The organism is Hymenobacter sp. BRD67, from assembly GCF_013256425.1.
Lineage (GTDB): Bacteria > Bacteroidota > Bacteroidia > Cytophagales > Hymenobacteraceae > Hymenobacter.
The window spans coordinates 3,639,119-3,694,401 of sequence record NZ_CP053904.1 but is presented as its reverse complement, the minus strand read 5'-3'; the positions used below and the strand labels follow the sequence as shown (position 1 = coordinate 3,694,401).

Here is a 55,283-nt window from a genome sequence, read left to right as displayed (position 1 = left end):
CGGTTTACATTCGTTCTGCGTTTCGCGTTTCGCTTTTTTTGTTTCGGTTTGTCGATTGCCGCCCCAGTTGTCTGAGGCGGTTTTTTTGTGCCCGTCCGGCGCATAAGGTTTTAGGTTTTCACCAGTTTCACCCAACTGCAGGCTTCCCGTTACTTTTGGTATGGCTATCAACACACTTTCTTCGAAAGTAGCGGCTGCTACCCTGGCTACTACCGCTTCCCTAGCCAGAAGCCGCCAGCTGCGTACGGCTCCCCAACGGCTGGTAGTTAGCAAGGTGTGGGATGCGATGTTGCGCGGCGCTCGTGAGAGCGTAACTGATGTTTGCGAAGCTGCCGACCGGGTAAGCCACGAAAAAATAAGATAAGCTACTGACTGCGAAGCACCTGTCCCTGCCGGGCGCTTTTATTTTTACCCGGTTTTAAGTAGCGTGGACGCTGCGGGTCCGCGCGTTGCACGCTACTTAAACGGCCCACGCGCGGACTCGCAGCGTCCACGCTACTTCCACTCAGCACCTACTATGCAAAAGCTTCTCACCCGCGTTGCCCACGCCAATACGCTGCTTTGCGTGGGCCTCGACCCCACCGGCTCCGACGAAGACGTGACGCGCCGCCTGCCGCAGGTCATTGCCGAAACCGCGCCCTACGCTGCCGCCTTCAAGCCTAATCTGGCTTTCTTCCTGAGCCGCGACAACGGGGTGCAGCTGCTGCGCCAGACCATTGCCGGCGTGCCCGCCGGGATTCCGGTTATCCTGGATGGCAAGTTTGGCGACATTGCCAACACGGCCATGCACTACGCGCAGTTTGCCTACGACGTGCTCGGGGCCGATGCCGTGACGGTGAACCCCTACATGGGAGCTGATGCAGTGGTACCCTTCGCCCGCCCCGGCAAGTTCGTGTTTGCCTTGGCCAAGACCTCCAACCAGTCGGCCGTGCAGGACGCGATTTTGCAATCCGGCGAGCCCGTGAGCGACTTCACCGCCAAAATGTTGGCCGACCTCGACGCTACGCATCGCAACATCGGCCTCGTGGCCGGCGCGACCAACGCGGCCGCGCTGGGCCGCCTGCGCCAGCTCTGCCCGCGCAATGGTTTCTGGTGCCCGGCATTGGCGCGCAGGGCGGCGACCTGGCGGCGGTACTGAAAGCAGGTCTGCTGGCTGATGGCGGCGGGCTGCTGATTAATGCCTCGCGCAGCATCTGGCAGGCGGAAGATGCGGGCGCAGCGGCGCAGGAGCTGATGAATGAGATTAATGAACACCGAACGATAACAGCCTAAAGTAGTGTGGACGCTGCAAGTCCGCGCGTTGCATCATCCGAGCCAGCCCACGCGCGGACTCGCAGCGTCCACACTACACTTTTACCCATGACTCCAACTACCCTCACCCCCGGCCTGCCCGCCGCCGAAGTCGCCAGCATCCTCGAAGCGCAGCTGCGCGCCGAAGGCGCGCTGCTGAGCGGCCACTTCAGGCTCTCGTCGGGCCTGCACTCCGATACCTACGTGCAATGCGCCCGCTTTTTGCGCAAGCCCGAGCTGGCCGCGCCCGCGATGGCCGAGCTGGCCAGCCGCCTGCGCGAAGCTGGGCTGGTACCCGATGTAGTAGTCGGCCCCGCGATGGGCGGCGTGGTAGTAAGCTACGAGCTGGCCCGCCAGCTCGGCGTGCCCTCACTTTTTACGGAGCGCGATGCCAACGGCGAAATGACCTTGCGGCGCGGCTTCACCCTGACCCCCGGCGAGCGGGTAGTTATTGCCGAAGACGTAGTTACAACTGGTAAGAGCACCCTCGAAGTAGCACGGGTTTTACAGGAAATGGGGGTAAAAGTATTGGCAGTAGTATCATTAATTGACCGCACCAATGGTGCCGCGCAGCTTCCGTTCCCGAACTTTGCCTTGTTGCCGGTACAGGCGGCCGTATTCGCGGCCGATGCGGTGCCGCAGCACCTGGCCGGAATTCCGGCCGTGAAGCCCGGCAGTCGGCCGGACTCCAAGTAGCGCGGACTTTTGTCCGCGAAGGAAATTGAATGGGCCGCGGCCTGAAAACCCGCGCTACACAACGCTTAACGGGCGTCCTTAGGGTCGTCCTTCCCGTTTGGAAACCAACCAGCATTCCATCCTCCTTACCCTCCAACCCGGTCGGCACGACGGCGACGGCCAGCGCGTGGCCGCCGACGCAGCCCGCCACCTCGGCCTGCGCACCGGCCAGGTGCGCAGCGCGGCGCTCTACGCTGTGCGCTACCCCGGCCTGAGCGCCCAGCAAGTGGCCGACTTCGCCGCCGCCTGCCTGCAAGACCCGGTGCTGCACACCGTGGCCATCGATGAGGTGGCCGCGCCCGCGGGCTTCCACAGCTACATTCTGGTGGCCAAAGGCCCCGGCGTGACGGACGACGAAGGTACCTCGGCCCAGAATGCGCTCAGTGACTACCTGAACGCGGCCATCGACACCCGCACGCAGCACATTTTCTCGAAGCGGTTGTTTTTCGTGGAAAACGAGCTGCCCGCTGCCGACCTGCGCCGCCTGGCCGAAGAGCTGCTGGGCAACAAGCTGATTAACCGCTTTGAGGTAGGCGCCGTGGCCGATGGCCTGCGCGACTACACGCCGCGCCCTGGCGGCGGCGCCAACGCCCGCACCGAAACTATCGTGCTCGGCGGCTTATCCGACGAGCAGCTTTTGCAATTGTCGAAAGACAACGTGTACGCCCTCAACCTGCCCGAAATGCAGGCCATCCGCGACCACTTCGCCCAGGCCAGCCTGCGCGAGGAGCGGGTAGGGCTGGGCCTGCCGGCCGACCCCACCGACTGCGAGCTGGAAATCCTGGCCCAAACCTGGTCGGAGCACTGCAAGCACAAGGAATTCAGCGCCGTTATCAAGTATAAAAACCTGGAAACGGGTGCCGAGGAAGAGATTGACGGGCTGTTCAAAACCTTCATTAAAGGCGCGACCAGTGAGGTAGACCGCCAGTTGCGGGCCAACGGCAACGACTGGCTCATTAAGGTGTTTTCGGACAATGCCGGTGCGGTGCGTATCAACCCCGAGTCGCTGTTCGTCTGGAAGGTTGAGACCCACAACTCGCCCTCGGCCATCGACCCCTACGGCGGGGCCATCACCGGTATTCTGGGCAATAACCGCGACCCGCTGGCTACCGGCATTGGGGGGGCGCGCTTGCTGTTCAATACCAACGTGTTGTGCTTCGGTAATCCCAATTACCAAGGCGAGTTGCTGACCGGCCAGCTGCACCCGCGCCGCATTTTTGAAGGTGTGCGCAAGGGCATCGAGGACGGCGGCAATAAGTCGGGCGTGCCGACGGTGAACGGCGCCATCATCTTCGACGACCGCTACGCCGGCAAGCCGCTCGTGTACTGCGGCACCGGCGCGGTGATGCCGATGCAGCTGGCCGGCCAGGACAGCTGGGAGAAAATCATCCTGCCCGGCGACCGCATCATTATGGCCGGCGGCCGGGTGGGCAAGGACGGCATCCACGGCGCGACCTTCAGCAGCATTGAGCTGGATGAAGCCGCCCCCGCCACGGCCGTACAAATCGGCTCGCCCATCACCCAAAAGCTGGCGATGGACTTCCTCCTCCTCTCTACCCGGCGCGGCCTCATCCGATGCAGCACCGACAACGGGGCGGGCGGCCTCTCGTCGAGCATCGGCGAGCTGGCGCTCATCTCGGGTGGCGCGGTAGTGGAACTGGAAAAAGTGCCTCTTAAGTACCCCGGCCTCAAGCCCTGGGAGATTTTCCTGAGCGAGTCGCAGGAGCGTTTTACCCTTGCCGTAGCGCCCGAAAAGCTGGACGAGCTGCTGGTACTAGGCCGCGAGATGGAGGTGGAGCTAACCGATATCGGCTTCTTCAACGCCGAAGGCTCGCTCGGCGTGCTGTTTGATAACCAGCCTATTGCCGGCCTCTCGCTGGAGTTTTTGCACAACGGCGTGCCGCGCAAAACGCTGCTGGCCGAGTATGTGAAGTCTGCCGCAGTCGAGCCTGAGCTGCCCGCCGCGCTCGACTACAACGAGGTGCTGCGGCAATTATTAGGTTCTTTGAATATTTGCTCGCGCGAGTCGGTTATCCGCCAGTACGACCACGAGGTGAAGGGCCGTACCATCGTGAAGCCGCTCATGGGTGCCACCGGCCAGGCGCCGCAGGATGCCGCGGTGGTGCGCTTCAACTTCGAGAGCTGGGAGGGCGTGGCCGTGAGCAACGGCATCCTGCCCCGCATGGGCGATTTGGACGCTTACCAGATGTCGGCCGGTTCGTTTGACGAGGCCGTGCGGCAGATTATCTCGGTGGGCGGCAAGCTGCCCAACCTCACACCGGGCGATGGCATTTTCTGGTCGGTAAACGACAACTTTTGCGTGCCCGACTCGGTGTACGACCCCGCGAGCAACCCCGATGGCAAGCAAAAGCTAGCCAAATTGGTGCAGATGTGCCAGGCCCTGCGCGATGCCTGCGCCGCCTACTGCATCCCGCTCACCAGCGGCAAGGACTCGATGAAGAATGACTTCAAGGCCGACGGGGTGAAAATCTCGGTGCCGCCCACAGTCCTCTACTCGATGACGGCCAAGGTAGCTGATGTGCGCCAGGTAGTTACCTCCGACTTCAAGCAGGCCGACGACGTAATTTACCTGCTCGGCGAAACCTACGACGAGCTGGGTGGCTCCGAGTTTTATCAGCTCTATAACGAGCTGGGGCCAACGTGCCTAAGGTAGATTTTGCCAAAGCTAAGGAGCTCTACACCCTGGTGAGCGAGGCCAACGACCAGCAGCTCATCCAGAGCAGCCACGACCTGAGCGATGGCGGCCTGGCCGTAGCGCTGGCCGAGTGTACCTTCGGCCGTGAGGGGCTGGGAGCCAGCCTCGAACTGCCCGAAACCGGCTTGTCGCCGGTGATTCAACTGTTTTCGGAGTCGCACTCGCGCTTCGTGGTGAGTGTGGCGCCCGAAGACGTAGTGGCGTTTGAAAGTATTCTGGAAGACCGCGCCACCCGCCTGGGAATCGTCACCAACGACGGGCAGCTGCGGGTGCAGCACGGCAGCCACGAGCTGTTGCGCGCCAGTACCCACGACCTGCGCGCCGCCTGGACCAACGGGCCGGTAAATCAAACGATTGGCTTGGAGCCCGCCGAGGCGCTCCATCAATAAAACGCAGTGCGCAAGGACCACGTGACAACGACTAACATGGCAGACCTAGCCCGAGTACCCAAAGCCCTCATCCTGACCGGCTTCGGCATCAACTGCGAAGAGGAGATGGCCGCCGCCTACCGGCTGGCCGGGGCGCGCCCACCATCGTGCACCTCAACGAGGTGCTACACGGCCGGGTGAGCATCCACGATTTTGATATTCTGAATTTTCCGGGCGGGTTTTCGTTCGGCGATGACCTGGGCTCGGGCGTGGTGCTGGCTAATAAGCTGCGCTACCGCCAAACCGGCACCGCGGGCCGCACGCTGCTCTCGGACATCCGCGAGTTTGTGGCGGCTGGCAAGTTCGTGCTCGGCATCTGCAACGGCTTTCAGGTGCTGGTAAAGCTGGGCCTGCTGCCCAACCTGGGCGGTAACTTCGCGCCCGAAGTAACGCTAACGCATAATGCTTCGGGCCGGTACGAAGACCGTTGGGTGCGCCTCGTGGTGAACCCACTTGCCAAAACACCCTTCCTGAGCGGCCTGACCACGCTGGAAGTGCCCGTGCGCCACGGCGAAGGCCGCCTGGTAGTGCCCGATGCCGCCACCCGCGAGCGCATCGTAGCTCAAGGCCTGAACTGCCTCATCTACGCCGGCCACGACAACCTGGAAACTGGTACTTACCCACTTAACCCCAACGGTGCCGACCTCAACTGCGCCGGTCTGACGGACCCGACGGGCCATATTTTTGGCCTCATGCCGCACCCCGAAGCCTACCTGGCCGGCTGCAATCATCCCGATTGGGGTATGAAAAAGCGCCGCGGCGAACTGAAGGACGAAGGGGAGGGCCTGGCCATTTTCAAGAACATAGTTACTCATCTCCACCAACGGGCGCAGAAGGTTAGCGCGCCTACCACCCACGCCTAAGTTATTCGATATGAACACGCTCCCACACTTCGCCACCCCCAGCTCCAACTCCTGCACCGCGGCAAAGTCCGCGACAGCTACCGCATCGACGACAGCACGCGCCTCATCGTAGTGTCGGACCGCCTGTCGGCTTTCGACTCGGTGCTCGAAACGGCCATTCCCCACAAGGGCGCGGTGCTCAACGGCCTGGCTAACTTCTGGTTTGAGAAAACGGCGCACATCATCCCCAACCACGTGAAGGCGATGATTGATGCCAATGCCATGCTGGTGAAGGAGGCACAACCCATTAAGGTGGAGATGATTGTGCGCAACTACATCACCGGCTCGATGCTGCGTGGCTACCAGAAAGGCCAGCGTACGTTCTCGGGCGTGACAGTGCCCGACGGCCTCACCAAGCACCAGCAATTCCCGGCGCCCATCGTGACGCCGACCACCAAGGAGGAGTCGGACCGCGAAATCACCCCTGCCAACCTCGTGAGCGAGGGCTGGGTAAGCCAGGAGCTGTACGACCAGATGGCCCAGAAGGCCCTGGAGCTGTTTAAAGTGGGCTCCGACCTGTTGGCTGAGAAAGGCATCATCCTCGTTGATACCAAATATGAGTTTGGCCTGCTGAATGGCGAGCTGATTCTGATTGACGAAATCCATACGCCCGACTCGTCGCGCTTCTGGAGCGCCGCCGACTATGCTCAAAACCCGAGGGTGCCGAGCAGATGGACAAAGAGTACGTGCGTCAGTGGCTGATTGCCAACAAGAAAGATGGTGCCTACCCCGCGCGCTCATCCCCGAGGTAGCGCAGGAGGCTACCAATCGCTACCTCGACATCTACGAGCGCATCGTGGGCAAGCCTTTGGCTACGGCCGACGAAACCGCTACCGGCGGCAACGTAGCCAACCGCTTGGTCAGCAACCTGGTGAAAGCCGGGCTGATGAAAGATGCCTGGGTGAACATCGTAATGGGCTCGCCCGCCGACAAGGAGCACTGCCAGAAAATCCGCTCGTTTTTCGAGGGCTATGAGGTGTTCACGCAGCTGCGCGTGTGCTCGGCCCACAAAAACGGCGAGGAAATTGGCCCCATGGCCGAAGTCTGGAACCGCTCGATTGAGCCCGGTGTCATCATCGCCGTGGCTGGCCTCAGCAACGGCCTCGGTGGCGCGCTGGCCGCCAATGTGAACGTGCCCGTTATTTCGTGCCCGCCGTGGAAGGACTACGCCGAGCTGGCCATGAACCTGAACTCGTCGGTTATCATGCCCAGCGGCACGCCCAACCTGACGGTAGTGCGCCCCGACAACGCCGCCCAGGCCGCCCTGCGCGCCCTCAACACACCGCGCCTGCGCGAGCGGCTGCGCCAGGAAATTGCTGCTACAAAAGCCAAGCTGCGGGCCGCTGACGCCGAGTTGAAAGCGCTTTAATCTTTTAGCGCAGAGTTCCGCAAAGTTGGCAGAGTCTCGCTGAGTGCTCATCCAACTTTGCGGAACTCTGCTAACTCTGCGAAACTCTGCGCTATGTCAAAAGAATTAGTCCTCCTCGGCTCCGGCGCCCGCGAGCATGCCCTGGCCACCAAGCTCCGCCAGGACGGTGCTACCGTGCACGTGCTGCCCGGCAACGCCGGTATTCCCGGCAGCGTACCGAGCATCAGCGCCCTCGACTTTCCGGCTATTAAAGCTTTCTGCAACGAGCAGCATATCAAACTGATAGTGGTAGGGCCGGAAGCGCCACTGGCGGCTGGGGTAGCCGATTATTTCCTTGACACCGATATCCGCGTGTTTGGCCCGCGTCGGCAGGCGGCTACGCTCGAAAGCTCGAAGGTGTGGAGCAAGGACTTTATGCGCCGCCACGGCGTGGCCACGGCCCGCGCCTGGAGCTTCCGCAGCGACCGCCTGGCCGAGGCCCAGGCTAAGGTGGAAGAGCTGGTTGGCCAGGTGGTGGTGAAGTACGATGGCTTGGCCGCCGGCAAGGGCGTGTACGTGTGCAGCTCGGTAGCCGAAGCCACGGCCGCGCTCACTGAGCTGCGCGAGCTGCACGAGGGCTGGTTTTCGATATTGCTCGAAGAGAAACTAATTGGCCCCGAGGTGAGTCTCATTGGCCTCACCGACGGCAACCGAATCCGGCTGCTGGCCCCGGCGCAGGACCATAAGCAGCTGCAGGCGGGTGATGAAGGCCCCAACACCGGCGGTATGGGCGCCTATTGCCCGGTGCCTTTTCTGGATGATAACTGGCTGGCCGCCATTCGCAAAGACATCATCGACCCCACGTTGCGCGGTCTTCAGGCCGAGCCGTTCGACTTCATTGGCTTCCTCTACTTCGGGGTGATGCTGACGCCCGACGGCCCCAGGCTGCTCGAATACAACGTGCGCCTCGGCGACCCGGAGGCCGAGGTAATTCTGCCCGCATTGGAGACGAGCCTGCTAGACCTTATTAATGCTACGCTCGATGGCAGCCTGGCTCAAACGGTGGTGAAACAGCGTTCCGGGCCTTTGTGGGCTTGGTGCTGGCCTCGGGCGGCTACCCGGCCGCGCAGTTCCCGACTGGCTTTCCCATTCACGGCATCGGCAATCAGGGCCGGGGCACGCAGGTGTTCGTGGGCGGCGTGAAACCGGGCGAAACGGCTGGTGAATTGCTCACCAACGGCGGCCGGGTGGCGGTGCTCGTAGCGCACGGCCCCGATTTGCCCACCGCCGTGCAGCTCGCCTATGCGGAGGCCGAACTCGTTTATTTTCAAGATAAATACGTGCGCCCCGACATCGGCCAGCGCCCCACGCCGCAGCTCACAACGAGCGCTTATTAAGTAATGGCCCAACCTCTTGCCCGTCTTGCTATTCTGCTTTCCGGCCGCGGCTCCAACATGCTGGCGCTGGCCGAGGCGGTGCGCACGGGCACGCTGCGCGGGCTGGCCGAGATAGCCGTGGTGTTCAGCAACGACCCGGCCGCACCCGGCCTCACCGCCGCCGCCGCCCTGGGCCTGCCCACGGCCAGCCTGGCTTCGCACGGGCGAAAGCGCGTAGCGTTTGACGAGGAAGTAGTTGAAATATTGAATAAATACGATATTAACTACGTGCTGCTGGCCGGCTACATGCGGGTGCTGTCGCCGGCCTTCGTGCGGGCCTTTGCCGGGCGTATTCTCAACATTCACCCCGCTGATACCCACCAGCACCAGGGCCTGCATGCCTACGAATGGGCCTTTGCTAACCAGCTGGCCGAAACCAAGATAACCGTGCACCTTGTGGATGAAGGATTGGACACCGGCCCCATTCTGGCTCAACGTGTTGTAAATTTGAGAGGTGCCGCTACCCTGGCCGAGGTACAGCGCCGCGGCCTGGCCGTAGAGCACGTTTTATACGCCGAAACCTTACGCGATTTACTTGTCGATTCCCTTCCGGCGAGCTGACGAAGGAAGCAGCTTGCCTGCGACTTTATGGCTATCCGTCAGTACGATAGCAAATTTTGCTCTGTTTATCCCGCTCTTCCCGACGGCTTCCCAATTTATAACTCATAACTCATCCTTAATTATGTGCGGTATCGTAGGTTTTCACGGCCCCGAGCGGGTAGTAGCTGATATGATTATCGGCCTCACCGCTCTGCAGCATCGGGGCAGGATGCCGCCGGCATTGCCACCTTCGACGGCGATGCCTTCCATTTGCACAAAGGGCAGGGCTTGGTGAATGATGTGTTTAAGCCCAAGCATATTAAGAAGCTGACCGGTAATACCGGCATCGGGCACGTGCGCTACACTACCCAGGGCGCCAACGACTCCGACCTGGCGCAGCCCTTCACCACGAGCTACCCCTTCGGGCTGGCGATGGTGCACAACGGCAACGTCATCAACTTCCGCGACGTGGCCCGGCTGCTGCACGAGAAGTACCACGTGCTGCCCAAAACCACCAACGACCTGGAGCTCATCATGTACACCTTCGCCTCGGAGCTGCGCGTGAAAGACCTCGACCGACTGTCGGTAGTCGATATTTTCGATGCCGTTGAAACTACCCAGGAGCTGGTAAAAGGAGCGTATGCCACCGTTACCATTATCGCCGGGCACGGCCTGCTGGCTTTTACTGACCCGCTCGGCATCCGGCCGCTGGTAATGGGCCGCCGCGACACGCCCGATGGCCCGGTGTATGCGTTCGCCTCCGAAAGCACCTGCTTCGATTACCTCGACTTTGAGTTTGTCGAAGACGTGGGCCCTGGCCAGGCAGTCTTTATCGACAACGATTTCAAGGTCCACTACAAAAACATAAACGCGCTGCCGAAGGCCTTCTGCGTATTTGAGCAGATTTATTTCGCCCGCGAAGACTCTACCATTCACGGCCGCCTGGTGGCCCGCGAGCGCGTGCGCCTGGGTAAAATTCTGGCCCGCAAGGTCGCCGATGCCGGCCTCAAGCCCGATATGGTGATTGATGTGCCGTCGTCGGGCTACTTCTCGGCCTCGGGCCTGGCCGAAGCCATTGATGTGCCTTACCGCCGGGCGCTGGTGAAAAACAACCACATGGGCCGCTCGTTCATCGTGCCCACGCAGGCCGGGCGCGAAGACGTAGTCAAGAAAAAGCTTAATCCTATCCGAGCCTTTGTCGAAGGCAAAAAGATAGCGGTAGTTGACGACAGCATCGTGCGCGGCACTACCTCGCGGCGCATCGTGCGCCTGCTGCGCGAGGCAGGCGCTACCGAAGTGTACTTCATTTCGAGTGCGCCGCCCATCGTGTCGCCCTGCATCTATGGCATCGACATGGCTATGAGCACCGAGCTGATTGCGGCTAACTATTCGGAAGAAGAGATATGCCGCTACATTGAGGCCGATAAAGTTATTTACCAGGATTTGAACGACTTGCAGGATTTATTCGCCGAGGAGCGTGGCCACGGCGGCTCGTGCTTCGCCTGTTTCACCGGTAAATACCCCACTGGTGAGGTGACGCATTACCTGCGCCACATTCAGGAGGAGCGCCAGAGCCACCGCCCCGCCAAAGCGGCCGCCTCGTTGAGCGCCAAGGCGCCCGCGCCGACCGAACACTAGAGAGTAAAAACGTCTGTCATTGCGAGCGCAGCGAAGCAATCGCACCCGACCGATACCCGAACGACAACGTGCTGGTGCGATTGCTTCGCTGCGCTCGCAATGACAGACGTTTTCTCATCGCTTAACCGAGCGACATTTAATATGAACAACGCCCAAACTCCCGACGCTGGCTACTCCATCGACCTCGGCAACGCCGCCTCGAAAAACGCCTACAACTGGTCGAAAAAGACGTTCGCTACCCGCGCGGGCCTGCCCGGCGAGCCCGCCCGCGACCTCGACGGGGGATTTTCGAACGAAATCCGTTTCGGCCAGGAGCGCCTGGGTATCAGCTCGGATGGTATCGGGACCAAAATCGAGCTGGGCGAGCGCCTCGATAAGTACGACACGCTGGGCTACGACTTGGTAGCCATGACGGCCGACGACCTCATTGCGGCCGGCTTCGTACCCACCAACCTGTCGAATATCATCGACGTGAATACTCTTGACTACGACGTAGTGGATGAGATGATGCGCGGCCTGCACGATGCCTGCCAGTTCTCTAAAATCGCCATTACCGGCGGCGAGATTGCCGAGCTTGGCAACCGCATCGGTGGCTTCCCCGGCGCGCGCATGAATTTCAACTGGTGCTCCACGGCCATCGGCGTGCTGCACTCCAGCCTGGCCCAGCCGTTGAGCGGCGCCACGGCCCAGGCCGGCGATGCGGTGGTGGCCCTGCGCTCGCCCTCGTTCCGCTCCAACGGCTACTCGCTGGCCCGCAAGACCTTGCAGCGCCTCTTCGGCGACAACTGGCACACGGCCCCCTACGACGGCACTGACGCCGACCAGTACGCCACCTGGGGCGCCGCCCTGCTCGCGCCCTCGCTCATCTATGCGCCCGCCCTCACGGCGGTGCTCGACGCGGGCCTGCCCCTGCGCGGCGCGGCCCACATCACGGGCGGCGGCGTGGCCGACAACTTCAAGCGCGTACTCAAAAACGGCCTCGGCGCGGTGCTCGACAACCTCTTCGCGCCCCTGCCGGCCATGCAGCGCCTCTGCGAAATTGGCGGCATCAGCCCCGAAACCGCCTACCTCTACTGGAACATGGGCAACGGCATGCTGCTCGTCACCGCCCCCGAAGCCGCCGAAGCCCTCGTGCAGCAGCTCGCCCAAAGCGGCTACCAGGCCCAGCTAGCCGGCTACCTCACCGCCGAGGCGGGTGTGACGCTGCGCGTAGGGTCGGGGGAGCTGAAGTATGCGTAGGCTGGCGTACAATGAAATTTATAGCATTGCTTTTAATGACCTGCGCTGCGCTATCCGCTCAGGCACAATCAAATAATGACCTTGTTGATGTATCAGTAACAACACATGGAAAAGCGTGGTTACTGCCAGCGGCCCAGCGGGTAGAGAAGGCTTATCTTGCTTGGAAAACGAACCCTACCTCATCGGTTCGACAGCAAGCATTTATCGCAGCTTTTCCAACAACGGCTAAAGCGTTTACTGCCATTTTTGACCCTAAGGATTTCGGGCAGCTATATGATGGTCACGAGTACATCGAGGTACTTGGGCAAGTGGGAGTCAAATATCCTAGCCCGGTTTTGCGGCGAGGTATTGCTATATGCAAGACGATAGCTGGGATTAGTGACGCTCCATCGTATATACGACATGTCACGATTCAGTTATCACTTAAATATCCGCGCTTGTTTGCCGATGAGGTGGCACGACTAACTAGTGCGGAGAGAAAAGCTCTATTTAAGATGTGGGCTGATGAAGAAGGTATTGCAGAAGACCTCAATTATACAGCCCTAACCCGTCTGATGAATGAGAATGGTTTTTCTATTTATGGTGCTGAATTGCAGAGAGCAAAGCAGTGGCGTATGCAGCAACCTAATCATTAAACTACGCCGGCCGCACCGGCCGCTTCGCCAGCATGAGCTGGGTGCGGAACTCGTGGAGCGCCTGCTCCAGACCCACCGGGTACACGTGCGGGTTGAGGTAGCGGCGGACGCTGGGGTCGAGGCTAGCCACTTCCTGGCGGGCGAAGGCGCGGCTTTCGGCCAGGGTGGGCAGCGGCTGCACGAGGCGGCCCTGGCGCAGCACCGGGGCTAGCAGGTCGCGGAAGGGCGCGCCGGGGCGCACGGGGCGGCGGCGGGTGGCATCGGCGGGGTCAAGGAGGATGGGCGCGTCGGGCAGGGGTGTGGCGGCGGCCACGTTGTAAATCATGTCGGCGCGGGGCTGGCTGGCCTCGCCCAGGTAGCGGCGTACTTGTAAGATGCCGGGGATGCTGGTTTTGGCCTGCTGCTCGGAGAGCTTGATGGTGAAGTCCCAGCCCTGGCCGTCGGCGGTGCGCAGGGCGGCCAGCTTGTACACCCCGCCGAGGGCCGCCTGGTTGTAGGCCGTCACGAGCTGGGTGCCCACGCCCCAGGTGTCGATGCGGGCGCCCTGCTGCTTGAGGCTGGTAATGAGGTTTTCCTCCAAGTCGTTGCTAGCCACGATGCGGACTTTTTCCAGGCCGGCCGCGTCGAGTAGTTTGCGGGCCTCTTTGGAGAGGTAGGCCAGGTCGCCCGAATCGAGGCGGATGCCGCCCAGCTCGTGGCCGTTCTGGCGCATTTCGAGAGCTACCGTGATGGCGTGGCGCACACCGTCGAGCGTGTCGTAGGTATCGACCAGAAATACCGAGTCGTCGGGAAAGGCGTCGGCGTAGGCACGGAAGGCTTCGACCTCACTCTCAAACGTCATCACCCAGCTATGGGCGTGGGTGCCGCGCACCGGAATGCCGTAGCGCTGGCCGGCCAGCACGTTGCTGGTGGCGTCGGCCCCGCCGAGGTAGGCGGCGCGGCTGGCCCCGAGGCCGCCATCGGGCCCCTGGGCGCGGCGCAGGCCAAACTCCAACACGGAGTCGTCGGGGCCGGCCGCGTCGCGCACGCGGGCCGCCTTGGTGGCGATGAGGGTTTGGAAATTGACGAGCGTAAGCAGCGCCGTTTCGACCAATTGCGCTTGCAGCAGCGGGCCTTGCACCCGCACCAGCGGCTCATTGCCAAATACTACCGTGCCCTCGGCCACCGCATCGACATCGCAAGAAAATATCGTCTTTTTAAGATATTCAAGAAAATCGTCAGGAAACAGTCGACTGCCCTTGCTGCCGGTCAGGCTGGCCAGGTAGGCAATGTCATCGTCCGAGAAGCGCAGATTTTCCAGATAGTCGACGGCCAGCGCCAAGCCTGCGGCCACCGCGTAGCCACCAGCAAAGGGCGGCTTGCGGAAGTAGAGGTGAAACACGGCCTCGCGCTCGTGCAGGCCCTGCTTCCAGTAGCCATAGGCCATGGTGAGCTGGTAGAGGTCGGTGAGCAAGGCCAGCGAAGGCTGGTAAAGACCGGAGAGAGGCGCGTCGTTCATGACCACAAAGCACGGGTAAAAATTGTGAGTGGATGTGAGGTAGGAGGCGGTCCTCCACCCGATGCTCATCCGGCTGCCATGCCCGTAGCTTAACTTGGCGGCGTGAATACTACTTCTACTTCGCGGGCACTGCTGCACCGGGTGGGTCACCTGCCGGCATCAGGCCGTTTGCTGCTGGCCTTTGTGGTCGGACTAATAGCCTGGGGCGTGTGCCCGCTGCAATTTCATTCACTGGCCCGGATGGTAGTGGGATGGGACGCTTTCGGCCTTGTTTCCCTGGCACTTATCTGGACGGGTATGTATACCGCCGATGCCGACCGTATCCGGGCAGTAGCGGCTTCCGAAGACCTGAGCCGCGCCGTAAGTTTTGTGTTTGTGCTGGTTGCAGCGAGTGCCAGTCTGCTGGCAGTTGTTGTGCTACTCAGTATAAGCCACGGCCTGGGGCCGGCCGCGCTAGCCCGGCATATTGTCCTTAGTATCGTGGCCGTGGCCGTCTCGTGGCTGCTGGTTCATACCGTATTTACCCTGCGCTACGCCCATATTTACTACGATGCCAATCCAGATGGCTCCGATGTGGGGGGGCTGCTATTTCCGGGTGGCGAGCAGCTGGAGCCCGATTACCTCGACATCGCCTACTTTTCCTTCGTGGTAGGGATGACCGCCCAGACCGCCGACGTCAGCATCAGCGGCCGGGCCCTGCGACGGCTCGCGCTACTGCACGGACTCATTTCATTTGGCTTTAATACGGCATTAATAGCCCTGGTAATCAGTGGAGTAGGCGGGGTGCTGTAAGTAGCAGGCAAGAAATAGCTTATACTACTGCCAAGCCGTTGCCTTGTTGTGTTTCGGTCCTCAGAACAAGCTGCCCTGTACCTGCTGCGGAATGAGCCGGGGTGAGGCGACCACGATGCCAGTCAGCTCGCGCATACGAGCCAGAAAGTGCTGTGCCCAGAGCGGAGCATGCTGCACATCCTTTTGATGGATAAAGACATACGCGGTGTGCAGGCCCTGCTCGTACCACGCGGCTAACCGCTCGGCCCAGGCGTCGGCGCGAGTGTAATCGCTGGGTATCAGACCGTGGCCATTAAACCGAAGCAAGGCCGTGGGGGTAGTGAGGCGCTGAGGCAACACATCGCGACGGCCAGCTACATCAGTAATAACCAAGGTTTTATTCAAAGCTTCGAGAGTGGCAAATACAGAGTCGGCCAAGGCCTGGTCCGAAAACCAGCGCGGGTGGCGTAGCTCTACCGCCAAGGGCACCTCGGTGGGCCAGTCGAGCAGAAAGCGCTCCAGTCGTGGCAGCAGCTCGGGGCCAAAATGGGGTGGCAGCTGTAGAAAGCAGGTACCCAGGTTGTCGCCCAGCTCCTGCATGGCGCGGGTAAACGTGAGCGTGAGCGCGTCGGTATTGTATAGCTCGCGCTCGTGGCTGATGCTACGCGGCACTTTGGGACAGAACTTAAAGTTGGGTCCTACTGCCTCGCGCCAGCGCCGCACGGTGGCCGCATCCGGGATGCGATAGTGGGTGGTGTTCAGCTCAATAGAGTTGAACTGCTGGGCATAGTAGCGCAGAAAGTCAGGCTCTTTAGCGCCCAGCGGAAAGTAGGAGCCCAGCCACTCCTTATTGGTCCAGATGGGGCAGCCTACGTAAAGTCTGCGGGTAGCGGGCGGCTCCGCTTGAGCCCGCGCCAGTACCAGCGTCGTGTCGGGGTGAGAAGGGGAAGGCGAAAGTCAACGTAGCGAAGGTCGGGCAGGCGGCCAAAATCCATACTGCGAAGGTAGGGCGAAATGCGAAAGTCGTGCGGGCGTGATATACAAAAGCGTTAGCAATTATGCAAACGCCAACTGCTTTATAGTTCAGGCAAAATGACATAATCTTATACCCGCCGGATAATCTAATTTTCATGCGGTACTTAAGAAAGTGCAATAACCAGCCATATAGTGCCTTCACTAAACACAATTGCAGGTTGACATCAACCGCTGCAAGCAGTACGAATACAACGCTTCTTAAAAAAATACAATATCAGAAAAATGGTAACGTATTTAGTAAGAAGCGGATGTGATTTTTAGCTGGTCACGCCTTACATTCGGTTTGTTCACCATCTATCCAAGCGCATGACGCTTACGCGACCAACCTTTCTCTCTACCTCTTTTCTGCTACACTGCCTTTGCTGGTTGGTGCTGGGGGCCGGACTGGTATTGCCGGCAGCTGCCCGTACGCACCGCGTGCATGCGCTGCATCATCGTCACCTGCGTCGTCACATCTACATTCCCCGGATGTTGCCGACTGTCATTCCCATTGCCCGTGAGGGCTTTACCACCGTATTACGGGCCGGGCCTCGTGGTATAGCCGGCGCTTTCAGGGGCGGCGCACCACCAGTGGCGAGCGCTACAATCGCCACGAGTACACCTGCGCTCACAAAACCCTGCCTTTTGGCACCCGCTTGCGGGTAACCAACCTGAATACCGGGGCGTCGGTCGTTGTGCGCGTTACCGACCGCGGGCCTTTCCGCCACCAGCGGATTATGGACTTATCAGAAGTAGCGGCCCGGCCGCTGGGTATTATAGAGGCTGGCGCGGTTACGGTAGTGGCTGAGATAGTATCGGCCGCCACGCCGCTGGGCGTGGCCGAAACGCCCGACAATCTGGCTGCGCTGCGTGCCAGCGACCCGCACCCGGAAGCGCCTTTTACTGCCTACCAGCTCCCGCAGCCGGAAGCCGCCGCAATCACTACGGTGCTGGCTGCCAGTCCCCCGCCGGCTACTGAAGCGTCGCCCGCTACGGCATTCGCCAGCCAGCCGGCCCCCATTTTGTAGTGCAGGCCGGCACGTTTGCCGACGCGGCCAATGCTCGCGCGGTGCAAGCCCATATCCTGTCGCTCGACCAGACCCTGCCTGCCCAGGTAGTAACGGAGGTAATAGATGGTCGCACCCTCAACCGGGTTATCATTGGCCAGCTCGACAGCTGGCTGGCTGCCGAAACCGTGCGCCGCAATCTGCAGCTCTGGGGCCTTGCCGGGCTCGTGCGTCAGGTATCATCGCCGGTCAACGAGGCTACTGCTGCTACGGGTGGTTCTGTCGCCAGCGCCACTGCTCCGGTTGTCGTTACGGCGCTACAGCACTAATTCGTAAGTTGCAGTCGTTGGCAAGTTATTGTTTGTCAAGCTTTTCATAAGTATGGGTTAATGCCTTCCAGCACTAGCTCAATTTGATTGATAGAAATATATTAATATATATTTTTATCAATAAATTTTTGCCAGTAGCGTTACACGCCTGCTGGCCTCTCCAAGCGCAAAAGCGAGTCATTTTCTACGTAGAAAATGACTCGCTTTTGCGCTTGGAGAAATTAACCTGACGGCTGACTATTCTTGCGCGGCACGGTTAATAACCACGATGGCTACGACGGCCAGGGCTGCCACGCCGAGAACCATCTGGGTAGGTGTGAAATTCTTGGAGGCCTTGCGCAACAGTGTGCCGCCGTTCTTGAGCAGGTCATCCATGTGTTCCGATTTGCCCTGAAATACATTCACGGCCGCTTCAAATGTGCGGGCAATGTCTTCGGGTAAGATATTTTCGATTTGTTGCAGCTGGTCAGCCATGAGAAAAGCGAGTGAGTGGTGAATTGGTAGGAGCGGCCGGTAGTCAGCCGTTAGGAGCTTCTACGGAAAAAGCCGTCAGGCGTTCCTGTGCAGCTTACTAATTGCTTGGCTTATTCTGCCACCACCAGCACCAGCGAGCTGCTGCGGCTGCCCTCGCGCACTACGCAATGATAAGCGCCGGGAACCAGGCCGCGCACCACTACCGGCACGTGTTGAGGCCCCAGGCCCAGCGTACGGCCATCAACCACGCGGCTTACCTCTCGGCCCAGGCCGTCGAGCACCACCAACTGTACCGGCTCGCCCTGGCTCTCGAAAACGACGGTGGCCTGGTCGACAGCCGGGTTGGGATACACACTGAAACCCGCCACCGGGTTAGCACTGACTGTGGCCAGGGCATTTGATTTGATAACCGGCACGTAGGGAAAGCTCTGGCCAAACAGTTGGTTGAGCGTAGCCGGCGTTACCTGAAACCAGTCTTTGAGAATACTGGTGTACACGCTGCGGAAGTCGACCTGCATGGGCACGTTGTCGTTGACGCCGGCGTTGGCGGGTAGCTGCGGATTGGGGCCATACACGATAGGATTGGCCTGCGAGCCAAACACAATAAGCGGCGCCGCCGCGCCGTGGTCGGTGCCCAGCCCCGAATTAGCCTTGATGCGCCGGCCAAACTCTGAAAAGGTCATGCCGATTACCCGGTCCTGCACGCCCAGCCGCCGCAGGTCGTCCTGGAAGGCGTTGATGCCATCGGCCAGCTTGCCCAGCAGCGTGGCGTGCGCGCCGGTAGTGGTGCTGCCCGTGGCCGGCACCTGTAGCGAGTGAAGGTCGAAGCCGCCCAGCTGGCACACGTAAATGCGGGTGCTCAGACCACCGGCTACGAGCTGCGCCACTATTTTAAGCTGGTCGGCAAGCGTATTCTGGCCGGTGGCCGGGTAGAGTGGCGATAGGTTTTTAGCTTTGGCCGCTGCGGCCTGAATGGTGGTAGTGTACAGTTGCGTCTGGCTCACTACCTCGCGGATAAATGCCAGCTCGTGGCCGGCCGAGGTTGGGGGCACGGCATCCGTGCCCCCGCTAAGTAGCTGGTAGAAGCTGGTGGTGCTGGCAATGGCCATGCCCATGTTTACCGCGGGTCCCTGTACGCAGTTGCTCACGACCGAGCCAATGCTCACCGCCAACGGGTCGGGATTCTGCGCGCTGGGGTACCCAGTGGGGTAGTCTGGAAACTCGCCGTCGAGGTAGCGCCCGCCCCAGCCGGTAGTCCATACCACATCGGAGCTGGAGCCCGACGTCCAGATGTCGGTGGCCCGAAAGTGTGAAAAGTTAGGATTAGGATAGCCTACGCTTTGCACCACACCCAGCTGGCCATTCTTAAAAAGCTGCTGCGCAGTAGCCATTGCCGGGTGAATACCCGTAGCGGCTGTAAGGGGCAGCACCTGGTTCTGGGGCAGCGCCAGGCTAGGCCGCGCCACCATCAGGGCCGCGTACTGGTCGACGGGGATAATCATGTTCAGCCCGTCGTTTCCCCCTTGCAGCTGCACGATTACCAATACCTTATCAGTAACAGTGGCAGCGTTGGTAAGGGCCGCCAGCTCGGGCGAGTAGCCGTAGGCTCCGATAGGAAAGCCGCTGAGCAGGGCTACGCCTGTGGTGGCAGCGGTAGTGGTATGGAGAAAGTCGCGGCGCTTCATAAAGTAGGGGTGGGGCTTGCCCCGCCCGTCGCTAAAACGTTTAAATGGAACGACACTCAGCCGGGTCATTCGCGGGGCCAGCCATGCCCTACGATAGTTGATACTCAGCCAGGCCAGCGAGCGCCCGCGCCATGGCCGAAAGCCGGCCAGCCACGGTGTTGCGCTTGACCGTGTTGGTAGGAGCGGCCAGGTACTGGTTCCACTCACTGGTCCACTCAAAATCGGGCAGGCCAGGCAGGAGCGCGCTTTTCAAAAAATCCAGCTGATTGGTTGTGAGCACAATAGGAACCATCAATTGGGCAAACTCGGCAATGACGAGGTTGGGGTTCTGGGCTGTGGTGGCCGGCAGGGCCTGCACCCAGGCTACCAGGTCGGCCTTAAGGGTAAAGCCATTGCGGGTGTAGCCGGCAGTGCTCAGGAAAAGGTCGGTGGTTTGATTGCGGCGGGGCAGCGTCACGGCATTTATCCACAGCTCGTGGTACTGCGGCGTTTGGTAGTAGGCGGCCCAGCCCGCTACGTTGGGCGGGTCGCCGAGCGGCTGCTGTTGCAGGTAAGCCGCGGAGTACAGCTGCTCCCACATGCCGTACTGGGCTACCGGACTACTAGCTGGTGGAAATGCCAGCTCAAACTGCCGGCACACCCCGACGGTAAAATCCAACGGACTTTTAATCAGGCAGCCTACGTTAGCCACATCAAAAAAATGCTGCGAGCCGAGCAGCGCCCGCAGCACCGGGGCAACGTCGTAGTTATGCTGCACCAGCAGCGTGGCCAGGGGCTGAATGATGTCGCTCTCTGTCTGCGCATCAATTACATAATAAACAAACCAGCGGTAGAGCTTGCGTACCAGAAACGCGGCCGTGGAGGGCTGGAGGAAAATCAAGTCAATCAGGTCCTGATACTCTGAGGCGCCATTAGGGGCAATGTGAGCGTTACCGAAGGCGCTGCTGAACTGCTTGATGCTGCTGTCGTGGCGGCTGGCCGTAAAATAACCACTCACGGTGGCGGGGTTATCGCGCCAGCCGGTCAGGACTTTAGCCGCTGCCTGCACGTCGGCTTCGGTATACGTTGTGTAGTTGCCGGCGCCAATAAGCGGCCCTTTGCCCAGCGTAAACAGCTCCATTAGCTCGCGGGCGAAGTTCTCGTTGGGCGCGCCAGCGGTGCTGGCGTTACCATTAAGGTAGCGCAGCATGGCCGGGGTGATGGTAATATCTTTCGTAAGCTGCCGGATGTTGCCCAGCGCCTGCTGCCGCAACAGGCGTACGTACTCGTAGCCATACTGCGCGCTATTGATGGTGCTAAACTCGATAACGAAGTGGTTGTGCCAGAATAGGGTCATCTTCTCGCTCAGCGACACCCCCTGCATAAGCTGCTGGCCCAGCCACCAGTCGCGCAGCGACGTTCGGCGCGCGCCCTCCAGCGTCTGGTCGAAGCTCTGCCCCACCCAGGTTTGGCCGATGGGTACAGTGGTGTCGAGTGCATTCACGTTGAGCGGCGCGGCGGGTGCAGCCGGCACAGTGAGGAGGCCATCGAGCACCAGCGCCAGCGTCGAAGCCGCCGCTGCCTGGATTTCGCCCCGCGTTGGCCCAAACAGGCAGCGGCGCAGCAGGTGAGCTGCCTGGTCCGGGCCCCAGGCCCCGCTATAAGGAGCCAGCGTAGAGGAAGTAGTGCGAGCCGGCAGCTTTTTGTTGGCAAACGGGCTAACGGTTTCGGGTGGGTCGGCAACCAGGGCTCCGGCCGCAGAAGCTGCGCCTGGAAGCGGCGGATGTTTTCGGAGAAAAGCTCGGCGGTTCATAAGCAGCGGCGAACATGCGATATGCGTTTGCTGCCTAAAGATACTGGTGATGGTTGAGGGTTTAATCGCTGACTAACAATTTTTTATTTGCTCGCGCGAATGCCCGCGCCTGGCACCCCGGTTGAGGAGAAGCCGAAGCCCTCAGGCTACTGGATACCCGGGCTCAACCAGCTTCTGAAGGCCGGCTCCAGCGTGTTGTAGTGTTACCGCGGTAGCGCTGGCTACTACGTTCATCGGATGGTACAGCAAAAAAGCCTCACCGAAAGATGAGGCTTTTAGTTACCAGCAGAAAAAGGAGAGAAAAGGTTATTCGTACACTTTTACCACGAACACAAAGTCCTGAAGCCGTTTTACTTGCTGGGCGCGGGCCGCCCCGGTCAGCTGATTAGTGCGGGGCAGGTGGTAGGGCTGCACCGGCTGCCGGTTTTTGAGCGAATCGACAAGGCGCACCAGGTACGACGACTTGGTGGCGAAAGCGGCGCTTTGGGCATCATCCTGCCGGCCGCTTACTACCCCGATAAGGTTGCCGCGCTCATCAAGCAGCGGGCCGCCCGAGTTGCCGGGGTTCACCGGAATACTCACCTGGTAGAAAGCCGTGTCGCCGTTGAAGCCCGAGCGGGCACTAAGCGCACCCTCGCCATATACGACGTCTTCGCGGGGATAGCCGAGGGTATATACTCTTTCCCCTATATCTGCCTGACCTCCTTTAAAGGTGTAGGGCAATTTGCCAAAGCCGTCGAAGCCACTGTCCTTGATGCGCAGAATGGCCAGGTCATGCTTGGCATCGGTATAAACGGTTTCGGCGTGGTAGCGCTGGTGGTCGCGGCCTTCAATCAGGAGCGAGTCGGCTCCCTGAATAACGTGCGAGCTGGTAACGAGATAGCCATCGGCGGTGAGAGCGAAGCCCGTACCGCTGAACTTACCATTGTTGACTGGTGCAGCCGGTACTCCGCTGGTTTTGGCTACTTTGCGGGTAAGCGCCCGCTGGCTTTGCTTCAGCTGCGCCACTTCCAGGCGCAGCATCCGGTAGCCGTTGGAAGGCTCCGTATTGGCAGCGCGCCACAGGTTTAACCCCAGCAAGGTGCTGAATACTGCCAGTACCGCTACCGAAGCGGCCACACCAACCGTAGCGCGGTGGCCGCTCCAAAACTCGCGCAGCTTGCGCTCGGTGCGCGAAATGCGCAGTATAGGGTTTACTGAATACGTGAGCGGCGAGGCCACCTCGGTAGCCGGAGTGGTTTCGGCGGCCAGCATAGCCTCGTGCAGCGCGCTGATAGTATGGCGGGCCCGGCGGCGCTCGCCGTAGGCAAGCAGGGTGCCCGTCAGCTCCACGTACTCGGTGTAGAGCTGGTGCAGCCGGGGCTCGGCACTAAGCCGGGCTTCCAGGCTGGCCCGGGCACCAGCCGCCAGCTCACCGCGCTGGTAAGCTTCGAATAGGGCGTAGTAATCGGCTTCGGTTTGCATCTTTTGGTGCTGGTACCTGGTGCGTAGTAGCTGGGTTAACCAGGGTCCGTTCTAACGACCCAAGCACCAGATACTACACGCTAAGCACCAGATTAAACTTCTTTATAACTGGCAAAAAACAACTTCTTCAAACGCGTTAAGCACTTGTACTTCTGGGTTTTGGCGGTGTCGGCGTTGGTGTAGCCGTGCTCCGCCGTGAGGTCGAGCATCGATTTTTCGAGCAGGTAAAAGCCTTCGAGCAGCGAGCGGCAGGGCTCACCCAGGTGGGTAAGCGCCTCGCTCATGGTGGCAAAGCGCCGGTCGCGCTCTTCAGCTTCCTGCAAGTCGTCTTCGGCCCCGGTGTTTAGGTAAGGGCCGTACTCTTCCTCGTCGAGCAGGCGCACACCGTGCAGCCGGCTCTTGGTGGTGAGGCGCTTGAGCCACAGGCGGCGGCACACGGCGTAGAGGTAGGTTTTAATCTGGCAGCTCAGCTCCAGCGAGCCTTCGCGTACCTTCTCATAAAAAACCATCACGCCTTCCTGATACACGTCGCGGGCATCGTCTTCCGAGCCGCTGTTTTGCAGCACGAAATGCGACACCATCGGCCAGTGCAAGCGGTAGAGCTGGCTGAGGGCCCGCTCATCGCCACCCTGAATGGCTCGGATGAGGTGGGCATCGGCCGCCAGCGCCGTAGTGCTATCCATGTTCATTCGCTTCGGGGGTTAATGCCACAAGATGGCATTTGTAACCCAGCATAAAAATTTTAAATTTTTTTCAAACGGCTGGGTTACCTGGCAGCCGTTCGAGGATAAAGGGCAGATTTTTGTTAAATCCCTTTCAAATTTACCTCAAGATGAACAACCTGCTGAAAGTATCTGCCCTGTTCCTGGCTGTAGGCCTGGCTTCGTGCGAGTCGAAAACCGCTACGACCGAAACCACCACGACTCCTGCTACCACCGAGGCTACCTCGACCACCAGCACCGACTCGACCGCTACCACCACGGCTCCTGCTGCTGGCGCTGATGCTACTGCTGCTCCGGCTGCTGGCGCTACCACCACTACCGGTGCTGCTACCACGGCTCCTGCTGCCGGCGCTGCTACCACTACTGGCACCAGCACCACTACGACTGAAGTTAAGAAGTAATTACGGCCGGGCTTAGCCCGGCGTAGTTTCTGGTTTGAAAGGCCTGCGCAGCAATGCGCAGGCCTTTTTTCTGTTGAGCAAGAAATTTTTGCTCAACTCATTCCTCCTGGATGAGCCGCAGCAGCGCGGCCGCTATGGCGGGCCAGGGCTCGTGCAGGTTGAGGGTAACAATCCGGACCGGGTGGCCGCCCAGCGTGTAGCGTACATTGACTACTGCTGTCGGAGCGGGGCCGGCAGGATAAAGCAGTATGCCTTCGAGCTTTTGGCCAGGAGCCGGTCGCAGGTTTTGCAGATAAGCATAGAGCTGGTACAAGTGCGGGGCAATAAGGCGCTGCTGGTCGTAGCGGGGGCGGAGCGCGGCGGCGTAGTACTTGGTATCGAGCACTATTTTGCGGGTAGGACTATCCAGCGTAGTGTCGGTGAGCATGGTGGGCAGCAGGGCCAGGTCGGGCGCATAAGCAGCTTCGGCCTGCCATCCGATAGTTTCGGCAAACACCCGGTAGCGGCGCTGCTCGCGGCGGTAAAAATTGCGCACCGCCTGCTCAAAAATGCGGGCCATCAGCCGCTCATCGCGGCGAAAATCGGTGAAGCGGCCCCGGCTTCCCGCGGCCGGAGCCGGTAGGGAAGTGTCATAAATCAGCTCGCAGATATGCAGTAAAAATGCCTCGGCCGAGGCCAGCCGCTGACGGCGCAACGCCGGAAACAGCGCGGCCGACGGGGCCAGTGCCTGCACACTGGCCGGCAGGCGGCGGCGTACCTGGTTCACCTCGCGGCGCAGCGATAGCGCTAGGCCGGGGTGCGGGGCCAGCAGCGCCAGCGTGCCGGCGAGCAGCTGGTACACCGGCTGGTTGGCGCTTAGCTCGTCGTAGCTGCACACGGCGCGGCCCTGGGGCAACAGCCCCCGTCCGAGCGTCGGGGCCAGCTCGATGCGCCCGCGCAGCTCACTTCCTTCCTGCTGCGTAGTCATAAATGCCAGTGGCAGGCCGGTGCGCAACAGTTGGCGGGTGGCGTGCAGCAGCATTTGCGTGAGCAGCTCCAGCGGGCGATGAAAGGGCGCCGCCTCGCTGGCTTGCAGCACGGCAGGCTCGGGCAGGCGCTGCCAGGCGTAGCAAAGCAAGTAATAGAGCGTGGCCAGTGGAATCATGCGGGCAGAGGCCAGTCGTGCAGCAGCTTACGCAGCTGGGCAGCAGCTTTGTCAGGCTGCTCGCGCCAGTAGTCGGCCAGCAAAGGGCCGATTTCCTGCTCAAAAATCAGCCGCAGCCATTCGCTGGCCTCGGCAGGCTGCCTGGGCGGGGTACAGAAGTAGCTATGGCCTACCTCAAAGTCGGGGCCCAGCTCAGGGTCGGCGGCAATCACTTGGTTGAGAGCGGCCATGCGCTCAGTAAGCAAGTCGATAAGGGTTTTCGGAATAGCTGCTTTTTCTACTATACGCCGCAGGGCCTCCCCAAACTGCGGCTGCATGGCCACAAAGGCAAAGCGACGGCGCAAAGCATAATCGAGCGGGGCCAGCGAGCGGTCGGCCAGGTTGAGCGTGCCAATAAGATATAGATTGGCCGGTACAAAAAAGCGGGGGGCCTCGGGCGGCGCGTAGGGCAGGCGCAGGCCATGCGCCGGACCGCGCTTATCGGGCTCCAGCAGCAAGAGCAGCTCGCCGAAAATACGGGCTACATTGCCCCGGTTAAGCTCATCAATCAGCAAAAAATAAGGGCGTTCGGGGTCGGCCGCGGCGCGTTGGCACAGCAGGGGCAACACCCCCGGCACCAGCCCGAACTGTCCCTTGGCCCCAGGCCGGAACCCCAGCATAAAGTCTTCGTAGCCATAGCTGGGATGAAACTGCACCAGCTCAATACGCTGCTCATCGCGGGCGCCCAGCAGCAGCCAGGCCAGGCGGCGGGCCAGGTAGGTTTTGCCGGTGCCGGGCGGTCCTTGCAGCAGCAAAGCCTGGCGGCGGCGCAGGCCGGCCAGGGCAGCATCCAGCTCATTTTCAGAGATAAACAGCTCGGCCAGCGCCTCCGGCCGGGTATAAGCGGGCGCAGGTGCAGCGTACGCCAACGCGGGCTCGGCCACTACCGAAGCGCCGTTTTTGACCGGCGTTGCCGGACCGGTGTACAGGTCTTCGGCCTGTTGCTCGGCGGCCTGGCCCTGGTCGTGCGAAGAGCCGGCAGTGAGAATAGGGCGCTTGGCGGCAATGGTAAAATCGAGGGCTTCGAGCAGCGCATTGGTTGGCTGGCCGGCCGGGTGAGGCCAGCGCGCCTGCGGGTCGGACTGCGCCAGGCGATAAGCCAGCTCGGCTACGGCGCGGGGCGGATAGCGCCGGCCCCGATACAGCAACTCATACACCGTGCTCGGGGCAGGCGGCGGCCTTCGCGCTCTACCAGCCGCAGGGCGCGTAGTACTTGCTCGCGGGTGAGGGAGAGGGCGGGCGGGGTAGAAGAGACGGTGGTCACGGTGCAAAAGAACAGCTGCTGCGGAGCACTTACGCGGGTTGCCGCCGCCGGGTGCCGGCTCCTTCAACAACATTGGGTAGTTACTTTGGGTATGGCTCAGCAACTTCCTCCCGACCCCGCCGCGCTCAGTGGCATTATTGCGTTTCAGGGCCTGCCCGCCAACGTGCTAAACTGGCTGCTGCAAGCGGGTGAGTTGCGCCAGTACGCCGATGGGGAGATACTGGTGCGGGCCGGCGACCCGGCCGATGTAATGATAGCCGTAGTAGCAGGCACAATGCAATACTACCGCCTCGACAACGGCCAGCGCGAGCCGATTTTTCGCATTGAGGCCGGCTATCTCAGCGGCGTGCTACCCTATTCGCGGCTACAAGTATTTCGCGGGCAGGGCGTTGCGGTAGGCAGCACCAAGCTGTTTTTGCTGCCGCGCACCCAGTTCCCGGCCCTGGAGCAGGTAAGCCCCGAACTGGTGCAGCGCCTGGTAGCCGTGATGAGCGACCGCGCCCGCGACGAAGTGCGGGGCCAGGAGCGCGACGATAAGCTGCGGGCGCTGGGCAAGCTGTCGGCAGGCCTGGCCCACGAGCTGAACAACCCCGCGGCAGCTATTGCCCGCGCATCGGCTGCCTTGAACGAGGCGCTGAAAAAAAAGCCCTTTTTGCTCACCAACCTGCTGGCGGCCTGCCCGCCCGCCGAAGCCGTAGCGGCTCTGCTGAACTACGGCAGCCTGCCCGAAGCTGCGCCGGTGCGCTCGGCCCTGGACCGGGCCGACTGCGAAGACGAGCTGGCCGATTGGCTGGAAGCACAGGGCTGCCCCGATGGCTTTGCCCTGGCGCCCGGCCTGCTCGATGCTGGCTACACCGCGGCCACCCTTACCCCGCTGGTGGCGTCGCTGCCCGCGCCGGCGCGCCCGCCGGCCCTGGCGTGGTTCGAAAGCCACCTTTCCGCGCTGAGCCTTACCCACGACATTCATGAGGCCAGCCAGCGCATCAGCACCCTGGTAGGCAACGTTAAAACCTACTCGCACATGGACCGCGCCGGCGGGCGCGAGCTGCTGGCCGTAACCAGTGGGTTAGATAGTACTCTTAATATATTTGACCACGCCCTGCGGCAAAAGAACGGGAAGCTTATCCGTACCTATGGCCCCGATTTGCCGACGGTGCTGGGCGAAGTGGGCCAGCTTAATCAGGTGTGGACCAATTTGTTGGATAACGCCATTGATGCCCTGCCCTCGAGTGGTGGCGTACTTACGGTGCAGGCGGTAAAGGAAGCCGATGGCGTTTGCGTCAGCATTATCGACAATGGCAGCGGCATTGCGCCCGAAGTGCTGGCCCATATGTACGAGCCCTTTTACACAACCAAGCCCGCCGGCGAAGGCAGCGGCCTGGGGCTTGATATTGCCCGGCGCATTGTGCAGGAGCACGGCGGCCGCCTGGAAGCAAAGTCGGAGCCCGGCCGCACCGAGCTTGCGGTGTGGCTGCCGGGTAAGGGCGCGTAAGCGGCCCATTGCCCGAAAAAGCAACTGCTATTCAGCCTATTACGCTACGGTAAGTACTAGCTTACCCTGGACCAGTTTATGAAAAAGCCTATTATTCTGACGGTTGACGACGACGCGCAGGTGCTGGCAGCCATCACCCGCGACTTGCGCCAGGAGTTTCGCAAAGACTACCGTATTCTGAGCGTCAACTCGGGGCCCGAAGCCCTGACGACCCTTACCGAGCTGCGCGCCCGCGCCGAGCCGCTGGCTTTGGTACTGGCCGACCAGCGCATGCCCGAGGTGGAGGGCGTGGAGGTACTGACCCGCGCCCGCGAGCTGTTTCCGGAAGCTAAGCGGGTGCTGCTCACTGCCTATGCCGATACGACGGCGGCCATTAAAGCCATCAACTCGGCGCAGCTCGACTATTATCTGCTCAAGCCCTGGGACCCGCCCGAGCAGCTGCTTTACCCTACGCTGCACGATTTGCTGGCCAGCTGGCAAGCCTCGTACCAGCCAGCCTTCGCGGGCCTGCGGCTGATTGGCTTTCAGTGGTCGCCGCTCTCGCACGAGCTGAAGGATTTCCTGAGCGGCTACATGGTAGGCTACCAATGGCTTGACTTTGAGCAAAGTGCCGAGGCCAAGGTATTGCTCAAAGCCAATGGATTTGAAGCGGAAGACCTGCCGGTCGTCATCTGCCCCGATGGCAAGGCCGTGGCCAAGCCCAACAAGCTCGACCTGGCCCGGCATCTGGGCCTGCTCGTCGATGCCAAGCAGGAACTGTACGATGTGGTGGTTATCGGGGCGGGTCCGGCCGGGCTGGCGGCCGCCGTGTACGGGGCCTCGGAGGGGTTAAAAACGCTCATCATCGAGCGCCAGACGCCGGGCGGGCAGGCCGGCTCGTCGTCGCGCATCGAAAACTACCTGGGCTTTCCTACTGGCGTGAGCGGGGCCGAGCTGGCTCACCGTGCCTGGACCCAGGCCACCCGCCTCGGGGCCGAGTTTATGGCGCCGCAGGAAGTAAAAAGCCTCTGCGTGCAGGATGGCTACAAAGTGCTGACCATGAGCGATGATACGGAGGTTAAAGCCCGCGCTGTAGTACTCACCACGGGCGTCAGCTATCGCATTCTTAATGCACCGGGACTCGACCGCCTTAGCGGGGCCGGCGTGTACTACGGGGCCGCCCGCACGGAGGCGCGCAGCTGCAGCGCCCAGCCAGTGTACATTATTGGCGGGGGCAACTCGGCGGGCCAGGCGGCCATGTACCTCTCTACCTATGCCTCGCGGGTATTTATTGTTATCCGGGGCGAAAGCCTGGCCGCCAGCATGTCGGCCTACCTTATTGAGCAGATTAGTCAGACGCCCAACATCGAGATTCTGCCGCGGACCCAGGTGCGCGAAGCCTGCGGCGAGCAGGCCCTCGATGCCGTAGTTATTGAGCAGGAAGGCCACCAGCCCGAAAAGCGTCCCGCCCGGGCACTCTTCGTGTTCATCGGGGCCAAGCCCAGCACCGAATGGATATGCCAGCTGGCTATGTGCGACCCCAAAGGCTACCTGCTCACCGGCCGCGACCTGGTAGCCGACCCGCGCTACAAAACGGCCTGGAAAAAAGACCGCGAGCCCTATCTATTGGAAACCTGCGTGCCGGGGCTGTTTGCAGCCGGCGATGGGCGCTCCGGGGCCATGGCCCGCGTAGCTTCGGCCGTGGGCGAAGGCAGTATGGCCATCAAATTTGTGCACCAGTACCTGGACGAGTAATATATAATTAATTATATATTACTCGTCCAGGTACTGGTGCCAGGTAGCTACCTCGTGACCGGGCGTTGTGCGTAAGCTTCGCGGGCTTCGTCGAGTAGGCGTAGTACCGTCGTGCGCTGTGCTTGTAGCAGGCTGCGGGTAGTGCCTGGCAGGCGGCGCACCCGCAGGCGGCGAAGCCGGGCGCTCAGGGTTTGCCAATAGCCCAGCGCGTAAAAGCCCGCGATGGGTAAGCTGCTCACAAATAGCAGGGTAAGACGCCAGTCGTGCGTAAGCCAGTGCTGTACGGCGGCAGCTTCCAGCGCATAAGCCAGTGGAAAGGTGAGCATACCTACGCCCAGCATAATGCCCGCGATAAACTCCGTTTCGCGGGTGGCGCGGTGGGCTACCTCGGCCGGAAGTTTATAAGGCAGATAATTGGTAATCAGCCCATAAGTCCATACAGGAAGGCCAGCTGTCAGATACAGGTAGTCGGCCAGCCCGGTGCCGGGGCGCTGGCTTTGGTCGAAGTCGTCATCGTCGAGGCGCTGGTGCTGCAAGTTGGCCAGGTACTCGCTGAGGGCGGTGCGCAGGGCCGTCAGGCGGCCTGCATCGTGCTGCTCAAACCAAGCCAGCGCATCGAGCAGGGTGCGGCTGAGCTGAAAATTATCGTAGAGCGTGGTGGGGTCGTCATCGGGGTTGAGGTGGTCGCCGAAGGTGCGCTCCACCTGCTGGGCCAGCTGCTCGTCTTCGGCCGCGCGGCTGATAACGAGCCGGCGCGTGAGCCGCCGGCGGATTTCTTCCGTCAGCTCATCGGCCGCCACGTCGGGGTCCTGCTGATAGCGGGCCGCGTAGTCGCTTACCTCAATCGGTGGGGCTACGTTCAAGAATACATCGGAGCGAAAGCGGCTGGGGTCGAAGTAGTTAGTGCCTACGCACACAATTTTCAGGCCCAGCTGAAAATTGTGCCGGGCCTCGGTACCCAGCGCGATGCGGGCCGCGCCGGTTTTGAGGGGCCGCAGTCGGCGCTCGCTCACGCTGGTGCCTTCCGGAAAAATCATGACTGTGCCGCCGCCCTCCAGGTAGTCGTAGCAGCGCCCAAAGCTGGCCTCATTGCTGGCCGCCAGCTGCGCGGCGCTCAGGGCCTCGGCGCCGGTTTCGGCATCCTGCCGCCGGAAGATGGGAATGCAGTTGCCCGAGCGCATGATAGCCCCGAGGATAGGGTTTTTGAAGAAGGTGCTCTTGGCCAGAAACGCGATGGGCTGGCGGCGGTGCACCGCCGTCACGAGCGGGTCCATCAGGGTATTAGGGTGGTTGCTACACAGCATGAGCGGGCCGGGTTGGCGCAGGCGCTCCCGGTGGCGCACCTCAAGCCGGCGAAAAAACACGCGCAACCCCACGCGTACCAGGGGCTTCATGATTGTATAGAAGAGCATAGGCGGCAAGTTTACGCAAAAAGGGCCGGCTGCAAGCGCAGCCGGCCCTTTGCCGATGGTTTTGCCCAGGCGCTTAATAGGCGCTGTTCAGCTGGTCGAGGTTATTAGGGTTCTGGCTGCCCGACGTCTTGGCATCGTAGCGGCTACCCGAAGCTGGACCCTGGTCGCGGCGCTGACCGCTGCCATAAGAATTGCCCCCGACGCTGGTGCTGTAATCTGATGAGGCCGCGCGGCTGCCGTAGTCGGCTCCGTGTTGGTGCGAGGAGGCGTAGCCGCTACCCGAGCTCACGCGGGGGTTGCCAGCCCCGTAGCGGCTGCTGCCCCAGGGGCGCTGCTGCGCGCCACGCGGGCTATAGTCCTCGCCGGCATCAGCCCGCGAGTTTTTGTCAAATGGCGAGCGGCGCGACTTGTGGCGGTATTCGGTTTCCTCATCGTGCGAGCTTTTGTTGCGGGTGGCCAGCAGGGCGATGCCCGCTGCCAGCAGGCCCACGCCTACGGCTTTCTGCGTATTAGATAAGCCGCTGATGCGGGTCCAGGCCTGGGCACCAAGGTCTTTGGCAGCCTGGGGCAGCTGTTGCGCCTGGTCGGCCAGGCCCGAATCGGCAAGCCATTGCTTGCCGCTGGCCAATGCACTGTTCAAAGCACCCTGAACGCCGTCGGCCGCCGGCTGGTTAGTGGTATAATCGGTTGGATACTGGCCCTGGCCGGTAGCATGAGCCGCCGTAGTAGAAAACTGGCTGTCAGCGTGCGAAGACGTACCGAAAGCCTGGTTAGCATTGGAATGCGAAGGGGTAGCTGAGCCGGTGTACGGCTGGTTGGACGTAGGTTCCATGAGCGAAGAAGAGTAATGGGAAAAGGATATGGTTGGCCGCCGCAGGAGCAGTGGCGCTGCTGTATTCGTAATTCGGGCGCCGTGGGTTGCAAGTTGTGGCCCCTTACCAAAAAGCGCCGCTGCTGACCGGCAGAGCTGGCGGCGCTCCGGTTTGGGGTAAAGGCAAGCATTCATAGCCGGGATGGCTCGCCCCCTCGGCCGGCTGCGGAGCCTAAGCTGAACAACTACTGCGCCCGGCCGTTTGTCTGCTGTACTCTCCCTTTCGGTACGCGCTGCTATGTTTCGCTTTCAAGGTAAAATCTGTCTCGTCACGGGGGCTACGTCGGGCATTGGCCGGGCCACCGCGCTACGCCTGGGCCGCGAAGGAGCCACCGTGGTATGCCTGGGCCGCGAGGTGAAAGCCGGCCGTGAGGTAGCTGCCGAGATAATGGCGGGCGGCAGCGAAGCGCTTTTTATGAAGACTGACGTGGGCCGCGATGCCGACCTGGTGGCGGCCGTTGAGGCCACGCTGGCGCGTTTCCAGCGCATTGATATTCTGATAAACGACGCGGCCATGATGACTTACACGCCCATTCTGGAGCTGGACCCCGCCGACTGGGACCAGGTGATGAGCGTGAACCTGCGGGCGTTGTTTCGCCTCTGCCAGCTCTGCGTGCCGCACATGCAGGGTGGGGCAGTGGTGGCGGTGAGCTCAGTCCACGCCTTCCAGAGCACGCCCAATGTGGTGCCCTATGCCACCAGCAAGGGTGGTCTCGAAGCCTTCGTGCGTGGCCTCAGCCTCGAAATTCCCCACACCCAGGCCCGCATCAATGCCGTGGCACCCGGTGCCGTCGAAACGCCGATGCTGCGCAGCAACCCCAATGTGCAGAACGGTACCGAAAAATTAACCGGTCAGATTGGAACGCCCGATGAGTTGGCCGCCGCTATCTGTTTCCTGGCCTCCGCCGAAGCCAGCTTTATCAACGGCAGCACCCTGGCCGTGGACGGTGGACGGCTAGCCCAGCTGTAGGCAATTAAATAATAGCAATACTTTCTCAGCTGCGTCTGCCTTCAATGAAGCGTCGAGCACCCTCCCGCGCTTCTACCTCAAACTTATTCTGGTAGTAGCCTACTCGCGCCGACTCTACGAGGTAGAGCCACAGAAAGCGGACGGTGCCCAGCTCGCGCACCTGGCGCAGGTGTACTTCTTCGTGTGCTACCCACTCAGGGTCGGCCAGAAACTCTTCGCGGGTAGCGCCACTCAGGTGCACGGTCTGGCCCAGCACCATGGCCACGCGGGGAGCACGCCCCAGTACCAGCCGGGCAATACGGGCCAGGGGGAGTTGACAAAAGTGTTCAGCTTACTCATTGTATAAAATTCGGGCGTAGCTACGAGGCCAAATCAAGTAAGGTTGCAAGTATAATTGATAATTATCAGTTCTTTTACGGTACTTTTTAAAGAAAAACATACTTTTTTTAAGAAATCAGCATGTGGGTTAGGTTTTTAGTGCTTAGCTTTGGCTACTGGCTACCCGCTAAAGATTCTTTTAAAAGGTAACGGCTACGCTTTCATTCAACCTTAATTCCAGCCGCATACCGGCACTGCCTAGCGCAACAGTTTACGCTTTTCTGCCTTCCCGGTCAGCCAGCTTGAGGGCGCTGGCCGGTGCCCACCCCAACGACGGACAATGAAGAACACTCTGCTATCTTGCCTCGCCGCTGCTTCCCTGGCGCTTTCCTTTTGCTTTGAAAAAATGCCCGATGCCCCGGCTTCGGCTGGCGCTTCGGCTCCCGCAGTCGCCGAGGCCTCTTTGCTTTCGGGCCTGCTCGGCTCCGATGGCTCGGCCACCAAGCCGGCTACCGACGAATCGGGCGCCGTTACGGCCTCGCGCGACTCGCTGGCGTACGGCTACTATAACCAGACGCTGGGCGTACACCTGGCCCACACCGAAAATAAAACACTGCTGCAAACCGTAACCGACTGGCTCGGCACACCTTACAGCTACGGCTCCAACTCGCGCCGGGGTACCGACTGCTCGGGCTTCGTGACGCAAGTATTCAAAAAAGTCTATGGTATCACCCTGCAGCGCAGCTCGCGCTCCATGTTCACAACGGTGAAACGGGTGGCCAAAACCGATATGAAAGCCGGCGACCTGGTATTTTTCCGTCATGGCCACGGGGCTATCTACCACGTAGGCATCTACCTGAAAGACGGTCGCTTTGCCCACTCGGCCTGCAATGGTGGCGTGATGGTGAGTTCGCTCAACCAGCCCTACTACCACCACAACTTTTACGCGGCCGGCCGCGTGGCTGGTACGGAGGCTGCCCCGGCGCCTACTACCCCGGCCGACGTAATAGAAATGCTGGCTGCGGCCGAGCACGCCCGCCCCGAATAACCAGCAGGCCGCTACCCCTGTCAAAAACGACTCCTGGCATTCGCGCCGGGAGTCGTTTTTTGTGTGCGTATAACTTGACAGCCGCTAATGCAGTAAACAGCCAGTTGATAACCTCAGGCGGCTGTGCCGCTTCGCTTTCTCTCCTTTTTTCAGCATGGCTACTTCTAACACGCCTCCGCCCTCCGGCAGTGATATCGCTGCCTCCGTCATCTTTAAGAAATTTCTGGCTGCCGCCGAAGGCTATATCAAGCAGCCTACGCGCCTGAAGAAGCTGCTGCTCGACGCCTTTAACAAAGCCCGCGAGAAAAAAGAAATCGGTACGCTGGCTCACGAGGCCTGGGAAACCATCCAGAGCTTGTTTCGCCTCATCAAGCTGAGTGCCGCCGGCGAGTACACCGGTGTGCCTACTACTACAGTAGTGGCTGCCGTGGCGGTGCTCATCTATTTTCTGTCACCGATTGACCTGATTCCGGATTTTATTCCGGTAGTGGGTCTGCTCGATGATATGGCGCTGATAGCCTGGTTCTCCACTTCCATTAAGCACGAGCTGGATAAGTTTCACGAATGGGAAGCAGCCAAGGCGGCTACTGTCGTGGCGGATGATGAGCTGTTTAAGCGCCGTGGCGCCAGCCCGGCTTACCGGGCGGCCACCGAGCCCTGGGAAACCCGCAGCGCGGCCTCAACCAATCAATCGGCTAAAAACGCGGGTACCCTGGCCCTGCCCGATGGGCCGGCTGGTAGCGGGCAGTCGGCTACCGATGCCGGGCTGGGCTCGCCTTCCAACTCCACTACCCGCCCGGTGCACGATGCCGGGGCCGATGTGGGTAGCGACAGTCGCCCTGGTATTGACGCCATAGCCAACACGACCGATAGCAGCCGCGCCGGCAACGATGGCCGCATCGAAACGGGTGGCAACGTGCGCTAAAGCAAGAAAACAGCAACCAAGAAGCCCCTGACCTCGCACGGAAGTCAGGGGGCTTCTTGGTTAGTAACGGCTGCCCACCGCTACGCGGCGTGGGCCGTTACATAGCGCACAAAGTCGCCAACGGTGTAAAAGGGTACTTCGTCGGGCACCAGAATGTGGAAGTTGCGCTCCAACTCCACGATAATATCTACTACATCGACGGTATCAAAGCTCAGGTCGCGACTCAGGCTGGCGGTGCGGCGCAAGCGTACAGCTTTGATAGCCTTGCGCTTACTGATAATGCGCAGCACTTGCTGCTCAATGCTTTTAGAGGGAACGGTAGCTGAAATCGCGGTAAACATAACTTTTTACAAAAACAAGGTTGAGATAGGCAGGAAGTAACGCAGCCTCTCGTCGGTTTCTGCTAGCCACTCGATGAGTAGCCAGCAGAAACCGACGAGCTACCGCAAACTTTAGGCCAGTACCGGGGGCGTAGCCGCTTCTACTTCCTCGGGGCTCAGGACGGCAGCGGGCGGCTGGTTGTTCACGTCGCGGCCGGTGATTTTGGCCCGCAGCTTCTCATTAAGAAGATACATGACCGGGACTACCAACAGCGTGATAAGGGTTGCAAACGTCAACCCGAAAATTATCGTCCAGGCCAGTGGGCCCCAAAACACGACTGATTCGCCGCCCAGGAAGAAGTGCGGATTGCCCGAGTTAAATAATTCATAAAAGTCTATATTCAGCCCTACGGCCAGCGGGATAAGACCCAGCGTAGCCGCCGTAGCCGTCAGGATAACCGGGTTGAGGCGCGTGCGGCCGGCCGTAACGAGCGCGTCGTGCAGGTTCATGCCCTGGGCGCGGAGCATATCGGTAAACTCGACGAGCAGGATGCCGTTTTTCACCACGATACCAGCCAGCGCGATAACGCCTACGCCCGTCATTACAATAGAGATATTCATGCCCGAGATAGCCAGGCCAAGCATCACGCCGATAATCGAGAAGATGATTTCGGTGAGGATGATGAGCGGCTTGCTCACGGAGTTGAACTGCGTAACGAGCACCAGGAAGATGAGGGCAATCGCCCCGATGGCCGCTACACCAAGGAAGTCACTCGTTTCCTTCTGGTCTTCCTGCGCCCCACCCATGCGCACGGTGTAGCCGGGCGGCACAGGGAAGCTTTTGAGGGCGCGCTGCACATTGGCTACCACATCGGGTCCGGTGAAGCCGTTGAGCACGTTGGAGCTGATGGTGATAAGGCGGTGGGTGTCTTTGCGCTTAATGCCGCCGTAGGTGGTGCCGTAGTGCACATCGGCGATGGCCGAGATAGGCACTTGGCGCACCGCGCCGGTAGCATCACGAAACGTGAGCGGGGCATTCACAATGGCATTCACGTTGTCGCGGTACGGCTTGGCGTAGCGCACCTGAATGGGATACTCATCGTCCGGCGTCTTGAATTTGCTGGCCTCGAAGCCGTAGATGGCGGTGCGCACCTCCGAGCCAATCTGGCCGGTGCTGATACCCTCACGGTTGGCACGGGTACGGTTGATGGTAACGCCGATTTCGGGGTTGCGGTCTTCGAGGTCGGAGCGCAGGTCTTCGATACCACCGATTTTGAGCGAGTCCACATAGCGCTCTACTTTCTTCGAGAGCGCGGCCAGCTTGGGATAGTCGTCGCCGGCTACCTCAATGGCAACTGGCTTGCCCTGGGGCGGCCCACTGGCTTCCTGGTCAACTGAAACTTCGGCACCCGGAATGCCTTTTACAGCTTCGCGAATATCATCCATGTAGATGTGGGTGGCTTTGCCCTTGCGCTCGCTCAATTCCTTAAACGCGATGCCCACCTTGCCCAGGTGCGACTGCGAGGTGCCGGCTGCCGTAGCTTCGCTGGGGTCGCCCGCGCCAATGGCCACGTTGGTAATCACCGATTCCACGTCGGGGTTGTGGCGGCCAATCACCTTATACATCCGGTTTTCGATGATATGGGTGATGGAGTCCGTCACTTCTACGCGGGTGCCCACGGGCATCCGCAAGTAGGTATAGATAAACTTGGGGTCGCCTTTGGGGAAAAAGTCTACCTTGGGCTTGCGCGCACCCACGGCCATAATGCTGAATACGCCCAGCACTACCAGGCCGCCCACAATGGCAACCTGCCGCCACACCTTGCCACCCACGGCCAGCTCTACGAGGCGGGCATAGCCGTTCTGGAAGCGCGGCAGCACGCTGCGCTGGAAGCCGGCTATCATGTACACAAATACGTACTTATCGAGGAAGCAAAGCACGATAATGCTCATCATCAGGTTGCCCAAAAACTTCGAGCCCGACAGGTAGCCGCCAATGGCCACCAGCAGCAAGCCGCCCATTCCCAGCAGAAACCCGCGCGTAAGCTGCGGCTTCTGTACCCGGTCAAGGTGCTCCTCGCGCTCCATAAAGCTCACGGCAAACACCGGGTTCATGATGAAGGCTACTATGAGTGAGGCGCCCAGCGTGAGAATAAGCGTGACGGGCAAAAAGAACATAAACGAGCCTACAATACCGGGCCAGAACATCAGCGGCACAAACGGGGCCACGGTGGTGAGCGTGCCGGCCAGTACGGGTACGAATACCTCGCCGGCCGCATACTTGGCGGCCTGCGGGGTGCTTAGGTTGGGATGCTCGTGCAGCAGGCGGTGGGTATTTTCAATCACCACGATGGCGTCGTCGACCACGATGCCCAGCGCCAGCAAAAAGGCGAAGAGGACAATCATGTTCAGCGAAAAGCCGAACATGGGCAGCATAATAAACGCCAGGAACATCGACAGCGGCACAGACAAGCCCACAAACAAGGCATTGGTAGTGCCCATGAAAAACATCAGAATCAGGGTTACCAGCAAAAAACCGATGATAATGGTGTTAATCAGGTCATTAAGGGTATTGCGCGTGTCGTTAGACGTATCACCGGTAATCGTGATTTTCAGGCCTTTCGGCATGCTGGCTTCCGATTCTTTCACCAGCTGGTGAATCTTGTCGGAGGCGTCGAGCAGGTTTGCACCCTGGCGCTTCACCACGTTCAGGGCAATGGCAGGCTGGCCGTCGAGGCGGGCAAAGCTCTCGCGGTCTTTAAAGCCGTCCTGCACGGTAGCAATGTCGCCAAGCCGCACCGGTGAGCCGCGCAGGTTCTTAATCTGAATATCAGCAATATCGGCGGCATTCACATACTGGCCGGCCACGCGCACGGCGCGCTTCTGCGAGCCCACGTCGATAGAGCCCCCGAAACGGTAATATTCTCGCGGGCAATGGCATTCTCAATATCAGTAAAGCTGAGCTGCGACGCTTGCAGCTTATAGAGGTCCACATCTACGTTCACCTGTTGTTCCAGGGCGCCTACTATATCGACGCGGGTGATTTCGGGCAGCGCCTCAATCTTATCCTGAAAGTCGTCGGCGAGCTTTTTGAGCTGGGCAGCGGGCAGGTTGCCGCTCAGGTTGACGTACATAATCGGCTGCTCCGAAATGTTGACTTCCTTCACCAGCGGGGCGCTGGGCAGGTCGTTGGGCAGCTCGGTGCTGGCCTTGTCCACGGCATCCTTGATGAGCTGCTTGGCCGCCTGCACGTCAACGCCGGAGTTAAACTCCACATCGACAATACAATAGTCCTGGTTGGAGGTGGAGTTGATTTTCTTCACCCCGTTCACGCTCTTGATTTCTTTCTCAAGCTGGCGCGTCACCAGGTTCTCGATGTCGGTGGGCGACGTACCGGGGTACACCGTGGCCACAATAATGCGCGGGATAACGATATCCGGAAACTTCTCCTTACCCAGCTTGACGTAGGCAAAGATACCCGCTATCGAAAGCAACAGTGTGATAATATATATGCTGGTCTTGTTATTTATCGACCAGCTTGTGGGCCCAAACTCTTTTTCAATGTCTTGCATACTAGCTAGTTGTTACTTGAAAGAGTAGATTTAGCTGATTTTCACCGTCTGGCCGTCGTTCAGGTTCTGATAACCTGCCGAAATCACCTCATCGCCCGTGTGCAGGCCGCTGAGTATCTCCTGCTTGCCGTTGTAAGTCTGGCCGGTTTTGATGACGCGCTTCTGCGCTACGGCCTTGCCTTTTTCGCGCGCCACCACGAGTACGTAGGCGTTCTCTTCGTCGTGCTGCACCAGGTCAACGGGCAGTACGGTGGCGTTGGCGTGGCCATAGTTCTGAATGCGCACGGTAGCCACCATGTTGGGCCGCAGGCGGCTAGCCTTATCGGCCGGCAGGCGCAGCTCCACGGTGAAGGTGCGGCTGGTGGCCGAAATAGTGCGGCTTACGGTGCGCACGGTGCTCGGAATTTCTTCGTTTCCGAGGTCGGGCATGGCCACGAGCGCCTTATCGCCCGCCTTGATGCTGCCAGCGTAGGCTTCCGACACGTCGGCGAGCACTTTACCTCCCTGCCCGCTGTTGAGCTGCACTACCGGCGAGCCGGGCGCTACCGTTTCGCCGAGCTTGGGCAATACGTTATCAACCACGCCGCTGTACGGGGCCACCACGTTGTACATGGCTCGCTGCTGGTTGAGGGTGGAGAGGTTGCGCTGCAAACCCTCATAGGTATTTTTGGCTTGCAGGTATTGCATTTCAGTGCCAATCTGCTGCTTCCAGAGGCCGGCCTGCTTTTCGTACACAATGCGCGCCAGGTCCATGCGGGTGCGCAGCTCGGCAATACTGGCGTCGAGCACCGAGGCATCGACGGTAGCCAGCACTTGTCCCTTGTGCACCTGGTCGCCGCGCTGCACCCGCACGCTGGTAAGCGTGCCGGCTGCCCGTGAGCTTACGGTTGAGTTCTGGTCAAAATCGACCCGGCCCTGCACTTCGAGGTAGCCAGCAAAGTTTTCGGGAGCTACTTTCAGCACCGATACCGGCACGGCAGTACTGGCCGGGTCGGTCTTGCCCGCACCGGTTTTGGCTTCAAGGTCGGCTATTTTAGCCTGGGTAGCGGCCTGGTCGGCCTTGAGCTTAAGTAGCTCGGCATTGGGGTCTTTGGTGCCGCCGCAAGCGGTAAGGGCAACAGCAACAGTGGCAGAAAGAAGAAAGGAAGTGGGGCGCATAAAGTAGGAGCTGACGGCCATGCCGAGCATGACGTTCTTTTAAGAGTTTACTTGGCCTGGGTGTAGAGCTCGCCGGTGGCCTTGTCGCGGTCTACCTTCGCTACCAGCACATCATAAATGGCCGAGTAGTAGTTGGTTTGGGCTTCGCGCAGCGAGGTTTCGGCCGTAATGACTTCGAGGTTAGAGCCCACGCCGGCATTGAACTTGATGCGCGTGACGCGCGCCACATCGGCGGCCAGGTCGAGGTTGGCCTTTTGATTATCTAGCACGTCGAGGGCGTTGACGAGGGTAGCGCGGCTCTGCGCATCCTGCAAATCGATGCTCTGGCGCAGGGTTTCAAACCCTTTCTCAAGGGTTTGCTGCGCAATGCGCGCCTGCTGCACCTGGTAGCGGCGGCGGAAGCCATCAAACACCGGAATGTTCAGGGCCAGCCCCACGTTGCCGAAGCCAAACCAGTTCTGGTTGAGCTGACCGGCGCTGTTGGTCGAGGTAGGCCCCCGGAAAGCGAATAAGTCGCTTGCCGTCTTGGCTGAGCCCGAAAAGCCGTAAGCAGCCGTAAAGGCAAGGCGCGGATAAGCACCGGCCTGCCGGTTGCGCAGGTCGAGCCCTGCCAGGGCCTGCTGCGTTTGCAGGGTCGAGAACTCAATGCGGTTGTTGTAGTTGAAAACCGCGTTTGCCTGGCTGGGCTGGCCGTTGTTGATACCCGGCGTGGGCGGACCCGTAGTGCCCTGGCCTGCGCTGGTCGGGGCCGCCGGCAGACTACTCAGGCCAGTAGCCCCGCCACCAGTGCCGAAGCTGGCCGCTCCCAGGTTGCGACGCAGCGTTCCGGCATCAACGACCGCCGCGCCGAGCGAGTCGGTCAGCTGCACGGGCTGGCTTTGGGGCAGGCCCATCTGAAATTTGAGGAGCGCCACGCTCAACTCGGTGAGGCGCTGCGCTTTCTGCTGCTCTACCACCAGGTTGTTGCGCTGCACGCGCAGGCGGTCTACGTCGAGCTTTTCGGCAAAGCCCGCCTTAAACGTCTGGTTGGTTTGGTAAAGCACCGTGTCGAGGCGCTGCACGTTGCGGGCCAGCAGGGCCAGGCGCGAGCGCGCTACCAGCGTGCTATAGTAGGCTTTGCTTACCTGCTCTACTACGTCAATCTCGGCCTGCTGGGTCTGCTTTTTGGCGAGGTCGGTGTAGACCTTAGCTGCCTTCAGGCCAATAAGATAGGAGCCGTCAAAAATCTGCTGCGAGAATGAGGCCGATGTATTGCCCGCGTATTGCAGGCCAAAGGCAAACGGCTGAGGCGGTACCGATACCGGGTCGCCGTAAGTTGGCGCCAGCGTTATCGGGTTTCCGCCCTGGGCCTTGTTAATATCGGCTTGCGTAAGGGTTGTGCCTTTTAGCACCGGGCCGGCCAGCGCGCCAAAGTCAACCAGCGACTTTTGCAGCTTGAAGTTGTCGGCCACGTTGGCCCCCACGTTCAGCTGCGGCAGGCCCTGGGCTTTTATTTCGCCCACGCGGGCGGCCGCGGTCTGCTCGGCCAGGCGCGTGGCCTGCAGGCTCGATTTGTTTTGCACGGCAAAGTGCACCGCCTGCGAGAGGCTCAGGGCCATTGGGCCGGAAGAGGGCTGGCTCGGAAGCGCGGCCGGCGCCTGGGCCAGGGCCGGAGCTGCCGGCCCAAAGGCCAGCGCCGAGGTGGCCAGCAACGCGCCTAATAAGGATTTATTCATAACAGGTGAAAGACGAACAGTCTGGTAAAGAGCAGGTAAAGAGCCGGGCTATTCTTCCTCGGTGATACGGCGATACTCATTAATAAGCTTGTGACCCTTGAGCGTAGCCACCCCCAGAAGAAAATGCTCGTCGAATACCCGGTTCACGCGGTCGGGCCCAAACTGGGCGGGCGGGTACAGCACCGGGTCGAAGGCCAGCTCAATCTGGGCCAGGTTGAGGCGGGCCAGCACCTCCACGTCGAGGTCGGGGCGGTAGAGGCCTTCGGCCATACCCCGGCGCAGGTTCTGGGTTATTTGGTTGAGGATGAAAGTGTTTTTGTGGGCTACAAATAGTACCCACGCATCGGGATGATACTTGCGCAGGTCGTAGAAAATGCTGGGGTGAATGTTGCTGAACTGCTGGTCGGCCCAGTGCGAGAGGTTCAGCATTTCTTCCACGGCGTTGGCTGCCGGGGCTGCTATGCTGGCGCACTCGCCCTGCACCTTAGCCAGGTGCGTGCTCATCACGGCCAGCACGATTTCGTCTTTGTTGGTGAAGGTCTTATAAAGCGTCTTTTTCGACATCGCCAATTCGGCCGCGATATCGTCCATGCTCACACTCTTGATGCCGTTGCGCATAAAAAGCGCCGCCGCTTGGTGCAGAATCCGGTCCTTGGTTTCTATCATGACGCTGCAAAGATACAACGGAAACTTTTGATGTCCCCAAAGTTTCCATGTTATTTTTCGCTCGCGTCAGCCGACCAGAGTAGTTTTTTAACCTGACGGATTAACTCCGCTTTTACTTTAAGCAGGTCCAGTATTTTCGGGACTTTGAGAATAAGCCCGACCAGTAATGACTAATTTTATTGTCGGCGCAAAGCTAATAATATTAGTTAAAATTGCCAACTCTTTTTTAGTAAAAGTTAAACGCCGCTGAGCGGCCCCCCACGGCATCCCCGCAGGTAAATACCTTTGCGCTCCATCCCGCTCACTTCGTACTTATGAAAATCCGCGTTGGCTTCGGCTACGACGTTCACCAATTGCAGCCGGGCCTGCCGTTCTGGCTGGGCGGCATCCTGGTACCGCACACCCACGGCGCGCTCGGCCACTCCGATGCCGACGTGCTCATCCACGTTATCTGCGATGCGCTGCTGGGCGCGGCCAACCTGCGCGACATCGGCTTTCATTTCCCCGATACCGACCCGCAGTACAAGGGCATCGACAGCAAGAAGCTACTGGCCCACACCTTGCGTCTGCTACGCGAAAAAGGCTATGAGCTGAGTAATATAGACTCTACTATATGTTTGGAGCAGCCGAAGGTGAACCCACACATCCCGGCCATGCGTCAGGCGCTGGCTCAGGTAATGACCGTTGAGGAAGACCTGATTTCCATTAAGGCCACCACGACCGAGAAGCTCGGCTTCGTGGGGCGGCAGGAAGGCGTGGCCGCGTACGCTACCGTTTTGATTTATAAAGCATAATACCAACAGTTTCTCATGAAATTCATTCCTATCTGGCTGGCCGCCCTGGCGCTCCCGGCTTTGGTGCAGGCGCAGACTAGCCCAGCCAAAACTAAAATCAAGCTTAAAAACGTGCCGGCTGCGGGTATTGCACCGCATGGCCCGGTGCCGGTGCCAGCTCAAACGGTCGACTACGTCACTACATACGCTGAGCGCTATATTACGCAGGAGCACCTGCGGCGCGACCTCAGCGTGCTGGCTTCGGATGAGTACGAGGGCCGCGAAACGGGCACTAAGGGCCAGAAAATGGCCGCCGCTTACATCAGCAAGCAGTTTGCCGCCGACAGCCTGGTAGCCCCCGTTACGACCAATAACGCCAACCCTTACCTGCAAACCTTCAATCTCGAGCGCAGCGCCTGGCAGACGGGCGGTACCATCACCGTGGGCGGCAAGGCCTACGAATGGCTGAAGGATTTTTATGCGTTTGGCCGCTCGCCGTTTCAACAGGCTACGGCCGTGCAGCCAGTATTTGTGGGCTATGGTATCGAGCAGGGCTCGTATTCCGACTACACGGGCCGCGACGTGAAAGGCAAAGACCTTATTATGATGCTGGGCGAGCCGTACACCGCCGAAGGCAAGTCGGTGCTGAGTGCCGACGGCACACCCACCAAGTGGGCCGTTGATTTTCGGGCCAAGGCCGCGCTGGCCGCGCAAAAGGGTGCCCGCAGCGTCTTTTTTGTCGATTTTTCGCCCAAGGCCGATTTTGGTAAGCTGGTCGCCCGCCTCACGCCGCGTATTATGCAGCCTACCATCGCCGCTGCCGACCAGGCGGGGGGCAGGGCGCCGTCATTCTTCGTGTCGCCGACCCTGGGCCTGAAGCTGCTGGGTACCAGCGACGCAACCATTCGGAGCTACGAAACGGCTACGGCCGCCGCCAGGCAGCCGGTGGCGAGCAAGGTAAAGCCGCCTAAATTCAGCATCAGCGCGCCGCAGGAGCGCAGCGCCGTAAGCACCGAAAACGTGCTGGGCTTTTTGCCGGGCACCGATAAGAAAGAGGAGATTCTGGTGGTGTCGGCGCACTACGACCACCTCGGCATCATTGGCGGGCAGGTGTACAACGGGGCCGACGACGATGGCTCGGGCACGGTGGGGATGCTCAGCATTGCGCAGACCTTTACCAAGGCGGCCCACGCCGGGCACGGCCCGCGCCGCAGCATCCTGTTTTTGGCGAATACCGGCGAGGAGAAAGGCCTGCTCGGCTCCGAGTATTATACCGACCACCCGGTATTCCCGCTGGCCAGCACCATCACCGACCTCAATATTGATATGATTGGTCGCACCGACGATGCGCACCAGGGCAAGCCTGACTACGTGTACGTTATCGGGTCAGATAAATTGTCGTCGCAGCTGCACGCGGCACTCATCGCGGCCAATCAGCAGCACGGCAACCTCGACCTCGACTACCGCTTCAACGACCCCAACGACCCGAATCGGTTTTACTACCGCTCCGACCACTACAACTTCGCTAAGAAGGGGATTCCGGTGGCGTTTTTCTTCAATGGCGTGCATCCCGACTACCACGAGGCCAGCGACGAGATTTCCAAAATTGAGTTTGATAAGCTGGAGGCACGGGCCCGGCTGGTATTCTACCTGGCCTGGGATTTGGCGAACCGGGAGGCGCGGCCGGTGGTAGACTCGAATAAGCCCTAAGCGCAGAGTCTCGCGGAGTTGGCAGAGTTTCGCAAAGTTTTTAGCTATGCACGAAAACGTTATTTCCGGCCATATTTTAACAGCTGCTTTTCGAGTGCATACTGTGCTGGGGCCGGGGCTGATGGAAGCAGTGTACGAAGCGGCACTTATGCACGAGCTACGAAAAGCGGGATTACGAGTAGAGAGTCAGGTGCCCTTACCGGTAATTTATGATGGGGTGCGCCTGGAAGTTGGCTATCGACTCGACTTGCTGGTAGAAGACAAAGTGGTTGTAGAATTGAAATCAGTCGAAAGCTTTCACCCGATGCACGCTAAGCAGTTGACCAACTATCTGAAACTGTCAAAATTCAAGCTGGGCCTACTGCTTAATTTCAACGTTCCCTCCTTAAAAGACCACATTGTTCGCATTGTCAACGGCCTCTAGCTCCGCGAAACTCTGCTAACCCTGCGAAACTCTGCGCGAAATGACGAAAGCCCAAAACTTCCAAACTGACGCGGACAAAAAGGCCTTCGACCTCGAGCACCGCCGCAAAATCCGGTTCAATATCGGTAAATACGACGCGGCCGTGAGCGCTGGTATGCAGCATTACGCCGACCACGAGCTGGCCCGCACCCGCGCGGCATATATAAAATACAATATATTAGAAAATCTGGACGAACACCTGCTGGAGTTTGAGAAAAACTTCACCGCGCGTGGTGGGCGGGTAGTGTGGGCCAACGACGCCCAGGAAGCCCTGGCCGAAATCGGCCGCCTCACGGAAGCCCGCAGCGCCCGCACCGTGGTGAAGGCCAAGAGTATGACCACTGAGGAAATCCACGTTAACCAGTACCTCAAAAGCCGGGGTGTGGAATCGGTCGAAACTGACCTGGGCGAGTACATTGTGCAGCTCAACGGCGAGCGCCCCTACCACATCGTGACGCCGGCCATGCACCTGAGCAAGGCCGACATCGCCGATATTTTCGTCAAGCACCTCGGTATTGAGCATACCGACGATGCGCAGCAGCTGGTGCTCACGGCGCGCCACCTGCTACGCGACAAGTACACTTCGGCCGAGGTCGGCATTACGGGCGGTAATTTCCTGATTGCCAAGGAGGGTGCCGTGGCCGTTACCGAGAACGAAGGCAATGCCCGGCTCTCGGCTACTTTTTCGGGGCTGCACATCGCGGTGGTGGGCATCGAAAAGCTCATTCCCCAGCTCACCGACCTTGACTTGTTCTGGCCGCTGCTCAGCACCAGCGGCACCGGGCAGCAGGTGACGGTGTATAATACCGTGTATTTCGGCCCGCGCCAGCCCGGCGAAACCGACGGCCCCGAGGAGATGGTCGTTATTCTGCTCGACAACGGCCGTACCAACCTGCTGGCCCGGCCCGACCGCCGCGAGGCCCTGCGCTGTATTCGCTGCGGGGCCTGCCTCAACGTGTGCCCGGTGTACAAAAATATCGGCGGCCACACCTACGAAACCACGTATTCGGGTCCCATCGGCTCGGTTATCAGTCCGCACTTGTCGGGCCTGAAAGAGCACCAGCACCTGAGCTTTGCCAGCAGCCTGTGCGGGGCGTGCACCAGCGTATGCCCGGTACGCATTAACCTGCATAACTTATTGCTGCTCAATCGCCAGCAAAGCGTAGCCGAAGGTCATAACGCGTCCGTGGAGAGGTTGGCCATCGGCCTCTGGCGCTGGAGCATGCGCCACCGCTGGGCGCTCGATGTGCTGCCTGGCCGCCTCAAAGACTTTAGTCTCGGCTACCTGCTCGACCAAGCCGGCTGGCGCAAGCGCCGCGAAAGTCTGCACGTAGCCGACAAGTCGTTTCGGCAGCTGTGGCTGGCTAAATCATAGCGGCGGCCAGCCTGCTTGCGGCGGCACTACGCGCTGGCTGGCAGCCAGTAAAGGCTTCTGTCCGTACAGGTGCTTATGCCGTTTGCTGTAAAGTTTATTAGCCACCTGCTGGTGGGGCTGGCCGGGGGCTGGGTCGTTATTATTACCGTATCGGGGGCCATTCGCTCCTTCATATTGCCACGCAACGAGTCGGTGCGGCTCAACGCCTTCGTGTTTGGGGGAGTACGGGCGCTGTTCGACTTCGCGGCGAGGCATAGCAGCACTTTTGCCCACCGCGACCGCATCCTGGCCCACTATGCGCCGGTAGCGCTGGTAGCATTGCCTATTGGCTGGCTGGCGCTGGTGGGAGCGGGATTTACGGCCATCTTCTGGGCGCTGGGCGTCGAAAGCATTACCAAGAGCTATGAGCTGAGTGGCAGCTCCTTGCTCACGCTGGGTACGACGCCGGTGCGGGGCCTGGCCCTCAACATATTCAGCTACTCCGAGGCCACGCTGGGCTTGCTGCTGCTTACGCTGTTAATATCGTATTTGCCCACTATTTACCAGGCCTTTTCGCGCCGCGAAGTGGTAGTGGCCCAGATAGAGCTGCGCGCCGGTATGCCCCCGTAGCCAGCGGCCTGCTCAAATGGCTCGGCCACGATGGCAACTTCGCCAACGACGACGCGCAATGGCTGGCCTGGGAGCACTGGTTGGTTGAAATTGACGAAAGCCATACCTCACTGCCGGTACTCGCTTTCTTTCGCTCGCCACAGGCTGGCCGGTCCTGGGTCACGGCGGCCGGACTGGTACTTGACACAGCCAACCTGCTGTTTTCGGCGCTCGACGTTCCCCGCTCGCGGCAGGTCGAGCTAACGTTTACGGCCGGTTGCCTGGCGGTAAACCGGGTGCAGCGCTTTTTCGATAAGAAAGCCGAAACGCAGCCCACCGAGCTGCGCACGCCCGAAGAAGTCGCCGCTGCTAACCCCGGACGCGAAGCCTTTGCCAAAGTATGGCAGGAGCTGCGCGATGGCGGCCTGCCCGTGCGCCCCGATGAAGAAGCCGCCTGGCAGCACTACCAGGCACTGCGGATGCGCTACGCGCCCTCCATTGAGTTTTTAAGTCAGCTGCTGCTGGCGCCGGCAATGGGCTCGCTGCATTAAGGGCTTACTCGTCGGGCAAGATGTTAACGTCCTGCACCAGCACCATTTTCTCGATTTCGCGGCCCCGCGTAGTATTGGCCAGGCCGCCGAGGGCAGTTTCCTTGTAGCGGGTTTCCATGCTCTGGCCCACCTCGCCGAGGGCGGCCACGCACTGGTCGACCGGAATAACCGGGTCAACGCCCGCGATGGCAATCTGGGCCGACGAAAACGCGATGGCCGCCGCCGAGGCGTTGCGCACCACGCAGGGTACTTCCACGAGGCCCGCCACGGGGTCGCACACCAGCCCGAGCATGCACTGAATGGTAATGGCCACGGCCGCAAAGGTCTCTCCCACCGTGCCGCCGAGGCAATATACAATGGCCCCTGCGCCCATGGCAGCGGCCGAGCCGGTTTCGGCCTGGCAGCCGCCTACCGCGCCAGCCAGCGAGGCATTCTGCTCGATAATGAGCGCAATGCCGGCTGCTACTAACAGCCCTTCCAGGATTTTGCGGTCGTCGAGCTGATGGATGCGCTGAATGGTGGTGAGCACGCCCGGCAGAATGCCCGACGCGCCGGCCGTGGGCGCGGCCACCACCCGGCCCATGCAGGAGTTTACTTCTTTGGCGCCTAGCGCACTTACAACCAATTGCTTAAATTCCGGCGAGAGTACCGTGACGGGCGAGGCGGCAATCTTCTTGGCCCCGTTATTTATCATGCCCGAGCGCGAGGTCATGTTGCCGGTCTGGCCCTCGTGCACGGCATTGCGCATCACATCGTAGGCCCGTTGCAGCGTGGGCCAGATGGCTTCTTCCGTCGCCCCTTTTTGCTCAATCTCATAAGCCAGCACGGGCTGGTAGAGCGGCTCGCCGGTAGCGGCGCAGTGTGCCTGCCAGGAAGCAAAATCAGTGAATAAGAGCGACATGACAGGGTGGGTGGGAGTAGAGCGGTAATAGAGAATGTTTAAAGGTAAAAAAGAACGTCATGCTGAGCTTGTCGAAGCATGACGTTCTTTTTTCACCTGATGCTAGTAGGCATGGCCCCTACTTTGCCGCCGGCTCTTTAGTCGTCACCAGCTTTATACTGGCCGAGTTGATGCACAGGCGCAGGCCGCCGGGCGGCGGGCCATCGGGGAAAACGTGGCCCTGGTGGGCATCGCACACGTTGCAGAGCACTTCCACGCGGGTCATGCCGTAGCTGGTGTCTTTCTTGTACCTGACAGCGGTCTCGTCGACGGGCTGCGTAAAGCTGGGCCAGCCGGTGCCGCTCTCAAACTTGGTACGCGAGTCGTAGAGCGGGGTGCCGCAGCACACGCAGGCATACAGGCCGGCTTCGTGGGCCTCGCAATACTCGCCGGTGAAGGCGCGCTCAGTGCCGTGCTCACGCGTGACGTGGTACTGCTCGGGCGTGAGCTGGGCCTTCCATTCGGCAGCGGTTTTCTCCACGCTGCGGGGCGGGGTCGGGGCGCCGTGGTTGGCCAGGCGGATAACGTCGTTCCAGGTTTGCATAAGGAAAAATAACAGAGAGTTGTGTGAGTAAAACGTTTGACGACGCCCAGGGTTCAAAGCGGCGGGGTTGGGGTGGCTATGCCCACTCGCGTAGCAGTTCCAGCCCCGCCGGCCAGTTGCCGTGGCCGCTGGCCGCGTTGAGGTGGCCGGCGGCTTCGAGTAATATCAGCTTGCTGCCCCAGGCCTCGGCAAACTGCCGGGCCCGCGCTACGCTTACCCACTCATCGGTGGTGCTGGCGACTACTTTACTCGGAAAAGGCAGGCGTTGCAGCGGCATTGGCCCGAAGCCGGTGGTGGGAAAGGCGGCGAAAGACGACGTATCTACGTCGGCGGGCGCCACCAGCAGCGCGCCTTTTATACGGTGGCCATAGGTGTTGGCCCAGTGCGCCACCGTCACGCAGCCCAGGCTGTGGGCAATGAGCACTACCTGGCTTAGGTCTTCGCCGGCCAGTGCCTGTTCGAGGGTAGCAACCCAGTCGTCTTTGTCGGGCGCATCCCATTCGCGCTGCTGAATGCGGGTGAAATCCGGGTTTTGCCGCTCAAAATAGCTTTGCCAATGTTCGGGCCCCGAGCTGCCCAGGCCGGGCACGATAAAGAAGTGAGTTTTTCTTTGCATGGCTAAAAGTAGCTCGCCAGCCATTTTTCGCGTTAGATACCGACTATGAAACTTCTCTCCGCCGCCCAAATCCGCGCGCTCGACCAGGCCACCATTGCCGAGCAGCGCACCACTTCGACTGCGCTCATGGAGCGGGCCGCCATGGCCCTGGGCGACTGGCTGCGCCGCCACTACAGCCCCCGCGAGGCCGGCGAAATATGGCTGCTGTGCGGCCCCGGCAACAACGGCGGCGATGGCCTGGCCCTGGCACGCTTGCTATTTATGGCCGGCTACGCCGTGCGCCTGGGCCTGCTGCCGGCTGAGAAATACTCAGATGACTATCAGTACAACCACCACGTACTGCCCAAAGTCATCCCGATAACTGAGCTAAGCGCTGATAATCTGCCCGCTATTCAACCGGGCACGCTGGTAATTGATGCGCTATTTGGCACCGGCCTCAGCCGTCCGCTCGATGGGCTGGCCGCCACCGTAGTGCGTCACCTCAATGACAGCCACGCCCGGGTGATAGCCGTGGATTTGCCCAGCGGCCTGCTCGCCGATGCGCCCCAGGCCGATGCCAGCACCCCCATTGTGCGGGCCACCCACACCATCAGCTTCGGCCTGCCCAAGCGGGCTTTTCTGCTGCCGCAAAATGCCGGGTATGTGGGCGAGTGGTACGTAGTAAATATTCAGCTTAGTGAATGTTTTGTCGGGCAGGCTGAAACGCCCTGGCAGCTTACGCGCATGCCGGGCACGTTGGGTTTCGATGCCGCTCTGGCCGCTATTACGCCCGACGTGACCCTGCCCAGGCGCAGCAAATTTGCCTATAAAAATACCTTTGGCCATGCCCTGCTGCTGGCGGGCAGCCGGGGCAAGATGGGCGCTGCCGTGCTGGCGGCCGGGGCCTGCCTGCACGGCGGCGTGGGCTTGCTCACGGTGCGCGTGCCGGCCGCTGGCTACGACATTATCCAAACCACCCGGCCCGAGGCCATGTGTCTGCCCGACCCGCAGCCCGATTTTATCAGTGAGCTGCCGGATTTAGCAAGCTATCAGGCCATTGGTATCGGGCCCGGCCTGGGGCAGGAGGAGGCCAGTCGCGCCGTGCTCGAACAGCTGCTGCGCACGGCCAAGGTGCCGCTCGTCATCGACGCCGACGCCCTCAACCTGCTGGGCCAGCACCGCGAGCTGCTAGACCTGCTGCCCGAAAATACGGTGCTCACGCCCCACATCGGCGAGTTTACGCGCCTCACCGACAAGGCCCGCGACGACTACCATCGCCTCGATTTACTGCGCCAGTTTGCGCAGCAGCGCAAGTGCGTGGTCGTCTTGAAAGGAGCTTACACTGTCGTGGCTGCGCCCGATGGCCAGGTGTTTTTCAACAGCACCGGTAACCCCGGCATGGGCACCGGCGGCAGCGGCGACGTGCTCACCGGACTGGTACTGGCGCTGCGGGCCGACCAGCGCCTCGACCCGCTGCGGGCCGTGCGCCTCGCCGTGCTGGCCCATGGCCACGCCGGCGACCTCGCCGCTGCCGAAACCGGAGAGGCCGGGCTGGTAGCCGGCGATTTGGTGCGCTTTATCGGCCCGGCCCTGCAGGCGCTGACGGTGTAGCGGGCAGTCTGCCCTGCCGAAGTCAGAAATATTCAAAAAATAAAATACGCCGCTGCCTGCACCAGCAGCAGGCCATCGGTAACCAGGGCAAAGAAATAGTCGCCCCGCCGCTCCTGCGCTGCGATGATAACGGCGGCGCAGAGGGCAGTCGGCAGCACGACCGCCAGCGGTGAGGCCTCGCGCCCCAGGCCCAGCGCCATGGCGGCGGCCAGAAAGCTCAGCGACACCAGCTTAGCCCCGTTGATGCCCAGCAGCACCGGAAATGTGCGTAGCGCCACGGCGCCGTCGCGGCTGTAGTCGCGGATGTCGAACACAATGGCCAGGGCCACGACCAGGCAAAACCGCTGCCCCAGCAGCCCCAGCGCCGAGGCCAGGGGCCGGTGCAGCGCCAGCGCGGGCAGGCCCACCGTCACGGCAGCCCACACCCCCGCAATCAGAAATACTTTCAGCAGCGGCACTTCGCGGATGGCCCGCCAGCGCCCCCGCCACGGCAGCACCGGCCACGAGTAGCCAATAGCCAGCGCCGCTAGGGGCAGCAGTATCGGCAAAAAATGCACCCAGCCATCCGTGAGCAGCAGGTAGGCTCCCGTGAGAGCGGCCGTACCCGCCAGTCCCAGCATAGCCGGCCGGTGCCGCTGCTGCCAGGCCTTGCGGCCCGAGGTGCCCGGCGGCTGGCTGTGCTTAAAGGGCAGCGCCGCATCGAGGTTGTAGGTCAGCAGCGTGGCCGCAAATACCAGCACTACGGTGTGCAGGCCGGCCACCCCCTGGCTAGAGGCCGGCCACAGGCGCAGTGTGGCGGCCGTTTGGGCCGCTGCTGCCGTAGCCAGCCACACGCTGCTGTAAAGCAGCGCGTCGAGCAGGCGCAGGGGGAGGGCACGGCTGGCAGCGGGCATGGCTGGGTAAAAAGTGGCACAAATAAAAGAACGTCATGCTGAGCGGTTCGCTGCTCGGCATGACGTTCTGCTAACCGTTGGGGCCGGCTAAGCGGCCGGCTGGTCGCCAAACGTTTCTTCGTAGAGCTTGATGCTGTCGTTGATGATGCGGTAGGCTTCTTCGCGGCCCAGGAACTGCTTTACTTCTACATGCTTGTTTTCGAGCGCTTTGTAGTCTTCGAAAAAGCGCTGCATCTCCAGCATCATGTAGGGTGGCAGGTCGCTCAGCTCATTATAGTGATTTACCGATACATCGTGGGCGGCCACGGCGATGATTTTATCATCCTCCTCGTCCTGGTCCAGCATCTGCATCACGCCGATAACCTTAGCCTCCACGAGGCACATGTGCGGAATATCGACCGAGCACAAAACCAGAATGTCAAGCGGGTCTTTGTCGTCGCAGTACGTCTTCGGAATAAAGCCGTAGGCGGCCGGGTAATGCACGGCCGAAAACAGCACGCGGTCGAGCTTGAGCAGGCCGCTGTCTTTATCCAGCTCATACTTGCCTTTGCTGCCTTTGGGGATTTCGATAACACCGATAACAGTTTCGGGTAAATTATCGCCGCGCGATACGTCGTGCCAAGGGTTGAAATGGGTCACGTTTAGTGTGGGGATGAAGAATAAATGGGAGAATAACGTAAAAGTCGGGCCGAACGCCGAACTACCTATTTCAGCACTTCCAAAAGCGGCGTGCCGCTGGTGCCGCTGGGCTCCTGAATGTGCAGGTAGCGAGCCACAGTAGGGGCAATGTCTACAATCTTGACTTCCTCGGCCGACTCGCCGTGGCGCACGTGCCAGCCCCAGAACAGCAGCGGTACGTGGGTATCGTAGGCCCATGAGGCGCCGTGCGTGGTGCCCTTCACCACGGGGTAGCTGTAGGCTTCGAGCCAGCCCGGCGACATCACAAACAGCACGTCGCCCGAGCGCGGGGCATAAAAGCCGTTGGCCTGGTACATGCTCAGGCCCACCGGCCAGGCATTGCGCTGCAAGTCGGTAGCCGAGATGGCTTGCGCAATGTGCGGCTGCTGGCGCAGAATCTCGGCCACTTCGTTTTGCACTTTGGCCAGCTCCAGCTTTTTCTCCAGCAGCAGCGGGCGGTTGAGGTACACCTGCTGGTTTTCGAAGTCGAGCAGCCAGTTGCCGGCCCGTAGCGGCGCACCAGGGCACGCTGCACCGAGTCGCGCACAGACGCCGTGCCCAGGCCGCCGCCCGGCAGGCGGTGGGCTTCCAGAAACCCGGCTGCCTGGTCAGCTCCGTGGTCGGCAGTCAGAAATACCAGCGCCTCCCCTTTGCCCACTTGCTTATCAATAGCCTCCAGCATACGGGCCAGGTCGCGGTCGAGGCGCAGGTAAGTATCCTCCGTTTCGATGGCCGTAGTGCCAAACTGGTGCCCCACGTAGTCGGTGCTGCTAAAGCTCAGGGTCAGAAAGTCGGTTTGCCCGCGTTGGCCCATTTGCTCCTGGCGCAGGGTTTCGATGGCAAAATCGGCCGTGAGCGAGTTGCCGAAAGGGGTGGAGCGGATGAGGTCGAGGTTTTGGGTAGGCGCGGCGGGCTGCTTCTCGCCCGACGACTTTTCGGTGGCTTTCACGGCCGCCGACGGGGTAGCGCTCAGCGTAGGCAGGTCGTGCGGAAAAACCGGCTTGGCCTCGCCCTTAAAAGCCGATTCCCAGGGCACATCGTCGGGGGTGCTTTCGGTGTATTCACCAATCGGCAGCAGGGTGTTCCAGGGCTGGCTGAGGTACTGCGCGGCGTGGCCCGCCGCATTAAACTTGCTGACCCAGTCGGGCAGCGCCGGCATATAGAACGTACTGGTAATGAACGCCCCATTGGAGCCATCGTACCAATAGGCGGCGTTGGCCGCGTGCCCGGCCGGCAAAATACTGCCCCGGTCCTTGATGCACACGCCAATTACTTTGCTTTGAAAATTGGTCGCCAGCCGCAGCTCGTCGGTAATAGTAGTGGCCAGGTTGTGGCGCGGCGACATCTGGCCCGCGGCCAGCGTGCCGCCCACCGATTGCACGGTTTTGTCGTCGGTCACGTAGGTGGTTTTGCCGGTTTCGCGCTCGTACCAGTTGTTGCCCACAATGCCGTTGGTGGCCGGCGTAGTGCCCGTAAAGATGCTCGTGTGGCCCGGCCCGGTATAGGTAGGCACGTAGTTGTAGTGGCAGCTTTCGTAGCTGAAACCCTCGCCCAGCAGGCGCTTAAAGCCGCCGCTGCCCAGCTTATCCCAGTAGCGGTACAGGTAGTCGTACCGCATCTGGTCGATTACAATGCCCACCACCAGCTTGGGCCGCGCAAGGGCCGGGCCTTTCTTCTGCGCCAGGGCGGGCAGGGCGAGTAAGGTCAGCAGCAATATCTTTTTCATGCAAAAGCCGGTAAAGAAGGCCGACAAAGATACCGTGCCAGTGAATGAGCGAGCCGGTAATTCGGCAGAATGCTGAGTTAAATCTGTGTTTCTATTGCCTGACGCGCTTTCGGCGGGCTGACTT

Annotated in this window: 58 protein-coding genes and 1 pseudogene (1 of these 59 cut by a window edge); 32 read left to right on the top strand and 27 right to left on the bottom strand. The window is 60.6% G+C overall.

Going from position 1 to position 55,283, the window contains the following annotated elements; all coding sequences use genetic code 11:
• Window positions 1-174 carry the 5' end (the start) of a hypothetical protein gene (locus tag GKZ67_RS17225; RefSeq protein WP_173244792.1) on the bottom strand. It extends 189 nt beyond the left edge of the window, so the window shows 174 of its 363 coding nt (coding positions 1-174); its start codon is at window positions 172-174; the stop codon falls past the left edge of the window.
• Here GKZ67_RS17225 and GKZ67_RS17220 point away from each other — a divergent pair.
• The 16 genes from GKZ67_RS17220 to GKZ67_RS17160 all read left to right on the top strand — a co-directional run bounded on the left by GKZ67_RS17220 (window position 161) and on the right by GKZ67_RS17160 (window position 12,907).
• A complete protein-coding gene (locus GKZ67_RS17220; protein ID WP_173244789.1) occupies window positions 161-364 on the top strand; it encodes a hypothetical protein in 204 nt (67 codons plus the stop codon). The two genes, GKZ67_RS17225 and GKZ67_RS17220, sit on opposite strands and share 14 nt — an antisense overlap.
• Window positions 365-517: 153 nt before the next feature.
• Window positions 518-1,138: an orotidine-5'-phosphate decarboxylase gene (gene pyrF, locus GKZ67_RS17215; RefSeq protein WP_173244786.1), complete on the top strand. Its 621-nt coding sequence runs from the start codon at window positions 518-520 to the stop codon at window positions 1,136-1,138.
• The gene (locus tag GKZ67_RS17210; RefSeq protein ID WP_173244784.1) at window positions 1,093-1,272 is read left to right on the top strand and encodes a hypothetical protein; all 180 of its coding nucleotides are present in this window, start codon (window positions 1,093-1,095) and stop codon (window positions 1,270-1,272) included. The genes pyrF and GKZ67_RS17210 overlap by 46 nt, the downstream gene beginning before the upstream one ends.
• Window positions 1,273-1,359: 87 nt before the next feature.
• Window positions 1,360-1,986, top strand: coding sequence for an orotate phosphoribosyltransferase (pyrE, locus tag GKZ67_RS17205; RefSeq protein ID WP_173244781.1), 627 nt, complete (start codon window positions 1,360-1,362; stop codon window positions 1,984-1,986).
• Between the two features lie 97 nt (window positions 1,987-2,083).
• Window positions 2,084-4,699: an AIR synthase-related protein gene (locus GKZ67_RS17200; RefSeq protein WP_217278613.1), complete on the top strand. Its 2,616-nt coding sequence runs from the start codon at window positions 2,084-2,086 to the stop codon at window positions 4,697-4,699.
• Window positions 4,687-5,130: an AIR synthase-related protein gene (locus GKZ67_RS22690; RefSeq protein ID WP_217278612.1), complete on the top strand. Its 444-nt coding sequence runs from the start codon at window positions 4,687-4,689 to the stop codon at window positions 5,128-5,130. Before GKZ67_RS17200 ends, GKZ67_RS22690 begins: the two co-directional genes overlap by 13 nt.
• Window positions 5,131-5,166: 36 nt before the next feature.
• Complete coding sequence (locus GKZ67_RS22685; RefSeq protein WP_217278611.1) at window positions 5,167-5,310, top strand: phosphoribosylformylglycinamidine synthase subunit PurQ; 144 nt, start codon at window positions 5,167-5,169, stop codon at window positions 5,308-5,310.
• Window positions 5,277-6,032 carry a phosphoribosylformylglycinamidine synthase subunit PurQ gene (locus GKZ67_RS17195; RefSeq protein WP_217278610.1) on the top strand — a complete coding sequence of 252 codons (756 nt, stop codon included), beginning with the start codon at window positions 5,277-5,279 and terminating at the stop codon, window positions 6,030-6,032. Before GKZ67_RS22685 ends, GKZ67_RS17195 begins: the two co-directional genes overlap by 34 nt.
• Window positions 6,033-6,143: 111 nt before the next feature.
• Window positions 6,144-6,773 carry a phosphoribosylaminoimidazolesuccinocarboxamide synthase gene (locus tag GKZ67_RS17190; protein WP_254244902.1) on the top strand — a complete coding sequence of 210 codons (630 nt, stop codon included), beginning with the start codon at window positions 6,144-6,146 and terminating at the stop codon, window positions 6,771-6,773.
• Window positions 6,766-7,440 carry an AIR carboxylase family protein gene (locus tag GKZ67_RS22680; RefSeq protein WP_217278609.1) on the top strand — a complete coding sequence of 225 codons (675 nt, stop codon included), beginning with the start codon at window positions 6,766-6,768 and terminating at the stop codon, window positions 7,438-7,440. The genes GKZ67_RS17190 and GKZ67_RS22680 overlap by 8 nt, the downstream gene beginning before the upstream one ends.
• 93 nt (window positions 7,441-7,533) lie before the next feature.
• On the top strand, window positions 7,534-8,622 hold the full coding sequence (gene purD / locus GKZ67_RS17185; RefSeq protein WP_173244778.1) for a phosphoribosylamine--glycine ligase: 1,089 nt from the start codon (window positions 7,534-7,536) through the stop codon (window positions 8,620-8,622).
• Window positions 8,508-8,816 carry a phosphoribosylglycinamide synthetase C domain-containing protein gene (locus GKZ67_RS17180; RefSeq protein WP_317172176.1) on the top strand — a complete coding sequence of 103 codons (309 nt, stop codon included), beginning with the start codon at window positions 8,508-8,510 and terminating at the stop codon, window positions 8,814-8,816. The genes purD and GKZ67_RS17180 overlap by 115 nt, the downstream gene beginning before the upstream one ends.
• Before the next feature lie 3 nt (window positions 8,817-8,819).
• Window positions 8,820-9,416 carry a phosphoribosylglycinamide formyltransferase gene (gene purN, locus GKZ67_RS17175; RefSeq protein WP_173244772.1) on the top strand — a complete coding sequence of 199 codons (597 nt, stop codon included), beginning with the start codon at window positions 8,820-8,822 and terminating at the stop codon, window positions 9,414-9,416.
• Window positions 9,417-9,665: 249 nt separating this feature from the next.
• The gene (gene purF, locus GKZ67_RS17170) at window positions 9,666-11,033 is read left to right on the top strand and encodes an amidophosphoribosyltransferase (RefSeq protein WP_254244901.1); all 1,368 of its coding nucleotides are present in this window, start codon (window positions 9,666-9,668) and stop codon (window positions 11,031-11,033) included.
• 141 nt (window positions 11,034-11,174) lie between these two features.
• The gene (locus tag GKZ67_RS17165) at window positions 11,175-12,272 is read left to right on the top strand and encodes an AIR synthase-related protein (RefSeq protein WP_173244769.1); all 1,098 of its coding nucleotides are present in this window, start codon (window positions 11,175-11,177) and stop codon (window positions 12,270-12,272) included.
• Between the two features lie 11 nt (window positions 12,273-12,283).
• Window positions 12,284-12,907: a hypothetical protein gene (locus GKZ67_RS17160; protein WP_173244766.1), complete on the top strand. Its 624-nt coding sequence runs from the start codon at window positions 12,284-12,286 to the stop codon at window positions 12,905-12,907.
• Window position 12,908: 1 nt separating this feature from the next.
• Here GKZ67_RS17160 and GKZ67_RS17155 read toward each other — a convergent pair whose 3' ends face one another.
• Window positions 12,909-14,405 carry a nicotinate phosphoribosyltransferase gene (locus tag GKZ67_RS17155; RefSeq protein WP_173244763.1) on the bottom strand — a complete coding sequence of 499 codons (1,497 nt, stop codon included), beginning with the start codon at window positions 14,403-14,405 and terminating at the stop codon, window positions 12,909-12,911.
• A 102-nt stretch (window positions 14,406-14,507) separates the two neighbouring features.
• Here GKZ67_RS17155 and GKZ67_RS17150 point away from each other — a divergent pair, with 102 nt between their 5' ends.
• Window positions 14,508-15,197 (top strand): DUF1345 domain-containing protein, encoded by a 690-nt coding sequence (locus GKZ67_RS17150; protein ID WP_173244760.1) that lies wholly within the window; start codon window positions 14,508-14,510, stop codon window positions 15,195-15,197.
• A gap of 60 nt (window positions 15,198-15,257) precedes the next feature.
• Here GKZ67_RS17150 and GKZ67_RS17145 read toward each other — a convergent pair whose 3' ends face one another.
• A complete protein-coding gene (locus tag GKZ67_RS17145; protein WP_254245270.1) occupies window positions 15,258-15,944 on the bottom strand; it encodes a DUF72 domain-containing protein in 687 nt (228 codons plus the stop codon).
• 782 nt (window positions 15,945-16,726) lie between these two features.
• Here GKZ67_RS17145 and GKZ67_RS17140 point away from each other — a divergent pair.
• A complete protein-coding gene (locus tag GKZ67_RS17140; RefSeq protein WP_173246921.1) occupies window positions 16,727-17,218 on the top strand; it encodes a septal ring lytic transglycosylase RlpA family protein in 492 nt (163 codons plus the stop codon).
• Window positions 17,218-17,526 (top strand): SPOR domain-containing protein, encoded by a 309-nt coding sequence (locus GKZ67_RS17135; protein ID WP_173244757.1) that lies wholly within the window; start codon window positions 17,218-17,220, stop codon window positions 17,524-17,526. Before GKZ67_RS17140 ends, GKZ67_RS17135 begins: the two co-directional genes overlap by 1 nt.
• A 237-nt stretch (window positions 17,527-17,763) precedes the next feature.
• Here the strand turns inward: GKZ67_RS17135 and GKZ67_RS17130 are convergent, their stop codons facing one another.
• The 5 genes from GKZ67_RS17130 to GKZ67_RS17110 form a co-directional block, all read right to left on the bottom strand.
• A complete protein-coding gene (locus GKZ67_RS17130; protein ID WP_173244754.1) occupies window positions 17,764-18,000 on the bottom strand; it encodes a hypothetical protein in 237 nt (78 codons plus the stop codon).
• 110 nt (window positions 18,001-18,110) lie between these two features.
• Window positions 18,111-19,685 carry a DUF1501 domain-containing protein gene (locus tag GKZ67_RS17125; protein ID WP_173244751.1) on the bottom strand — a complete coding sequence of 525 codons (1,575 nt, stop codon included), beginning with the start codon at window positions 19,683-19,685 and terminating at the stop codon, window positions 18,111-18,113.
• 88 nt (window positions 19,686-19,773) lie between these two features.
• Entirely contained in the window at window positions 19,774-21,477 is a 1,704-nt protein-coding gene (locus GKZ67_RS17120) for a DUF1800 family protein (RefSeq protein ID WP_173244748.1), read from the bottom strand.
• Between the two features lie 306 nt (window positions 21,478-21,783).
• A complete protein-coding gene (locus GKZ67_RS17115) occupies window positions 21,784-22,941 on the bottom strand; it encodes a S1C family serine protease (protein ID WP_173244745.1) in 1,158 nt (385 codons plus the stop codon).
• Window positions 22,942-23,033: 92 nt separating this feature from the next.
• A complete protein-coding gene (locus tag GKZ67_RS17110; protein WP_317172175.1) occupies window positions 23,034-23,630 on the bottom strand; it encodes a sigma-70 family RNA polymerase sigma factor in 597 nt (198 codons plus the stop codon).
• Window positions 23,631-23,773: 143 nt separating this feature from the next.
• Between GKZ67_RS17110 and GKZ67_RS17105 the strand changes: the two genes are divergently transcribed.
• Window positions 23,774-24,064, top strand: a complete 291-nt coding sequence (locus tag GKZ67_RS17105) for a hypothetical protein (protein WP_173244742.1) — start codon at window positions 23,774-23,776, stop codon at window positions 24,062-24,064.
• A 97-nt stretch (window positions 24,065-24,161) separates the two neighbouring features.
• On the opposite strand, the gene GKZ67_RS17100 is transcribed toward GKZ67_RS17105, so the two are convergent.
• Genes GKZ67_RS17100 through GKZ67_RS17090 form a run of 3 tightly spaced genes read right to left on the bottom strand, consistent with a single transcriptional unit; the run spans window position 24,162 to window position 26,511 of the window.
• Entirely contained in the window at window positions 24,162-25,208 is a 1,047-nt protein-coding gene (locus GKZ67_RS17100; protein ID WP_173244740.1) for a 5-methylcytosine restriction system specificity protein McrC, read from the bottom strand.
• On the bottom strand, window positions 25,205-26,404 hold the full coding sequence (locus GKZ67_RS17095; protein WP_173244737.1) for an AAA family ATPase: 1,200 nt from the start codon (window positions 26,402-26,404) through the stop codon (window positions 25,205-25,207). The genes GKZ67_RS17100 and GKZ67_RS17095 overlap by 4 nt, the downstream gene beginning before the upstream one ends.
• A complete protein-coding gene (locus GKZ67_RS17090; RefSeq protein ID WP_173244734.1) occupies window positions 26,356-26,511 on the bottom strand; it encodes a hypothetical protein in 156 nt (51 codons plus the stop codon). The genes GKZ67_RS17095 and GKZ67_RS17090 overlap by 49 nt, the downstream gene beginning before the upstream one ends.
• A gap of 91 nt (window positions 26,512-26,602) precedes the next feature.
• On the opposite strand from GKZ67_RS17090, the gene GKZ67_RS17085 reads away from it, so the two are divergent.
• Window positions 26,603-28,003, top strand: a complete 1,401-nt coding sequence (locus GKZ67_RS17085; protein WP_173244731.1) for a sensor histidine kinase — start codon at window positions 26,603-26,605, stop codon at window positions 28,001-28,003.
• A gap of 78 nt (window positions 28,004-28,081) precedes the next feature.
• On the top strand, window positions 28,082-29,737 hold the full coding sequence (locus tag GKZ67_RS17080) for an FAD-dependent oxidoreductase (protein WP_173244728.1): 1,656 nt from the start codon (window positions 28,082-28,084) through the stop codon (window positions 29,735-29,737).
• A 47-nt stretch (window positions 29,738-29,784) separates the two neighbouring features.
• Here the strand turns inward: GKZ67_RS17080 and GKZ67_RS17075 are convergent, their stop codons facing one another.
• Window positions 29,785-31,149, bottom strand: a complete 1,365-nt coding sequence (locus GKZ67_RS17075) for a lysophospholipid acyltransferase family protein (RefSeq protein ID WP_173244726.1) — start codon at window positions 31,147-31,149, stop codon at window positions 29,785-29,787.
• A 73-nt stretch (window positions 31,150-31,222) separates the two neighbouring features.
• Complete coding sequence (locus GKZ67_RS17070; protein ID WP_173244723.1) at window positions 31,223-31,981, bottom strand: hypothetical protein; 759 nt, start codon at window positions 31,979-31,981, stop codon at window positions 31,223-31,225.
• 277 nt (window positions 31,982-32,258) lie between these two features.
• Between GKZ67_RS17070 and GKZ67_RS17065 the strand changes: the two genes are divergently transcribed.
• Window positions 32,259-32,990: an SDR family NAD(P)-dependent oxidoreductase gene (locus tag GKZ67_RS17065; protein WP_173244720.1), complete on the top strand. Its 732-nt coding sequence runs from the start codon at window positions 32,259-32,261 to the stop codon at window positions 32,988-32,990.
• Window positions 32,991-33,015: 25 nt separating this feature from the next.
• On the opposite strand, the gene GKZ67_RS17060 is transcribed toward GKZ67_RS17065, so the two are convergent.
• Complete coding sequence (locus GKZ67_RS17060; RefSeq protein ID WP_217278608.1) at window positions 33,016-33,249, bottom strand: hypothetical protein; 234 nt, start codon at window positions 33,247-33,249, stop codon at window positions 33,016-33,018.
• Between the two features lie 465 nt (window positions 33,250-33,714).
• On the opposite strand from GKZ67_RS17060, the gene GKZ67_RS17055 reads away from it, so the two are divergent.
• A complete protein-coding gene (locus GKZ67_RS17055) occupies window positions 33,715-34,356 on the top strand; it encodes a C40 family peptidase (protein WP_254244900.1) in 642 nt (213 codons plus the stop codon).
• Between the two features lie 154 nt (window positions 34,357-34,510).
• A complete protein-coding gene (locus GKZ67_RS17050) occupies window positions 34,511-35,281 on the top strand; it encodes a YkvA family protein (RefSeq protein ID WP_173244714.1) in 771 nt (256 codons plus the stop codon).
• An 80-nt stretch (window positions 35,282-35,361) separates the two neighbouring features.
• Here the strand turns inward: GKZ67_RS17050 and GKZ67_RS17045 are convergent, their stop codons facing one another.
• The 6 genes and pseudogenes from GKZ67_RS17045 to GKZ67_RS17025 all read right to left on the bottom strand — a co-directional run bounded on the left by GKZ67_RS17045 (window position 35,362) and on the right by GKZ67_RS17025 (window position 42,712).
• Window positions 35,362-35,622: an acyl carrier protein gene (locus GKZ67_RS17045; protein WP_151086501.1), complete on the bottom strand. Its 261-nt coding sequence runs from the start codon at window positions 35,620-35,622 to the stop codon at window positions 35,362-35,364.
• Window positions 35,623-35,733: 111 nt separating this feature from the next.
• The gene (locus GKZ67_RS24775; RefSeq protein WP_317172314.1) at window positions 35,734-37,506 is read right to left on the bottom strand and encodes an efflux RND transporter permease subunit; all 1,773 of its coding nucleotides are present in this window, start codon (window positions 37,504-37,506) and stop codon (window positions 35,734-35,736) included.
• A 168-nt stretch (window positions 37,507-37,674) separates the two neighbouring features.
• A pseudogene (locus tag GKZ67_RS24770) lies at window positions 37,675-39,173 on the bottom strand (efflux RND transporter permease subunit); the annotation flags it as partial.
• 30 nt (window positions 39,174-39,203) lie between these two features.
• A complete protein-coding gene (locus tag GKZ67_RS17035) occupies window positions 39,204-40,331 on the bottom strand; it encodes an efflux RND transporter periplasmic adaptor subunit (protein WP_173244711.1) in 1,128 nt (375 codons plus the stop codon).
• A gap of 47 nt (window positions 40,332-40,378) precedes the next feature.
• Entirely contained in the window at window positions 40,379-42,046 is a 1,668-nt protein-coding gene (locus GKZ67_RS17030; protein ID WP_173244708.1) for a TolC family protein, read from the bottom strand.
• Window positions 42,047-42,094: 48 nt separating this feature from the next.
• Window positions 42,095-42,712 (bottom strand): TetR/AcrR family transcriptional regulator, encoded by a 618-nt coding sequence (locus GKZ67_RS17025; protein ID WP_229725303.1) that lies wholly within the window; start codon window positions 42,710-42,712, stop codon window positions 42,095-42,097.
• A gap of 314 nt (window positions 42,713-43,026) precedes the next feature.
• Between GKZ67_RS17025 and ispF the strand changes: the two genes are divergently transcribed.
• The 6 genes from ispF to GKZ67_RS16995 all read left to right on the top strand — a co-directional run bounded on the left by ispF (window position 43,027) and on the right by GKZ67_RS16995 (window position 48,172).
• Window positions 43,027-43,506 (top strand): 2-C-methyl-D-erythritol 2,4-cyclodiphosphate synthase, encoded by a 480-nt coding sequence (gene ispF / locus GKZ67_RS17020; RefSeq protein ID WP_173244705.1) that lies wholly within the window; start codon window positions 43,027-43,029, stop codon window positions 43,504-43,506.
• Window positions 43,507-43,521: 15 nt separating this feature from the next.
• Window positions 43,522-45,195, top strand: a complete 1,674-nt coding sequence (locus GKZ67_RS17015; protein WP_173244702.1) for a M28 family peptidase — start codon at window positions 43,522-43,524, stop codon at window positions 45,193-45,195.
• Between the two features lie 46 nt (window positions 45,196-45,241).
• Entirely contained in the window at window positions 45,242-45,619 is a 378-nt protein-coding gene (locus GKZ67_RS17010; RefSeq protein WP_173244699.1) for a GxxExxY protein, read from the top strand.
• A gap of 40 nt (window positions 45,620-45,659) precedes the next feature.
• Complete coding sequence (locus GKZ67_RS17005; protein ID WP_173244696.1) at window positions 45,660-47,033, top strand: LutB/LldF family L-lactate oxidation iron-sulfur protein; 1,374 nt, start codon at window positions 45,660-45,662, stop codon at window positions 47,031-47,033.
• A 75-nt stretch (window positions 47,034-47,108) separates the two neighbouring features.
• Window positions 47,109-47,642: a hypothetical protein gene (locus tag GKZ67_RS17000; protein ID WP_173244693.1), complete on the top strand. Its 534-nt coding sequence runs from the start codon at window positions 47,109-47,111 to the stop codon at window positions 47,640-47,642.
• Between the two features lie 80 nt (window positions 47,643-47,722).
• Entirely contained in the window at window positions 47,723-48,172 is a 450-nt protein-coding gene (locus tag GKZ67_RS16995; RefSeq protein ID WP_173244690.1) for a hypothetical protein, read from the top strand.
• 4 nt (window positions 48,173-48,176) lie between these two features.
• On the opposite strand, the gene sdaAA is transcribed toward GKZ67_RS16995, so the two are convergent.
• The 3 genes from sdaAA to GKZ67_RS16980 all read right to left on the bottom strand — a co-directional run bounded on the left by sdaAA (window position 48,177) and on the right by GKZ67_RS16980 (window position 50,272).
• The gene (sdaAA, locus tag GKZ67_RS16990; protein ID WP_173244686.1) at window positions 48,177-49,073 is read right to left on the bottom strand and encodes an L-serine ammonia-lyase, iron-sulfur-dependent, subunit alpha; all 897 of its coding nucleotides are present in this window, start codon (window positions 49,071-49,073) and stop codon (window positions 48,177-48,179) included.
• Between the two features lie 118 nt (window positions 49,074-49,191).
• On the bottom strand, window positions 49,192-49,656 hold the full coding sequence (gene msrB / locus GKZ67_RS16985) for a peptide-methionine (R)-S-oxide reductase MsrB (RefSeq protein WP_173244683.1): 465 nt from the start codon (window positions 49,654-49,656) through the stop codon (window positions 49,192-49,194).
• Window positions 49,657-49,732: 76 nt separating this feature from the next.
• Complete coding sequence (locus GKZ67_RS16980) at window positions 49,733-50,272, bottom strand: RBBP9/YdeN family alpha/beta hydrolase (protein ID WP_173244680.1); 540 nt, start codon at window positions 50,270-50,272, stop codon at window positions 49,733-49,735.
• 45 nt (window positions 50,273-50,317) lie between these two features.
• On the opposite strand from GKZ67_RS16980, the gene GKZ67_RS16975 reads away from it, so the two are divergent.
• Window positions 50,318-51,862, top strand: coding sequence for an NAD(P)H-hydrate dehydratase (locus GKZ67_RS16975; protein WP_173244677.1), 1,545 nt, complete (start codon window positions 50,318-50,320; stop codon window positions 51,860-51,862).
• 32 nt (window positions 51,863-51,894) lie between these two features.
• Here GKZ67_RS16975 and GKZ67_RS16970 read toward each other — a convergent pair whose 3' ends face one another.
• The 4 genes from GKZ67_RS16970 to GKZ67_RS16960 all read right to left on the bottom strand — a co-directional run bounded on the left by GKZ67_RS16970 (window position 51,895) and on the right by GKZ67_RS16960 (window position 55,159).
• Window positions 51,895-52,755: a hypothetical protein gene (locus tag GKZ67_RS16970; protein ID WP_173244674.1), complete on the bottom strand. Its 861-nt coding sequence runs from the start codon at window positions 52,753-52,755 to the stop codon at window positions 51,895-51,897.
• An 87-nt stretch (window positions 52,756-52,842) separates the two neighbouring features.
• Complete coding sequence (locus tag GKZ67_RS16965; RefSeq protein WP_173244671.1) at window positions 52,843-53,394, bottom strand: inorganic diphosphatase; 552 nt, start codon at window positions 53,392-53,394, stop codon at window positions 52,843-52,845.
• A 65-nt stretch (window positions 53,395-53,459) separates the two neighbouring features.
• Window positions 53,460-53,840 (bottom strand): hypothetical protein, encoded by a 381-nt coding sequence (locus GKZ67_RS23830; protein WP_254244899.1) that lies wholly within the window; start codon window positions 53,838-53,840, stop codon window positions 53,460-53,462.
• A complete protein-coding gene (locus GKZ67_RS16960) occupies window positions 53,753-55,159 on the bottom strand; it encodes an alkaline phosphatase family protein (protein WP_254244898.1) in 1,407 nt (468 codons plus the stop codon). The genes GKZ67_RS23830 and GKZ67_RS16960 overlap by 88 nt, the downstream gene beginning before the upstream one ends.
• Window positions 55,160-55,283 lie beyond the last annotated feature (124 nt).

Coding starts and splice junctions, on each gene's coding strand:
- GKZ67_RS17220 (WP_173244789.1), top strand. CDS start 161: ATGGCTATCAACACACTTTCTTCGAAAGTAGCGGCTGCTACCCTGGCT.
- pyrF (WP_173244786.1), top strand. CDS start 518: ATGCAAAAGCTTCTCACCCGCGTTGCCCACGCCAATACGCTGCTTTGC.
- pyrE (WP_173244781.1), top strand. CDS start 1,360: ATGACTCCAACTACCCTCACCCCCGGCCTGCCCGCCGCCGAAGTCGCC.
- GKZ67_RS22685 (WP_217278611.1), top strand. CDS start 5,167: ATGGCAGACCTAGCCCGAGTACCCAAAGCCCTCATCCTGACCGGCTTC.
- purD (WP_173244778.1), top strand. CDS start 7,534: ATGTCAAAAGAATTAGTCCTCCTCGGCTCCGGCGCCCGCGAGCATGCC.
- purN (WP_173244772.1), top strand. CDS start 8,820: ATGGCCCAACCTCTTGCCCGTCTTGCTATTCTGCTTTCCGGCCGCGGC.
- GKZ67_RS17165 (WP_173244769.1), top strand. CDS start 11,175: ATGAACAACGCCCAAACTCCCGACGCTGGCTACTCCATCGACCTCGGC.
- GKZ67_RS17160 (WP_173244766.1), top strand. CDS start 12,284: ATGAAATTTATAGCATTGCTTTTAATGACCTGCGCTGCGCTATCCGCT.
- GKZ67_RS17155 (WP_173244763.1), bottom strand. CDS start 14,405: ATGAACGACGCGCCTCTCTCCGGTCTTTACCAGCCTTCGCTGGCCTTG.
- GKZ67_RS17130 (WP_173244754.1), bottom strand. CDS start 18,000: ATGGCTGACCAGCTGCAACAAATCGAAAATATCTTACCCGAAGACATT.
- GKZ67_RS17125 (WP_173244751.1), bottom strand. CDS start 19,685: ATGAAGCGCCGCGACTTTCTCCATACCACTACCGCTGCCACCACAGGC.
- GKZ67_RS17120 (WP_173244748.1), bottom strand. CDS start 21,477: ATGAACCGCCGAGCTTTTCTCCGAAAACATCCGCCGCTTCCAGGCGCA.
- GKZ67_RS17115 (WP_173244745.1), bottom strand. CDS start 22,941: ATGCAAACCGAAGCCGATTACTACGCCCTATTCGAAGCTTACCAGCGC.
- GKZ67_RS17110 (WP_317172175.1), bottom strand. CDS start 23,630: ATGAACATGGATAGCACTACGGCGCTGGCGGCCGATGCCCACCTCATC.
- GKZ67_RS17105 (WP_173244742.1), top strand. CDS start 23,774: ATGAACAACCTGCTGAAAGTATCTGCCCTGTTCCTGGCTGTAGGCCTG.
- GKZ67_RS17100 (WP_173244740.1), bottom strand. CDS start 25,208: ATGATTCCACTGGCCACGCTCTATTACTTGCTTTGCTACGCCTGGCAG.
- GKZ67_RS17085 (WP_173244731.1), top strand. CDS start 26,603: ATGGCTCAGCAACTTCCTCCCGACCCCGCCGCGCTCAGTGGCATTATT.
- GKZ67_RS17080 (WP_173244728.1), top strand. CDS start 28,082: ATGAAAAAGCCTATTATTCTGACGGTTGACGACGACGCGCAGGTGCTG.
- GKZ67_RS17075 (WP_173244726.1), bottom strand. CDS start 31,149: ATGCTCTTCTATACAATCATGAAGCCCCTGGTACGCGTGGGGTTGCGC.
- GKZ67_RS17070 (WP_173244723.1), bottom strand. CDS start 31,981: ATGGAACCTACGTCCAACCAGCCGTACACCGGCTCAGCTACCCCTTCG.
- GKZ67_RS17065 (WP_173244720.1), top strand. CDS start 32,259: ATGTTTCGCTTTCAAGGTAAAATCTGTCTCGTCACGGGGGCTACGTCG.
- GKZ67_RS17060 (WP_217278608.1), bottom strand. CDS start 33,249: ATGGTGCTGGGCCAGACCGTGCACCTGAGTGGCGCTACCCGCGAAGAG.
- GKZ67_RS17055 (WP_254244900.1), top strand. CDS start 33,715: ATGCCCGATGCCCCGGCTTCGGCTGGCGCTTCGGCTCCCGCAGTCGCC.
- GKZ67_RS17050 (WP_173244714.1), top strand. CDS start 34,511: ATGGCTACTTCTAACACGCCTCCGCCCTCCGGCAGTGATATCGCTGCC.
- GKZ67_RS17045 (WP_151086501.1), bottom strand. CDS start 35,622: ATGTTTACCGCGATTTCAGCTACCGTTCCCTCTAAAAGCATTGAGCAG.
- GKZ67_RS24775 (WP_317172314.1), bottom strand. CDS start 37,506: ATGATAGCCGGCTTCCAGCGCAGCGTGCTGCCGCGCTTCCAGAACGGC.
- GKZ67_RS17035 (WP_173244711.1), bottom strand. CDS start 40,331: ATGCGCCCCACTTCCTTTCTTCTTTCTGCCACTGTTGCTGTTGCCCTT.
- GKZ67_RS17030 (WP_173244708.1), bottom strand. CDS start 42,046: ATGAATAAATCCTTATTAGGCGCGTTGCTGGCCACCTCGGCGCTGGCC.
- GKZ67_RS17025 (WP_229725303.1), bottom strand. CDS start 42,712: ATGATAGAAACCAAGGACCGGATTCTGCACCAAGCGGCGGCGCTTTTT.
- ispF (WP_173244705.1), top strand. CDS start 43,027: ATGAAAATCCGCGTTGGCTTCGGCTACGACGTTCACCAATTGCAGCCG.
- GKZ67_RS17015 (WP_173244702.1), top strand. CDS start 43,522: ATGAAATTCATTCCTATCTGGCTGGCCGCCCTGGCGCTCCCGGCTTTG.
- GKZ67_RS17010 (WP_173244699.1), top strand. CDS start 45,242: ATGCACGAAAACGTTATTTCCGGCCATATTTTAACAGCTGCTTTTCGA.
- GKZ67_RS17005 (WP_173244696.1), top strand. CDS start 45,660: ATGACGAAAGCCCAAAACTTCCAAACTGACGCGGACAAAAAGGCCTTC.
- GKZ67_RS17000 (WP_173244693.1), top strand. CDS start 47,109: ATGCCGTTTGCTGTAAAGTTTATTAGCCACCTGCTGGTGGGGCTGGCC.
- sdaAA (WP_173244686.1), bottom strand. CDS start 49,073: ATGTCGCTCTTATTCACTGATTTTGCTTCCTGGCAGGCACACTGCGCC.
- msrB (WP_173244683.1), bottom strand. CDS start 49,656: ATGCAAACCTGGAACGACGTTATCCGCCTGGCCAACCACGGCGCCCCG.
- GKZ67_RS16980 (WP_173244680.1), bottom strand. CDS start 50,272: ATGCAAAGAAAAACTCACTTCTTTATCGTGCCCGGCCTGGGCAGCTCG.
- GKZ67_RS16975 (WP_173244677.1), top strand. CDS start 50,318: ATGAAACTTCTCTCCGCCGCCCAAATCCGCGCGCTCGACCAGGCCACC.
- GKZ67_RS16970 (WP_173244674.1), bottom strand. CDS start 52,755: ATGCCCGCTGCCAGCCGTGCCCTCCCCCTGCGCCTGCTCGACGCGCTG.
- GKZ67_RS16960 (WP_254244898.1), bottom strand. CDS start 55,159: ATGAAAAAGATATTGCTGCTGACCTTACTCGCCCTGCCCGCCCTGGCG.